Source organism: Pseudomonas sp. BN411 (assembly GCF_029871235.1).
In the GTDB taxonomy this organism is placed as follows: Bacteria; Pseudomonadota; Gammaproteobacteria; order Pseudomonadales; family Pseudomonadaceae; genus Metapseudomonas.
This window is the reverse complement of sequence record NZ_SSOM01000072.1, coordinates 1-54,488: the sequence shown is the minus strand read 5'-3', so window position 1 is coordinate 54,488 and position 54,488 is coordinate 1. Positions and strand designations below refer to the sequence as shown.

Annotated in this window: 54 protein-coding genes (1 of these 54 running past the window's edge); 21 read left to right on the top strand and 33 right to left on the bottom strand. The window is 61.2% G+C overall.

Annotation, left to right across the window (positions count from 1 at the left end):
- Both pnuC and E8F06_RS17970 read right to left on the bottom strand, forming a co-directional pair.
- Positions 1-115 carry the 5' portion of a nicotinamide riboside transporter PnuC gene (pnuC, locus tag E8F06_RS17975; RefSeq protein WP_280369720.1) on the bottom strand. Its footprint begins 452 nt before the window's first position, so the window shows 115 of its 567 coding nt (coding positions 1-115); its start codon is at positions 113-115; its stop codon lies off the left edge, out of view.
- Positions 116-181: 66 nt separating this feature from the next.
- Positions 182-1,816 (bottom strand): methyl-accepting chemotaxis protein, encoded by a 1,635-nt coding sequence (locus E8F06_RS17970; protein ID WP_280369718.1) that lies wholly within the window; start codon positions 1,814-1,816, stop codon positions 182-184.
- 270 nt (positions 1,817-2,086) lie between these two features.
- Here E8F06_RS17970 and E8F06_RS17965 point away from each other — a divergent pair, with 270 nt between their 5' ends.
- Positions 2,087-2,917, top strand: coding sequence for an undecaprenyl-diphosphate phosphatase (locus E8F06_RS17965; protein ID WP_280369716.1), 831 nt, complete (start codon positions 2,087-2,089; stop codon positions 2,915-2,917).
- Positions 2,918-2,965: 48 nt separating this feature from the next.
- Here E8F06_RS17965 and E8F06_RS17960 read toward each other — a convergent pair whose 3' ends face one another.
- Together E8F06_RS17960 and E8F06_RS17955 are read right to left on the bottom strand one after the other, a co-directional pair.
- Positions 2,966-4,315 (bottom strand): heavy metal sensor histidine kinase, encoded by a 1,350-nt coding sequence (locus E8F06_RS17960; RefSeq protein WP_280369714.1) that lies wholly within the window; start codon positions 4,313-4,315, stop codon positions 2,966-2,968.
- Entirely contained in the window at positions 4,315-4,995 is a 681-nt protein-coding gene (locus E8F06_RS17955; protein WP_280369713.1) for a heavy metal response regulator transcription factor, read from the bottom strand. Before E8F06_RS17955 ends, E8F06_RS17960 begins: the two co-directional genes overlap by 1 nt.
- Before the next feature lie 164 nt (positions 4,996-5,159).
- Here E8F06_RS17955 and queF point away from each other — a divergent pair, with 164 nt between their 5' ends.
- Complete coding sequence (gene queF / locus E8F06_RS17950) at positions 5,160-5,990, top strand: NADPH-dependent 7-cyano-7-deazaguanine reductase QueF (protein ID WP_280369711.1); 831 nt, start codon at positions 5,160-5,162, stop codon at positions 5,988-5,990.
- A gap of 44 nt (positions 5,991-6,034) precedes the next feature.
- Here the strand turns inward: queF and E8F06_RS17945 are convergent, their stop codons facing one another.
- From E8F06_RS17945 to E8F06_RS17935, 3 genes are all read right to left on the bottom strand, one after another.
- Positions 6,035-6,298 carry a DUF4404 family protein gene (locus tag E8F06_RS17945; RefSeq protein WP_151133121.1) on the bottom strand — a complete coding sequence of 88 codons (264 nt, stop codon included), beginning with the start codon at positions 6,296-6,298 and terminating at the stop codon, positions 6,035-6,037.
- A 132-nt stretch (positions 6,299-6,430) separates the two neighbouring features.
- A complete protein-coding gene (locus tag E8F06_RS17940; protein ID WP_280369709.1) occupies positions 6,431-7,171 on the bottom strand; it encodes an HAD family phosphatase in 741 nt (246 codons plus the stop codon).
- A gap of 55 nt (positions 7,172-7,226) precedes the next feature.
- Positions 7,227-7,646 (bottom strand): thioesterase family protein, encoded by a 420-nt coding sequence (locus E8F06_RS17935; RefSeq protein ID WP_280369707.1) that lies wholly within the window; start codon positions 7,644-7,646, stop codon positions 7,227-7,229.
- 103 nt (positions 7,647-7,749) lie between these two features.
- Between E8F06_RS17935 and E8F06_RS17930 the strand changes: the two genes are divergently transcribed.
- Positions 7,750-8,451, top strand: coding sequence for a VacJ family lipoprotein (locus E8F06_RS17930; protein WP_280369705.1), 702 nt, complete (start codon positions 7,750-7,752; stop codon positions 8,449-8,451).
- Between the two features lie 71 nt (positions 8,452-8,522).
- On the opposite strand, the gene E8F06_RS17925 is transcribed toward E8F06_RS17930, so the two are convergent.
- The gene (locus E8F06_RS17925) at positions 8,523-8,822 is read right to left on the bottom strand and encodes a PilZ domain-containing protein (RefSeq protein WP_280369703.1); all 300 of its coding nucleotides are present in this window, start codon (positions 8,820-8,822) and stop codon (positions 8,523-8,525) included.
- A 216-nt stretch (positions 8,823-9,038) separates the two neighbouring features.
- On the opposite strand from E8F06_RS17925, the gene rssB reads away from it, so the two are divergent.
- Both rssB and rssC read left to right on the top strand, forming a co-directional pair.
- Entirely contained in the window at positions 9,039-10,223 is a 1,185-nt protein-coding gene (rssB, locus tag E8F06_RS17920; protein WP_280369702.1) for a two-component system response regulator RssB, read from the top strand.
- Positions 10,220-10,702, top strand: a complete 483-nt coding sequence (gene rssC / locus E8F06_RS17915) for an anti-sigma factor antagonist RssC (protein ID WP_044874184.1) — start codon at positions 10,220-10,222, stop codon at positions 10,700-10,702. Before rssB ends, rssC begins: the two co-directional genes overlap by 4 nt.
- Before the next feature lie 64 nt (positions 10,703-10,766).
- Here rssC and tal read toward each other — a convergent pair whose 3' ends face one another.
- Entirely contained in the window at positions 10,767-11,693 is a 927-nt protein-coding gene (gene tal, locus E8F06_RS17910; protein ID WP_280369699.1) for a transaldolase, read from the bottom strand.
- A 286-nt stretch (positions 11,694-11,979) separates the two neighbouring features.
- On the opposite strand from tal, the gene E8F06_RS17905 reads away from it, so the two are divergent.
- Positions 11,980-12,366, top strand: coding sequence for a hypothetical protein (locus E8F06_RS17905; RefSeq protein WP_280369697.1), 387 nt, complete (start codon positions 11,980-11,982; stop codon positions 12,364-12,366).
- Here the strand turns inward: E8F06_RS17905 and dusA are convergent.
- Positions 12,336-13,346 carry a tRNA dihydrouridine(20/20a) synthase DusA gene (gene dusA, locus E8F06_RS17900; RefSeq protein WP_280369695.1) on the bottom strand — a complete coding sequence of 337 codons (1,011 nt, stop codon included), beginning with the start codon at positions 13,344-13,346 and terminating at the stop codon, positions 12,336-12,338. The two genes, E8F06_RS17905 and dusA, sit on opposite strands and share 31 nt — an antisense overlap.
- Positions 13,347-13,459: 113 nt before the next feature.
- Between dusA and E8F06_RS17895 the strand changes: the two genes are divergently transcribed.
- The gene (locus E8F06_RS17895) at positions 13,460-14,596 is read left to right on the top strand and encodes a tyrosine-type recombinase/integrase (protein WP_280369693.1); all 1,137 of its coding nucleotides are present in this window, start codon (positions 13,460-13,462) and stop codon (positions 14,594-14,596) included.
- A 9-nt stretch (positions 14,597-14,605) separates the two neighbouring features.
- Here the strand turns inward: E8F06_RS17895 and E8F06_RS17890 are convergent, their stop codons facing one another.
- From E8F06_RS17890 to E8F06_RS17870, 5 genes are all read right to left on the bottom strand, one after another.
- Positions 14,606-14,890 (bottom strand): pyocin activator PrtN family protein, encoded by a 285-nt coding sequence (locus E8F06_RS17890; RefSeq protein WP_280369691.1) that lies wholly within the window; start codon positions 14,888-14,890, stop codon positions 14,606-14,608.
- A 67-nt stretch (positions 14,891-14,957) separates the two neighbouring features.
- Positions 14,958-15,200, bottom strand: coding sequence for a hypothetical protein (locus E8F06_RS17885; protein WP_280369689.1), 243 nt, complete (start codon positions 15,198-15,200; stop codon positions 14,958-14,960).
- A 986-nt stretch (positions 15,201-16,186) separates the two neighbouring features.
- A complete protein-coding gene (locus tag E8F06_RS17880) occupies positions 16,187-16,471 on the bottom strand; it encodes a hypothetical protein (RefSeq protein ID WP_280369687.1) in 285 nt (94 codons plus the stop codon).
- Between the two features lie 107 nt (positions 16,472-16,578).
- Positions 16,579-17,325 (bottom strand): hypothetical protein, encoded by a 747-nt coding sequence (locus E8F06_RS17875; RefSeq protein ID WP_280369685.1) that lies wholly within the window; start codon positions 17,323-17,325, stop codon positions 16,579-16,581.
- A gap of 49 nt (positions 17,326-17,374) precedes the next feature.
- Positions 17,375-17,731, bottom strand: a complete 357-nt coding sequence (locus tag E8F06_RS17870) for a hypothetical protein (RefSeq protein ID WP_280369683.1) — start codon at positions 17,729-17,731, stop codon at positions 17,375-17,377.
- A gap of 826 nt (positions 17,732-18,557) precedes the next feature.
- Here E8F06_RS17870 and E8F06_RS17865 point away from each other — a divergent pair.
- A complete protein-coding gene (locus tag E8F06_RS17865) occupies positions 18,558-18,797 on the top strand; it encodes a hypothetical protein (RefSeq protein ID WP_280369682.1) in 240 nt (79 codons plus the stop codon).
- Between the two features lie 601 nt (positions 18,798-19,398).
- Here the strand turns inward: E8F06_RS17865 and E8F06_RS17860 are convergent.
- From E8F06_RS17860 to E8F06_RS17830, 7 genes are all read right to left on the bottom strand, one after another.
- Positions 19,399-21,027, bottom strand: coding sequence for an AMP-binding protein (locus E8F06_RS17860; RefSeq protein WP_280369680.1), 1,629 nt, complete (start codon positions 21,025-21,027; stop codon positions 19,399-19,401).
- 9 nt (positions 21,028-21,036) lie between these two features.
- Positions 21,037-21,786: an enoyl-CoA hydratase/isomerase family protein gene (locus E8F06_RS17855; protein WP_280369678.1), complete on the bottom strand. Its 750-nt coding sequence runs from the start codon at positions 21,784-21,786 to the stop codon at positions 21,037-21,039.
- 2 nt (positions 21,787-21,788) lie between these two features.
- On the bottom strand, positions 21,789-23,030 hold the full coding sequence (locus tag E8F06_RS17850) for a CaiB/BaiF CoA-transferase family protein (RefSeq protein WP_280369676.1): 1,242 nt from the start codon (positions 23,028-23,030) through the stop codon (positions 21,789-21,791).
- Complete coding sequence (locus E8F06_RS17845; RefSeq protein WP_044874649.1) at positions 23,027-23,773, bottom strand: enoyl-CoA hydratase/isomerase family protein; 747 nt, start codon at positions 23,771-23,773, stop codon at positions 23,027-23,029. Before E8F06_RS17845 ends, E8F06_RS17850 begins: the two co-directional genes overlap by 4 nt.
- A gap of 14 nt (positions 23,774-23,787) precedes the next feature.
- Positions 23,788-24,750, bottom strand: a complete 963-nt coding sequence (locus tag E8F06_RS17840; protein WP_280369673.1) for a nitronate monooxygenase — start codon at positions 24,748-24,750, stop codon at positions 23,788-23,790.
- A gap of 3 nt (positions 24,751-24,753) precedes the next feature.
- Positions 24,754-25,287, bottom strand: coding sequence for a MarR family winged helix-turn-helix transcriptional regulator (locus E8F06_RS17835; RefSeq protein WP_082073296.1), 534 nt, complete (start codon positions 25,285-25,287; stop codon positions 24,754-24,756).
- 62 nt (positions 25,288-25,349) lie between these two features.
- On the bottom strand, positions 25,350-26,729 hold the full coding sequence (locus tag E8F06_RS17830) for an aspartate aminotransferase family protein (RefSeq protein ID WP_280369671.1): 1,380 nt from the start codon (positions 26,727-26,729) through the stop codon (positions 25,350-25,352).
- Between the two features lie 255 nt (positions 26,730-26,984).
- Here E8F06_RS17830 and E8F06_RS17825 point away from each other — a divergent pair, with 255 nt between their 5' ends.
- The 4 genes from E8F06_RS17825 (at position 26,985) to E8F06_RS17810 (ending at position 30,940) form a co-directional block, all read left to right on the top strand.
- The gene (locus tag E8F06_RS17825) at positions 26,985-28,037 is read left to right on the top strand and encodes an ABC transporter substrate-binding protein (RefSeq protein ID WP_280369669.1); all 1,053 of its coding nucleotides are present in this window, start codon (positions 26,985-26,987) and stop codon (positions 28,035-28,037) included.
- 25 nt (positions 28,038-28,062) lie between these two features.
- Positions 28,063-29,133, top strand: coding sequence for an ABC transporter ATP-binding protein (locus E8F06_RS17820; RefSeq protein WP_280369667.1), 1,071 nt, complete (start codon positions 28,063-28,065; stop codon positions 29,131-29,133).
- A 104-nt stretch (positions 29,134-29,237) separates the two neighbouring features.
- Positions 29,238-30,098, top strand: coding sequence for an ABC transporter permease (locus tag E8F06_RS17815; RefSeq protein WP_280349782.1), 861 nt, complete (start codon positions 29,238-29,240; stop codon positions 30,096-30,098).
- Positions 30,098-30,940 carry an ABC transporter permease gene (locus tag E8F06_RS17810; RefSeq protein ID WP_280369665.1) on the top strand — a complete coding sequence of 281 codons (843 nt, stop codon included), beginning with the start codon at positions 30,098-30,100 and terminating at the stop codon, positions 30,938-30,940. The genes E8F06_RS17815 and E8F06_RS17810 overlap by 1 nt, the downstream gene beginning before the upstream one ends.
- A 615-nt stretch (positions 30,941-31,555) precedes the next feature.
- Here E8F06_RS17810 and E8F06_RS17805 read toward each other — a convergent pair.
- Complete coding sequence (locus tag E8F06_RS17805) at positions 31,556-32,368, bottom strand: cupin domain-containing protein (RefSeq protein WP_280369664.1); 813 nt, start codon at positions 32,366-32,368, stop codon at positions 31,556-31,558.
- Positions 32,369-32,404: 36 nt separating this feature from the next.
- On the bottom strand, positions 32,405-33,328 hold the full coding sequence (locus tag E8F06_RS17800) for a hydroxymethylglutaryl-CoA lyase (protein WP_280349785.1): 924 nt from the start codon (positions 33,326-33,328) through the stop codon (positions 32,405-32,407).
- A gap of 169 nt (positions 33,329-33,497) precedes the next feature.
- Here E8F06_RS17800 and E8F06_RS17795 point away from each other — a divergent pair, with 169 nt between their 5' ends.
- Positions 33,498-34,931 carry an NAD-dependent succinate-semialdehyde dehydrogenase gene (locus E8F06_RS17795; RefSeq protein WP_280369662.1) on the top strand — a complete coding sequence of 478 codons (1,434 nt, stop codon included), beginning with the start codon at positions 33,498-33,500 and terminating at the stop codon, positions 34,929-34,931.
- Between the two features lie 242 nt (positions 34,932-35,173).
- On the opposite strand, the gene E8F06_RS17790 is transcribed toward E8F06_RS17795, so the two are convergent.
- The gene (locus tag E8F06_RS17790; protein ID WP_280369659.1) at positions 35,174-35,536 is read right to left on the bottom strand and encodes a cupin domain-containing protein; all 363 of its coding nucleotides are present in this window, start codon (positions 35,534-35,536) and stop codon (positions 35,174-35,176) included.
- Between the two features lie 15 nt (positions 35,537-35,551).
- Positions 35,552-36,949, bottom strand: a complete 1,398-nt coding sequence (locus E8F06_RS17785; RefSeq protein WP_280369657.1) for an FAD-dependent oxidoreductase — start codon at positions 36,947-36,949, stop codon at positions 35,552-35,554.
- 156 nt (positions 36,950-37,105) lie between these two features.
- Here E8F06_RS17785 and E8F06_RS17780 point away from each other — a divergent pair, with 156 nt between their 5' ends.
- From E8F06_RS17780 to E8F06_RS17770, 3 genes are all read left to right on the top strand, one after another.
- On the top strand, positions 37,106-37,933 hold the full coding sequence (locus E8F06_RS17780) for a nuclear transport factor 2 family protein (RefSeq protein ID WP_280369655.1): 828 nt from the start codon (positions 37,106-37,108) through the stop codon (positions 37,931-37,933).
- 115 nt (positions 37,934-38,048) lie between these two features.
- Positions 38,049-39,524: an aldehyde dehydrogenase family protein gene (locus E8F06_RS17775; RefSeq protein ID WP_280369653.1), complete on the top strand. Its 1,476-nt coding sequence runs from the start codon at positions 38,049-38,051 to the stop codon at positions 39,522-39,524.
- A gap of 335 nt (positions 39,525-39,859) precedes the next feature.
- Entirely contained in the window at positions 39,860-40,480 is a 621-nt protein-coding gene (locus tag E8F06_RS17770; RefSeq protein ID WP_280349791.1) for a TetR/AcrR family transcriptional regulator, read from the top strand.
- Positions 40,481-40,511: 31 nt separating this feature from the next.
- Here the strand turns inward: E8F06_RS17770 and E8F06_RS17765 are convergent, their stop codons facing one another.
- From E8F06_RS17765 to E8F06_RS17755, 3 genes are all read right to left on the bottom strand, one after another.
- Entirely contained in the window at positions 40,512-41,954 is a 1,443-nt protein-coding gene (locus E8F06_RS17765; RefSeq protein ID WP_280369650.1) for an APC family permease, read from the bottom strand.
- Between the two features lie 223 nt (positions 41,955-42,177).
- Entirely contained in the window at positions 42,178-43,833 is a 1,656-nt protein-coding gene (locus tag E8F06_RS17760; RefSeq protein WP_280369648.1) for a hydantoinase B/oxoprolinase family protein, read from the bottom strand.
- Positions 43,830-45,866, bottom strand: a complete 2,037-nt coding sequence (locus E8F06_RS17755; protein WP_280369646.1) for a hydantoinase/oxoprolinase family protein — start codon at positions 45,864-45,866, stop codon at positions 43,830-43,832. Before E8F06_RS17755 ends, E8F06_RS17760 begins: the two co-directional genes overlap by 4 nt.
- 466 nt (positions 45,867-46,332) lie before the next feature.
- On the opposite strand from E8F06_RS17755, the gene E8F06_RS17750 reads away from it, so the two are divergent.
- Positions 46,333-46,812, top strand: a complete 480-nt coding sequence (locus E8F06_RS17750) for a carboxymuconolactone decarboxylase family protein (protein ID WP_280369644.1) — start codon at positions 46,333-46,335, stop codon at positions 46,810-46,812.
- Here E8F06_RS17750 and E8F06_RS17745 read toward each other — a convergent pair.
- A complete protein-coding gene (locus tag E8F06_RS17745; protein WP_280369642.1) occupies positions 46,805-48,241 on the bottom strand; it encodes a PLP-dependent aminotransferase family protein in 1,437 nt (478 codons plus the stop codon). The genes E8F06_RS17750 and E8F06_RS17745 overlap by 8 nt on opposite strands.
- A 92-nt stretch (positions 48,242-48,333) precedes the next feature.
- Here E8F06_RS17745 and E8F06_RS17740 point away from each other — a divergent pair, with 92 nt between their 5' ends.
- Together E8F06_RS17740 and E8F06_RS17735 are read left to right on the top strand one after the other, a co-directional pair.
- The gene (locus E8F06_RS17740; protein WP_280369640.1) at positions 48,334-48,816 is read left to right on the top strand and encodes a GNAT family N-acetyltransferase; all 483 of its coding nucleotides are present in this window, start codon (positions 48,334-48,336) and stop codon (positions 48,814-48,816) included.
- A 30-nt stretch (positions 48,817-48,846) separates the two neighbouring features.
- On the top strand, positions 48,847-49,506 hold the full coding sequence (locus E8F06_RS17735) for an NAD(P)H-dependent oxidoreductase (protein ID WP_280369638.1): 660 nt from the start codon (positions 48,847-48,849) through the stop codon (positions 49,504-49,506).
- 160 nt (positions 49,507-49,666) lie between these two features.
- Here E8F06_RS17735 and E8F06_RS17730 read toward each other — a convergent pair whose 3' ends face one another.
- Positions 49,667-51,133: a PLP-dependent aminotransferase family protein gene (locus E8F06_RS17730; protein ID WP_280369739.1), complete on the bottom strand. Its 1,467-nt coding sequence runs from the start codon at positions 51,131-51,133 to the stop codon at positions 49,667-49,669.
- Positions 51,134-51,402: 269 nt separating this feature from the next.
- On the opposite strand from E8F06_RS17730, the gene E8F06_RS17725 reads away from it, so the two are divergent.
- On the top strand, positions 51,403-51,852 hold the full coding sequence (locus tag E8F06_RS17725) for a carboxymuconolactone decarboxylase family protein (protein ID WP_280369636.1): 450 nt from the start codon (positions 51,403-51,405) through the stop codon (positions 51,850-51,852).
- A 138-nt stretch (positions 51,853-51,990) separates the two neighbouring features.
- Positions 51,991-52,614, top strand: a complete 624-nt coding sequence (locus tag E8F06_RS17720) for a tyrosine-type recombinase/integrase (protein ID WP_280369634.1) — start codon at positions 51,991-51,993, stop codon at positions 52,612-52,614.
- A 125-nt stretch (positions 52,615-52,739) separates the two neighbouring features.
- Here E8F06_RS17720 and E8F06_RS17715 read toward each other — a convergent pair whose 3' ends face one another.
- Together E8F06_RS17715 and E8F06_RS17710 are read right to left on the bottom strand one after the other, a co-directional pair.
- Positions 52,740-53,033, bottom strand: a complete 294-nt coding sequence (locus E8F06_RS17715) for a hypothetical protein (RefSeq protein WP_280369632.1) — start codon at positions 53,031-53,033, stop codon at positions 52,740-52,742.
- Between the two features lie 242 nt (positions 53,034-53,275).
- A protein-coding gene (locus E8F06_RS17710) for an IS3 family transposase (RefSeq protein WP_280363247.1) occupies positions 53,276-54,426 on the bottom strand; the annotation gives its coding sequence in 2 pieces (ribosomal slippage) (positions 53,276-54,183 and positions 54,183-54,426; 1,152 coding nt in all).
- Positions 54,427-54,488 lie beyond the last annotated feature (62 nt).

Genomic DNA, 54,488 nt, shown 5'->3' with positions numbered 1-54,488 from the left:
AGCTGTACATCAGCACCATTACCAGGCCGATGGGCCAGCACCAGAGGTTCTGTCTGACGGTGAGCCAGACGGCCAGTACGCCCAGGCTGGCGGCGACGAGTTCGAGAGGGGACACCTTGCCGATTCCGTGTAGGAAAACCGCCGATTGTAGCGGCTCCCTCCGGTTTCGGCTGGATTGCGGTTACACGCGGAACTGACCCAGCAGGTGGTTCAGTTGCTCGGCCAGTTGCCCGAGACGCTGGCTGGCGCCGGTGGTCTGCTCGGCGGCGCTGGCGCTGTTGTGGGCGAGACCAGCGGCCTGGGTGACGTTCTGGTTGATGTCTTCCACCACGTGGGATTGCTGCAGCGTGGCGCTGGCGATGGAGGCGTTGAGACCGGTGAGGTTACGCAGCGCCTGGGCGATCTGCGCCAGGCTCTCACCGGCCTGGCTGGCCTGGTCCACTGTGGCGCGGGACGCCCGGCTGCTTTCGTCGATGACCTGGACTGCCGCCTCGGAGTTCTGCTGCAGGCGCTCGATCATGGTCTGGATTTCCGCCGTGGATTTCTGCGTGCGCTGGGCCAGCAGGCGGACTTCATCGGCCACCACCGCGAAACCGCGCCCCTGTTCGCCGGCGCGCGCGGCTTCTATGGCGGCGTTCAGTGCCAGCAGGTTGGTTTGCTCGGCAATGGAGCGGATCACTTCCAGCACGCTGCCGATCTGGGCGCTTTCCTGGGCCAGTGTCCGGATCACTTCCACCGCCTTGGTGATGGTGGAGGAGAGCTGGTCGATCTGCCGCAGGCTGCTGTCGATGTTGTCATGCCCCTGGCGCGCCTGCTCCTCGGCGTGGCGCACTTCGCTGGCGGCATGCTCGGCGTTCTTCGCCACGTCCTGCACGCCGTAGGTGACCTCGTTGATGGCGGTGGCCACCTGCTCCATCTGCAGGGATTGTTGCTCGCTCTGGCGCAGGCCTTGGCTGGCGATGCCGTCCAGGTTGCTGGCGGCCTGGTCGAGGGCGTTGGCGGCGTCCAGGGATTGGCGGATCACGCCGCGCAGCTTGCCGGTGAAGGCGTTGAAGTGACTGCCAAGGGCAGTGATCTCGTCACGGCCGTGGGTGTCCAGATTGCTGGTGAGGTCGCCTTCGCCGCTGGCGATGTTGGCCATGGCGGACACCACCTCGTCCAGCGGCCGGGTGATGCTGCGCGCGATGAGGATGACCAGCAAGGCCATGACGATGGCGATGGCCAGTCCCACCGCGGAGGCGCGAATGGCCTGAGCGCGGAACTCGGCCTGCATGTCGTCGATGTAGATGCCCGAGCCGATCACCCAGCCCCAGGGGGCGAACAGCTGGACGTAGGACACCTTGGGCACCGGGTCGCTGGCGCCCGGCTTGGGCCAGCGGTAGTGAACCAGGCCCGCGCCGTTTGCCTTGGCTACTTGCACCATCTCGTTGAACAGCGCTTTGCCGTCCGGGTCCTTGTAGCCGGAGAGGTCCTGTCCCTCCAGCTTGGCGTTGGTCGGATGCATGACCATGCGTGGGGTCAGGTCGTTGATCCAGAAGTAGTCGCCCTTGTCGTAGCGCAGCGCACGCACCGCCTGCATGGCCTGTTTCTGCGCCTCTTCGCGGGTCAGGGTGCCTGCGGATTCCTGGGCCTGGTAGTACTGCAGCACGCCGGCGGCGGTCTCGACCACGTGGCGCGTCTTCTGCTCCTTGCCCTGATAGAGGTCGTTGTAGATCTGCTGCAGCATCAGCACGCCGAGGGTGACCAGCATGAAAACCGCGACTATCAGGATCAGCCAGAGACGGCGGCTGATCGGCAGGTTGCGCAAGCTGTGCATGGGGCGGGAACTCCTGGTTTCTTGTTATTGACTGCGTGCCGGAAGCAGAGCAGGCCGGCTGGCCGTTTTCAATCAGCCTTTAGCCGCGATTTCCAGATGGCTCTCTGTTAGCATTTCGGCGCTTCGGGGCAAAGCTGAAGGCTCATTCGTCCCCGGAACCTGGTCGCTGGTGCTCGGCCTCATCGCCGAACGGCACGCTCGCAGCGCCTGCTACCTGCATATTCGTAACGAAAAGGCCGCCAGAAGAGCGCGCCTCAGGGGAGAGTTTCGATGGATTTGTGGACGGCCTTGCAGGCCATCATTCTGGGGGTTGTCGAGGGCCTGACGGAGTTCCTGCCGATCTCCAGTACCGGCCACCAGATCGTGGTCGCGGACCTGCTGGGCTTCACCGGTGAGCGGGCGATTGCCTTCAACATCATCATTCAGCTGGCGGCCATCCTCGCGGTGGTCTGGGAATACCGGCGGAAAATCCTCGACGTCGTAATCGGCCTGCCGACCCAGCGCAGCGCCCGGCGTTTCACCGTCAACCTGCTGGTGGCGTTCTTCCCGGCGGTGATCCTCGGCGTCGCCTTCTCCGACCTGATCCACCACTACCTGTTCAACCCCATTACCGTGGCGTCCGCCCTGGTGGTCGGCGGCGTAGTCATCCTCTGGGCGGAACAGCGCCAGCACCAGGTGCAGGCCGAAACCGTCGACGAAATGACCTGGAAGCACGCCCTCAAGGTTGGCTGCGCCCAGTGCCTGGCGCTAGTACCGGGTACTTCGCGCTCCGGTGCCACCATCATCGGCGGCCTGCTGTTCGGCCTCTCGCGCAAGGCGGCCACCGAGTTTTCCTTCTTCCTCGCCATGCCGACCATGGTCGGTGCTGCGGTCTACTCGGGCTACAAGTACCGCGACCTGTTCCAGCCGAGCGACCTGCCGGTGTTCGCCCTGGGTTCCGTGGTGTCGTTCGTCTTCGCCATGATCGCTGTGCGCAGCCTGCTGAAGTTCATCGGTAGCCACAGCTACGCGGCGTTCGCCTGGTATCGCATCGGCTTCGGCCTGCTGATCCTGGCGACCTGGCAGTTCGGCATGATCGACTGGTCCACCGCACAGGGTTGATCGCAGCGGTTGCCCTGAAGGCGCGCCATAGGGCGCGCCTTTTGCGTTTCAGGGGGCGGGAAATTCGAGGATGAAGCGCGTCCAACCGTTGGCGGATTCGCAGCGAATCTCACCGCCGTGGGCGCGCACGATGGAGCGGGTGATGGCCAGGCCCAGGCCGGCATGCTCGCGACCCTCGCGGCGCGCGGGGTCGGCGCGGAAGAAGCGATCGAACAGTCGCGGCAGCAATTCCGCGGGGACTTCCGGGCCGCTGTTGGCCACCGTCAGGCTGAGCCCGCGGGCATCGCTGGCCAGGTTCATTTCGATGCGTCCGCCTTCCGGGGTGAAGCGCAGGGCGTTGTCCAGCAGATTGGAAAGGGCACGGCGCAACATATCGCGGTCAGCGCTGAGCCGGGCTTCGCCACTGCGGCTCATGGTCACCTGGCGGTCCTCGGCCAGGGGGCTGAAGTAGTCCAGCAGGGTGTCCAGCTCGGCGGCCAGCGCCAAGGGCTCGCGACGGGTCGCCAGCAGGCCGTGCTCGGCCTTGGCCAGGAACAGCATGTCGCCGACCATCTGGGCCAGGCGCTGGAGCTCTTCCAGGTTGGAGTGGAGGGTTTCGCGATATTCGTCCATGCCGCGATCCTGGCTGAGGATCACCTGGGTCTGGGTCAGCAGGTTCGACAGCGGCGTACGCAACTCGTGGGCGATGTCGGCGGAGAAGGCGGAAAGCCGCTGGAAGGCGTCGTCCAGCCTGCCCAGCATCGCATTGAAGGCGCGCACCAGTTCCACCAGCTCCTGGGGGACCTGATCGTCGGCCAGGCGGGTGGTCAGGGAGCTGGCGGAAACCCCGGCGGCTACCTCGGCCATACGGTGCAAGGGGCGCAGGCCATTACGCGCAGCCCACGCGCCGAGCAGGGCGGTGGCCAGGGCGGAGAGCCCTACGGTGAGCCAGATCAGCCGCTGCATGCGTTCGAGAAAGTGCTGGTGATGGGTGATGTCCAGAGCCAGTGCCAGCCGTGGCGAAGCTGGGTCTTCCGGTCGCAGCGGCGCGCTCAGCACCCGGTAGTCGGTGCCATCCTGCTGCCAGTCATGGAGCCCATCACGAGCCGGCGCGCGTAGGCCGTCAGCACTGTTGAACCAGTAGCTGCCATCGCGGCTCTCCAGTCGCAGGGTGAGATCCGGGTGCAGGCGTAGTTCGGCTTGCAGGGCTTCCAGCCGAGGCGCCAGGGTGGCGGGACCGTCGACGCCGTTGACCAGGGCGCGGAAGGCTTCCAGGCGGATTTCCAGCAGTTGCTGGTCGAGTTCGATGAAGTGCGCTTCGCTGGCGCGGCTGAACAGCACCCCGGCGATCAGCGAGACGGCAGCGGTGCAGGCGGCGAACAGCAGGCCCAGGCGGGCGGTGAGGGAAAGTCCGCGCATCAGCCTTCGCGTGCCTCCAGCACGTAGCCCATGCCGCGCACGGTATGGATCAGCTTGGTGGGGAAATCGTCGTCCAGCTTTGCCCGCAGCCGGCGGACGGCCACTTCGATGACATTGGTTTCACTGTCGAAGTGCATGTCCCAGACCTCAGCTGCGATCAGCGTCTTGGGCAGCACTTCGCCATGGCGGCGCAGGAGGAATTCCAGCAGGGCGAATTCCTTGGTGGTGAGGTCGATGCGCTGGCCGCCGCGTTCGACCCGCCGACTCAACAGGTCGAGGTGCAGGTCGCCCAGGTCCAGACTGGTTTCCTGGGGGGCGCTGGCGCCACGGCGGAGGAGGGTGCGCACGCGGGCGAGGAGTTCGGCGAAGGCGAAGGGCTTGATCAGGTAGTCGTCGGCGCCCAGTTCCAGGCCATGGACGCGTTCTTCCACGGCGTCCCGCGCGGTCAGGAACAGCACCGGAACCTGCAGGCCGGCGTGGCGCAGGCTGCGCAGCACCTGCCAGCCGTCGAGGCCGGGGAGCATCACGTCGAGGATGATCAGGTCGTAGCCGCCGGCGAGCGCCAGGTCTCGACCTTCGAGGCCGTTGGTGGCGAGGTCCGCGGCCAGGCCGGCTTCGGTCATCCCCTGGCGCAGGAACTGGCCGGTCTTGGGTTCGTCTTCGACTATCAGTAACTTCATGGGTGGCTCATCGTTCGAATTGCTGCTTTATACCGCGCCGACAGGATGGGCTGGGCAAGCTGACAAAGTTGTAATGCAGCGGCGCCGTTGGTGCGGTGGATTTTTCAGCAGCCGGACAGCTGTATACAATTGCCCGATTTCCGCATTTTCAGGTCCACCCGCCCATGCATCATCCCGCCGAACAATCGCCGCTGGGCAAGTCCAGCGAGTACGTCAGCACTTATAGCCCGGAGCTGCTGTTCCCCATTTCCCGTGTGACCAAGTGGAGCGAGCTGGGGCTGACCGCTGCGACCTTGCCGTATCAGGGCGTGGACTTCTGGAACTGCTACGAGCTGTCCTGGCTGACGCCGTCCGGCAAGCCGGTGGTGGCGATCGGTGAATTCGCGATTCCGGCCGATTCGCCGAACATCATCGAGTCCAAGTCGTTCAAGCTCTACCTCAACTCGCTGAACCAGTCCGTCTACACCAGCGCTGCTGAGCTGGAGCAGGTGCTGGCGCGGGACCTTAGTGGGGCGGCTGGCGCTCCGGTTGCGGTGCGGGTGCGCAGCCTGGCGGAGGTGGAGGCCGAAGGCGTTGCGGCGTCTGCGGGCATCTGCATCGATGAACTTGAAGTAGCGATCAACCGTTATGAGCATCCGCAGCCTGAGCTGCTACGTGCCGACGACGGCCAGGTGGAGGAAGCACTTCACAGCCATCTGCTGAAGTCCAACTGCCCGGTTACCGGTCAGCCGGACTGGGGCACAGTGGTGGTGGAGTACCGCGGTGCGAAGCGCCTCGATCACGCCAGCTTCCTGGCCTACCTGATCAGCTTCCGCCAGCATGCTGACTTCCATGAGCAGTGCGTTGAGCGCATTTTCCTCGACCTCAAGCGCCTGCTGGAGCCGGAGCTGCTCAGCGTTCATGCCCGCTACGTCCGTCGCGGTGGCCTGGACATCAACCCCTACCGCAGCACCCACCCTGTCCAGCCGGACAATCGCCGCCTGGTACGGCAGTAACGAAAACCCCGACGTGAAGTCGGGGTTTTTTCTTGTGCTCGGCCTCAGATGCCCATGTTGGCAAGGCTCTGCATGATGTTCCGCAAGGTCCCGGCCAGGGTGGGGTGACGGGTTTCGAAGCGCTCGACGGCCAGGTTGACCCCATCCACCAGAGTGGCGTCCGGCGCCATGGCGGCATCCTGGGCCAGGCGCAGTTCGATTTCCTGCATCAACTCGATCAGCGATGCGCGTTCCTCCGCATCCAGCGGTGGTTCCTGGGCCAGCTGGTCGCGCAGTTGTTGCAGTTGCTGCTGCAGGCGTTCAGGCATGTCTTTCTCCCTATGCGAATGTCTCAGGAGTGGACCCGTTGAAGCATTCAAAGGTCCCTCATGCCTTAGAGATTAATCCAGCCTGGTCAGGCCTGCCTGATTCGGATCAAGCCTGAAACAAATGTACCGGGCTCAGGGCTTTTCGCCCTTCTCGCGGCGGTGGGCGAGGTCCGCCAGGCAGGGCGCCAGCTCGCCCAGATGGTCGATCACCGAATGGGCGCCCAGGCGGTAGAGTTCCAGGGTGGCGGCGGCGCGCAGGCGATCGCGTTCGCTGCCTTCCAGGGCGTGCCAGTCTGCTGGTGCAAGGCCGCACAGGGGGCCGCTGGCGGCGAGGCCAATGGTCCATAGGCCCGCATTCAGGCCGGCCTGCAGCAGGCGAGGGTTGGCACTGATCAGGACGCAACCTTCCAGGCGTGCAACGCCCAGCCCAGCCAGTGCCTGCCAGCAGCTGTCCGGCGCCGGCCAGGGGCGTGCGCCATTGATCTCGCTACCGCCTAGCCAGGCGGGTAGGGGAGTGGCGAGGCGCCAGTTGGCCGGGGTGGGGAGTTCGTCGAGCCAGGCGCAGGGCACCTGGGCGCCGCCCATCAGGTTGGCCAATTCTTCGAGGTCAGTGACGGCTTCGGCGTGTTCCCCGGCGGCATCCAGCAGTTGCTGCTGAAAGGCCTGGAACATTTCTTCGCTGGCGGAGCTGCCAAGGGCGTGGTCGAGGGCGGCGCGAGGGGGCCGGGCGGCGGCTTCGGCCAGTTGGGTAGTTGGGAGGTCCGGCAGCAATCGGCTCAGGGCCAGCGGCAGGGTTCGGGCACCGAAATCCACCAGGCAGCCGGAAAGGCCGAAGAGGATGGCGGTGAAGGCGGGCGGTTGGCTGTGGGGCATCTGCGTCGTCCTGACGAGGTCTGGCGCAGGCTAACCGCCCTGGATGACAGCGAGGTTACTGCCGCTTGCCAGCGCCCATGACCAGGCGCAGATCGTCCGGCACCGGTACGGAACTGTCGGTGGCGTGGTCGATCCATACCAGCTTGCAATGGCCTTCGCCATAGAGCGTCGCAGGGTCTTCCAGGGTGCTCAGGCGGTGCTCCACCACCAGGCTGCTATTGCCCACCGGGCCCGCACGGAGCTCGATGACCACGGTGGCGGGGTGCACCACGGGTTTGAGGTAGGTGTGCAAGGTCTGCAGCACCACGGGGCCTTGGGGCACGTTGTTCATGGCGATGCCGAGGCTCTCGAACCAGGCGACCCGGGCTTCTTCCAGGTACTGGATGTAGAGGGTGTTGTTGACGTGACCGTAGCTGTCCATATCGCCCCAGCGAACGGGGATGTGGGCAATATGAAGCAAGGTTTTTTCCGGCATGCTGGCTGTCCGCTATGCTACCCAGTGTGTGCGATGGCCTTATACTGCGCGCCTTTGATGGGGCGGCGGGCCGCCACACTACTTTTCTCAAGGAGAGTCTGCAATGCAATTGATCGGTGCTCGGTGGCTCGATCGTCTGGGTCGAGTTCTGGCCTGCGTCACCCTGGCGGTTCTGCCCGTCGCAGCGAACGCCGCGGAGGAAGACCCCTGGGAGGGCTTCAACCGTGCGATGTTCCGCTTCAACGACACCCTCGACACCTATGCGCTGAAACCCGTCGCCCAGGGCTACCAGGCGGTAACCCCGCAGTTCCTCGAAGACGGCGTCCACAATGTCTTCAGCAACATCGGCGACGTGGGTAACCTGGCCAACGACCTGTTCCAGGCCAAGTTCCACAATGCTGGCGTGGACACCAGCCGCCTGGTGTTCAACACCACCTTCGGCCTGCTGGGCTTCTTCGACGTGGCCACCCACATGGGGCTGCAGCGCAACGACGAAGATTTCGGCCAGACCCTGGGCTACTGGGGCGTGGACAGCGGTCCCTACCTGGTAATTCCGTTCCTCGGCCCGAGCACCGTGCGTGACGCCGGCGGCAAGGTCCCGGATTCCTTCCTGGAGCCTTACCCCTACATCGACCACGTGCCGACCCGCAACGTGACCCGTGCCGTCGATGTGGTGGACACCCGCGCCAGCTTGCTGTCGGCGGAGAAGCTGATTACCGGCGACAAGTACATCTTCATTCGCAACGCCTACCTGCAGAACCGCGAGTTCAAGGTGAAGGACGGCGAAGTGGAAGACGACTTCTAAGTCCGGCACTCTTTGCTGCGACATGAAAAAGGCGACCCCAGGGTCGCCTTTTTCGTTTCCGGCCATTGCCGCTAGCGCATGTCGAGAATGGCCAGCCCGAGCGTGTGGCGGCCGTTGCTGCCTTCGCCGATCCGCACCACTTCGGCATCGGCTTCCAGCCCCTTGAGGGCATTGTGCTCGGAAGGAATGAGCACGCGGACCCGGTCGCCCACCGCCAGCGCGATATCCACTTCGAGTTGCATGCCGCTGCTGGAGAGGTCTAGACAAAGGACGGGGTATTGCTGGCCAGCGTGTTCCAGGATGGCCTTGGTCTGTACCTGCATCCTGATGAAATCGCGCTTCTCGCTGTAGTGGCGGTCGTCCAGACTCACGCGCTGATCCTCTTGTCGTCGTGCGGGGTGGCCGAACCTCTTATAACTTCCGGCGATTTAGGGTGTAAAGGCAGAGTTCAGCGCGCGGCGCAAGCTTGAATCGCCCTGCGGATGGGAGTACCGTCTGCGCCGTAAAGCGAACCCCCGTACTCGTGCTCGGGCCTTAGGTCGGGTGCTACAACAACCCATCCCTGGCGCCGTTTGCCTGGATAATCCATGCACAATCCCAGTGCCAAGCTGCTGATTATTGATGACGACGAGGTAGTGCGCGCAAGCCTCGCGGCCTATCTGGAAGACAGTGGATTCAGCGTTCGGCAGGCCAGCAACGGCCTGCAAGGGCTGCAGGTTTTCGAGCAGGAGCGCCCGGATCTGGTGATCTGCGACCTGCGCATGCCTCAGGTCGATGGCCTGGAACTGATCCGTCGCATTTCCGAACTGGAAGCAGAAACCCCGGTAATCGTGGTCTCCGGCGCTGGCGTCATGAGCGACGCGGTCGAAGCCCTGCGCCTGGGTGCAGCCGACTACCTGATCAAGCCCCTGGAAGACCTGGCCGTTCTCGAGCACTCGGTGCGCCGCGCGCTCGACCGCTCGGCCCTGCGCCTTGAGAACCGTCGCTACCGGGAAAAGCTCGAAGCCGCCAACCGCGAACTGCAAGCCAGCCTGCACCTGCTGCAGGAGGACCAGAACGCCGGGCGCCAGGTGCAGATGAACATGCTGCCGGTGACGCCCTGGGAAGTGGATAGCCTGCGTTTCGCCCACCAGATCATCCCGTCTCTGTACCTTTCCGGTGACTTCGTCGACTACTTCCGCGTGGACGAGCGCCGGGTAGCGTTCTACCTGGCGGATGTGTCCGGGCACGGCGCGTCGTCGGCCTTCGTGACCGTGCTGCTCAAGTTCATGACTACGCGCCTGCTCTACGAGTCCCGGCGCAATGGCATGCTGCCCGAGTTCAAGCCTTCCGAGGTACTGGGGCATATCAACCGCGGCCTGATCAACACCAAGCTGGGCAAGCACGTGACCATGCTCGGTGGGGTGATAGACGAGGAAAGCGGCAAACTGACGTACAGCATCGGCGGGCATTTGCCCCTGCCGGTGCTCTATAGCGAGGGCAAGGCCTCCTACCTGACCGGTAAGGGGCTGCCGGTGGGGCTGTTCGAGGAGGCGAGCTATGATGACCAGATCATCGATTTGCCGTCGTCCTTCAGCCTGACCTTGCTCTCGGACGGGATCTTGGACCTTTTGCCCGGCGAGACCCTCAAAGATAAGGAAGCCGCACTGCCAAAGATGGTTTGTGAGGCAGGTGGCAGTCTGGATGGCTTGCGACAAGTATTTGGACTGGCCAGCCTGGGCGAGATGCCGGATGATATCGCCTTGCTGGTGTTGAGCAGGAACCTTGCATGAGTACCGGTAAAATCCAGTTTGCCGAGCAGGATGGGACCTTTGTCCTGAAGTTCGTCGGAGAAATCCGCCTGACCCTGTGTTCGGCCCTGGATGCGACCATTGAAAAGATCTTCTCGGCGCTGAATTTTTCGGCGATCGTGATTGACCTGACCGAAACCCAGAGTATCGACAGCACCACCCTCGGCCTGCTGGCCAAGCTGTCGATCCTTTCGCGGCAGAAGGTGGGCCTGTTGCCCACGGTAGTGACCACCCACCCCGATATCACCCGGCTGCTGCAGTCGATGGGATTCGATCAGGTGTTCAACATTGTCGGGAGACCGGTTCCCTGCCCGGAAAGCCTCGAGGACCTGCCGCCGCAGGATCAGACGGAGGAGGTCGTCCGCACCAAGGTGCTGGAGGCCCACCGCATCCTTATGGGACTCAACGAGTCCAATCGCGAAGCCTTCCACGATCTGGTCAGCGCTCTCGAGCGCAGCTGATTCGTCGATTTTCTCCGACGCATGAAAACGCGCGCAGCCCGCAAGGGCTGCGCGCGTTTGTGTTTCAGCGGCGCGAGGCGAGCAGGGCTTCCAGCTTTTCCTGGTCGCGAGCGAAGAGGCGGATGCCTTCGGCCAGCTTCTCTGTGCCCATGGCGTCTTCGTTTAGCTGCCAGCGGAACGCGGTTTCGTCCAGCACGACGCGGGCTTCGGCATCGCTGCCAGGGGCCAGGTTGCGTTCCAGCGCGCCCTGGTCGTCCGCCAGCTTCTGCAGCAGCTCGGGGCTGATGGTCAGCCGGTCACAGCCTGCAAGCGCTTCGATCTGCCCCAGGTTGCGGAAGCTCGCGCCCATTACCACCGTCCGGTAGCCATTAGCCTTGTAGTAGCGGTAGATGCGCGCAACGGACTGTACGCCCGGGTCTTCGGCGCCAACGTAATCGCGGCCTTCGGCCTTCTTGTACCAGTCGTAGATGCGGCCGACGAAGGGGGAGATCAGGAACACCCTGGCATCGGCGCAGGCAGCGGCCTGGGCGAAGTTGAACAGCAGCGTCAGGTTGGTCTGGACGCCCATGCGCTCCAGCTGTTCGGCCGCGCGGATGCCTTCCCAGGTGGAGGCGATCTTGATCAGCACGCGCTCACGACCGATGCCAGCTTCCTCGTAGAGGCCGATCAGGCGCTCAGCGCGGCGCAGGGTGGCGTCGGTGTCGAAGGACAGGCGGGCGTCCACTTCGGTGGAGATGCGCCCCGGAATCACCTTGAGGATCTCCTGGCCCACGGCCACACCGAAGCGGTCGCAAGCCAGGCCAAGGTCACTGCCGGCACCTGCCACCGCGCTGTCGAGCAATTCGGAATAGCGTGGCATGGCAGCGGCTTTCAGCAGCAGGGAAGGGTTGGTGGTGGCGTCGACCGGCTTCAGGCGGGCGATCGCGTCCAGGTCGCCGGTGTCGGCAACGACGGTGGTGTATTGCTTGAGTTGGTCCAGCTTGGAGGTCATGGCAAAACCTTGTCGTGGCGGATGATCTGACCTTACCCGAGCCGCGGGGGCTGCTCAACGGGGGCGTAAGGGCTTTTTTACAGGCCATCGGCCTGCCCATCTCAACAGACCCGGAAAAGGGGCATCCGGGTTCCGCGCGGAAAAAGATTTCGCATTTTTATTGCGGTTTTTTCGTGCTCGTCCGTCTACTTCTATGAGAGCCCGAAATTTATTCGGGAAACCGGCTGGTAGGAGAACCAGCCGGAGGCTTCGCGTCAGCAAGTCATTGATCAGAAAGGAGATATTGATGCGAGTACACGCATTGCCACGGGGCAAGCCGGTTGTCCTGCAGCCCCTTGATCTGACGGTCGAACGGAGCATCCCGCAGTTGGACCAGCGCTTGTTGCGGCAGATGCTGCAGCAATCGGGGCTGAAGACCAGCATGCCGCGCCTCAAGGTGCTGGAGATCCTCTGCTTGGTGTCCTTGGAGGGTGGCGACATTCCCAGCCGCGTCCTCCACGAGCGTCTGGTGGAAGCGGGCGAGCCGCTGTCGCTGGTCAGCGTGCGCCAGGTGCTGGGTCGGATGGTGGACAGCGGCCTGGTAGTCGCCCTGGGCGGCAGCCGTTACTGCCTGGCGCCGTCCTGGGAAGCGACGATATCCGCTCAGCGGCCGCGCAGCAGCTCGGCAGCCTGATCCAGCAGCGCCAGCGGGTCGTCTGTCTTGTGTACGTCGACCGACAGCAACTGACGGAAGCGCCGGGCGCCGGGGAAACCCTGCGCCAGGCCGAGGACGTGGCGGGTGATGTGATGCATTACGCCGCCTTCCTGGATGTGGCGCTCGATATAGGGGCGTATGGCCTCCAGGGCCTCGGCACGGCTGATCTGCGGGCCATTGCCTCCAAACAGCCCGGCATCCACGTCGGCCAGCAGGTAGGGGTTGTGGTACGCCTCGCGGCCCAGCATCACTCCATCGAAGGTATCGAGGTGCTCGCGGCACTCGTCGAGGGTCTTGATACCGCCGTTGAGGATGATTTCCAGATCCGGGAAGTCCCGCTTCAGCTGTGCCGCCACGTCATAGCGCAACGGCGGAATCTCGCGGTTTTCCTTGGGCGAAAGACCTTCGAGGATGGCGATGCGTGCATGGACCGTGAAGCTGCGGCACCCGGCCTCGCGTACCTGGCCGACGAAGTCGCAGAGTTCCTCGTAGCTGTCGCGCCCGTTGATGCCGATCCGGTGCTTCACCGTGACCGGAATCTCCACCGCATCCAGCATCGCCTTGACGCAATCGGCCACCAGCGCGGGATGGCCCATCAGGCAAGCGCCGATCATATTGTTCTGCACCCGGTCGCTGGGGCAGCCGACGTTCAGGTTCACTTCGTCATAACCCGCCTCCTGCGCCATCTTCGCGCAGGCCGCCAGGTCCGCTGGCACGCTGCCACCCAGTTGCAACGCCAGCGGGTGTTCCGCCTCGTCGTGACGCAGAAAGCGCTCACGGTCGCCATGCAACAACGCGCCAGTGGTCACCATCTCGGTGTAAAGCAGGGCGTGCTTCGACAGCTGGCGCAAGAAGAAACGACAGTGTCTATCAGTCCAGTCCATCATCGGTGCCACGGAGAAGCGGCGGGACAGGGAAGGGCGCGTGGTTACTGGCTTTTGGGCTGATTCTAGGGGCATTCTGGTACTTCTGATTTTCTGCCGTTTTCTGCCGTTTTCTGCCGTTTCCGCTTGTTTTGGGGATGTCACTGGTACAATGTACCAACCCAGAAGGCTCATGTACCAAATCACCTATGGCGACTATCAGAAAGCGGAAACGCAAGGACGGGACGTTCGGCTATACGGCGCAGATTCGGATCATGCGCGATGGCCAGCAAGTCTATCAGGAAAGCCAGACCTTCGACCGCCAGCAGGCAGCCAAGGCCTGGGCGACCAAGCGCGAAGCGGCATTGGGGGCGCCGGGTGCGATCGAGCGCGCTAGCCGCGATGGCGTCACAATCAAGGAGATCATCGAGCAGTACTTGGAGGAGTACGAGCGTATCCGCCCGCTCGGCAAGACCAAGCGCCAGGCACTCAAGGCCATCAGCGAAACCTGGATTGGTGAGATAGCTGACCAGGACCTGACCAGTCAGAAACTGGTGGAGTTCGCCCAGTGGCGTATGACTAAGGCAGGTGGCGGCGTGCAGGCGCAGACAGTCGGCAACGACCTGGCGCACCTGGGGGCCGTGCTCTCGGTGGCGCGCCCGGCTTGGGGCTATGAGATCGATCCGCATGCCATCGGTGACGCCCGCAAGGTATTGCGAAAGCTGGGGGCTGTCAGCCGCAGCAAGGAGCGCTCCCGGCGTCCCGCCGCCAAAGAGTTGGACAAGATTCTGACGCACTTCTTCGAGCTGCTGCGCTGGAAGCCCACAGCCATCCATATGCCGAAGGTCATTGCCTTCGCTATCTTTTCGACCCGTCGCCAGGAAGAGATTACCCGCATCCGTTGGGAAGACCTGGACGTGGCTAGTCAGACGGTGCTGGTGCGGGACATGAAGAACCCGGGGCAGAAGATCGGCAACGATGTCTGGTGCCATCTGCCGGACGAGGCAATGGCAATCATCGAGACGATGCCCAAGGACTGCCCGGAGATCTTCCCCTATAACGGTAATTCCATCGGCACCTCATGGCGCAATGCCTGCAAGTTCCTCGAGATCGAGGACCTGCACTTTCACGACCTGCGTCACGACGGCGTCAGTCGTCTGTTCGAAATGGACTGGGATATTCCGCGCGTGGCCAGCGTATCGGGCCACCGGGATTGGAACTCGCTGCGGCGCTACACGCACCTACGAGGGAGAGTGGACCCCTATGCGGGGTGGAGTTGGCTGGAGCGGATAATTGCGGCGCCCGTCGAACTAGGCGCGCGAGTACAACGGAAAGGGGAGGGCTAGCGCCTCCCCTCATCCGCTCCTCCGAAAAGGGTTCCGTCCGTGCAGCTTGTCGTTCTCGACCTTGGCCGCCTGGTGCTGGGCGTCCAAGTACTTGGCCAGGTCAGTCAGGGCAACGCCCTTGGCCGATTTCTGGCTTCCTTCCATGCGCACGATCGGCAGGTCAATGGCACCGGCCAGGACCTTCTGTTGGAACTTCTCCGGCGTCAGGTGGCTGAAGTAGTCGGCGCAGATGCGGTCCAGGGGGATGATGGCGGTGCCGTTGTACTGTGCCATCAGTAGGAAAATGGTGTTCATTGTATGTACCTCGCTAGTCAGCGCCGGTGCTGAGCTACTTCCTTGGAAGGCGGGTGTGGGTACCGCGTCAGGCATAGCCGACCCCAATGGTGTGGCCGAGGTTAGTGCTGTCTGCGCTGGAGAAGGGCAGGTGGTCGAAGATGGCGGGATCAAGCATCGGGCGGCCAAGTAACTTGCATGTGGGCCGCCCATCGTCATCCCAGGCGACCCGCATTGCCTTGCCGGTCGACACCCGCCATTCGGCCATGCCGACTTGGGCGAACCACTCGCCGGGGTGAGCCATCATGGTGTCTCTGTTTGTGGTGTGCATGTTGGGGGGCTTCTCCTGAACCGATTGCACCCCTTGATGCTAAGGAGGAAGCTCGCGGCTTAGTGGGCTATCTAGTCCCATTGGAGGGTCAAGCGGGCGAGATGATCTTTAAGATCGTATTCACTCGATTTTCCTCGATTCCAGGCCCGGGTTTTTGCCAGGAGTCTGCTGACTCAGCTTGCCGGGCAATGGAAAAACGCAAGTTGCCAAGGATCGCGATCGAGTCGGGGAAGGGGTGGCGGGAAGCTGTTTGAAATGCAGTCCAGCGGGGAAAGTCACTTCTGCTGCAGTGGGGCAGACCAAGACCGTGAGGGACGCTGGAGCTGCTTTCAGGGTGTGCCTATTGGCGATTCACAGCCAGCGTCCCCTGATGCGCACAGCTAGGTGAGCTTGTTGATGGACGTTAAACAGAAGCGGCTTTTGCGAGGAGCTTGCAGACCCATCTTGCCGAGCAATAAGAAAGTGCAAGGCCCCTGGGGCGTGGGGCAGGCCAAGGCCGATCAATGATAGGAGGCTTGGGACTCAGCCTCGCCAAAGGTGCTTCTGACGTGTTACGGTCCGCCTCCTATAGCTCCCTATCAGGAGAAGGTGCTTTGCTGAATGCTCGCACCACGCGAGCAACGTTCCCTTCTGGCCCTAGCGGTAGCTTCGGTAGAGGCTTGCATTGCAATGGTTGCACTGGTGGATGCGGCGCTGGTCATGCCATCCCTCCCATCCAAGCTGGCGGATGCTTCGTGATCCGCAGAAGCGACAGGTGATTCCTTTCCGACCGTTGCGGTTGAGTCCATGTCGCTCCAGGTAGTCGTCGACAATGGGCCATTTCAGCCAACGCTTGTGGCGCTGTTCTCTCAACTTGCATTCGTGCCTCCACACCCAGTAGGCAATCCCAAGACTTGCAGCTATCAGGACGATCAACAGGTTCATATGGTTTTCTCCGAAAGTTAGGAAAGAGCGACGTCTGAGGGGCGGAATGAGTGCTTCCACTATCACTCGTCGTGCGTAGCGCCTCCTTGGTTTCCCCAGGAGTTCCAGATACGTTGGCTGGCAGCTACTTGAGCAGGCAGTAAAGGGCGATGGCCATTGGCGATGGCGGTGAGCGCTGTGTCCTGCCCAGCCAGGTCCAGAAAGTGGCGAGGAGCGGTGAGAAAACTGGAAAGCGGAATGGCCAGCAGCTCCGCGATATGTGCTTGGACGTAAATGTCCGCCCAGGCATCAAGGAGGGCTTGCTGGTGCGCGTTAAACAGAAGCGGCTTTGGTGAGGATGAGGACATTGACTGGCTCCGATTTGGTTACGGTTTCCAGTTTCCTCAGAATCGGAAAAGTGCAAGCCCACAAACGGGCCGAACGTGTCGGCCCCTTGCTTGGGTAGGGTTGGTACTCAGGGTGCAACGAAAAGCAGTTCTCTGCCCTCGTTCATGATCACCGGTGGTGAGACGCCAGCGAGGCCAGGGCTGTAGATGAAAAACCAGGAGGGAAGGTGCTTGGACATTTCGAGCGTCAACTCGAGCTCTTCTCGATTGGCCGGCCGCCCCCGTGCGCCGAGGAAAATCGGCCCATAGGCCTTCTCCTTCGACTTCATGAACGCAGGTGCTGTGACCAGGTTCGGTGAGTGGTCGGCAATCATGTCGAGGAGTTGGGAAAAGGCATGAATTGGCCCGCCATCTCCGTATGGTTGACCTAGTACGTAGCCAACTTGTGTGCGAAGCGCCCTCTGTCGAGCTTCTTCGTTAGTGGCATACGTTTCTGCACGGGCGCGGATGAATGCTTTTGAGCTGATGGCCACGGACTCATCTGGGCTCGAGGCAATGTCTGCGGGTACCCAGGCAGCAACTTGAACGTTGGCCGCAGTGCTGCCTGGGGTGAATCCACTCAGCAGCAACAGAGTCGGATCTCCGGTAGCAATCAGCTGCGCCGCACCTGCGACTGAGTTGTCGATGTTGCGGCTATCAGAAGCGTTACCTTCGCGAGACCGCAACTCGTTGTACTTCGCCTTTGGCATGTCCTCGGCAGGAATGCCCATGGCGTCGGCAATCATCAGCGCCTGGGAGGGAGAACCAGTCCTGGGTATAAGACCGCACCCTGTGAATAGGACAGAGAGAGTGGCAATCACGAACAAGCGAAGCATGGGCGTTCCTCGGAGACGGCAAATAGAATGGGCACGAGCGGGACGATACTCATTGACTGAGGACGGGCCAGAAAACGGTGCCTGTAATCAGGCAACCTCCCGCCCAGATCGCCAGGGGCATTCTCAGCAGGGTCATGGTCTGATAGAGCGGAATGGAAATGAGTTTCTGCTTGTAGCCCTGGTAAATGAGGTGGGCCCATGCCAATGGTGCGGATTGAAACGCCATCAGCAGAGCGACTCGCCAAAATGCCATTTCAACAGCCCGGCCTTCTGGGATGTCGGGGCCGACTGACACATAGGCCAGCCTAAGCACGACCAAGGCGGAGGCGCTAAGCACAACCAGGTTGCAATGGAAGAGGCGCTTCCAGATTGCAGAGCAGACTTCTTCAGGGGGCGTTGTGTTCATTGAGGATCTCCGTGGACGGGGATCATCAGGTGAGCATGACTTTATCTATATGCAACCTTCGCTTCGGCATGTTGCATGCGGCTTCGAAGTATCAAGTGATGTTTCGAGTTTGAAATGAGCCTGGACGGTCGGGGGAGGGGCTTCCGTGATGGTCGAACTGGGCCCTTGGTCAGACGAAAGTCGCTTTCCTTGTTCCTTCTGCGTGCCTCCCGTGGATACAAGGAAAGCTACTTTGCTGGGCGGGGCATTAGTTTCTCCTGGGAAAGGAGACCGTGCTGGCCGTGTTCAATACGGGCGCGTGCGCACGGCGGCGGCAACCTGCGAAATTTACCTAATTTCGAATCCGGTGCCGCATCTCGTTGCGGTCTGGTGAAGAGGGGCCCGGTTGAGCGAGTCAACAAGGGTGGGAGCATCCTCACGCAGAGCCTCAGTCTCGGCTGCCGTTTGCACCTGCTTTCTCGTCCGAGATACGACAATCTCAAAGTTTACGAGGGGTTCACTTTTATGCACCTCGGATGCTCCTCCTCGTGTCCATTTAGGTGCAAAAAAGTGCACTCCAGATGCACTCTCTGATCCCGGTTTTCTGGCGTCCCCACATATGAAATCCCCAATTCGCCCGCCTTTTTTAGGGGCGTGCTGAGGCTGATTGGGTACGTCTTCAGGGCGGAGATGCCTCACTGGGCTGGGGCGGCGCTGTTACGGCTAAGAAAATGGTGATCAGTAAAACATCGAAACTCGTTTTCCATGTTTGGTGCCCCTCCTCGCTAGCCCAGAAGGCGTGGGGCATTCCAGGGTTTCCAATGTTTTCTAGCTGCTATAGCAGGAAATGGACATCGAAACCTTCCGTGCCGCGCAGAACGGCCTCGAATCGAGGGGGCGGGCTACGTATGCTGGAATGCGCCCGTGGTTCCTGGGCGGACGGCGTCAAGAAAAGGCGGGAGACATTTTATTTGTGCTGCTTAAGGTTCTGAAAAGAAAAGGAAAAAATATTTTGGATGTGCGCCCGCTAATAGCTGTATCAACTGGCCCTCAGGCCCAGAAAACCGCTTTTCCCGGTGCTTTCTAGTGCGGCCAAAACTACGCTCGCACCGATTGCGGCAGAGCATTCCCTGCGCAGGTTTTTGCTGAGGTCCTAACCCCGCATCAGTCCTGGGTTTGATCCGTCCACCCCTTAGTTTCGGTGTTACACAGCTGCTATAAGAAGGAATATCAGCAAGAGTGAAACTGGCCTGTCCCGAAGCTGGTGGATAGGTAGTTCAGAGCTATTGCGCGCATTTCGCCGCTCAAACTCCATCGGACTGAGGTAATGCTCCTTTCATGGTTCCCAATGAGGGCCAAGTCATGAGCTAAGGGGCTGCCCAGGCGCCCTGATATTGCTTTGAATCGTTTCGATTCGTGCGTCGATCAAGGGAGTGAGCAAGGCATACAAATCGGCTGGCTGAAGCGTGGTGCGTTGTACGCCCAGAAGTTCAGTGGACACGCGCCCCAGAGCATTGCGAAGGGGCCCGTCCGCATCCTTGAGAAGCCGGTCGTGCAGGTATTGCAGCTGGATACGCAGCTCCAACGGGCAGTGTTGCAATCGGCAGCCAAAAGCAGACATCGAGTCTTGTAAGGGATAGGAATAAAAAAAGCCCCCTTTCGGGGGCCGGCCAAACTCAAGCTTCTGCTCAGCCCAAGCCAAAGTGCTTGACTGCATGCTCTCGCAGACGTCCTTTCTGGACTTTGCTGGAGCCAGTCATACCAATGCTTTCAAAGTCCTCAACAATGGCCAGAAAACGTGGCACCTTGAAGTTGGCACACCGCTGTTTGCAGAAGCAGATGAGTTCATCCGAGGATGCTGCCACACCGTGCTTCAAAGTGACGTAGGCCGCGGGGACCTCTCCCAGTCGGGCGTCGGGCACACCGATCACTTGCGCCAATTCGACGGCCGGGTGCTTCAGCAGCACTTGTTCCACTTCAAGCGGGGAAACGTTTTCGCCACCAACACGGAACATGTCTTTCAGTCGCCCCACAAAACGCAGGCGTCCATCGGCGGAAAGTACGCCAAGATCCCCAGTGTGCAGCCAGCCGTCGCGCAGGGCCGACGCAGTCTGATCGGGCAGCTTGTAGTAACCCTTCATCAAGCTCCAGCCGCTAGCGCAGATCTCGCCCGGCTGACCTGGCGGCAACGCCTCACCGGTAGCCGGGTCGCGGATTTCGACATGCAGACCTTCGTGGGGCTTCATGGAGCCGTCCAGGCGATATTCGAGCGGCTCGCGATAGTCGGAGATGACAATGTTGGGAGATGCCTCGGACAGGCCATAGGCATTGCAGATTTCTGCTGCACCCATCTTGTCGACTACATCCTGGAGGATCTGCGGGCTGGCGGCGGCCCAGCCGCCACGCAAGTACAGTTTTTTCTCTTCGAAGCTCGGGTCGGCGAGCAGCATCAGGAACATGGTGTCGTTGCCTGAGGTCAGCGTGCAGCGTTCCCGGCTCATGATCTCCAGAGCCTGTGCGGGGTCGAAGGTGGCAGCGGTTACCAGGGTAGCGCCATGCACCAGTGCCACGAGCAGCGACATAGTGCTGCCGGCCACATGGTAGAAGGGGCGGGGACTGAAGTAGCGGTCTTCGTGACGCACGCCCATGCGCTCCGCCACGGACTTCGCGACGCCCAACATGGACTCATGGCTGAGCATCACGCCCTTGGGGAACGCGGTGGTGCCCGAGGTGAACTGAATTAACAGGGTATCGTCCTGTTGCACCTGGTTACGTGCCTGGCCCAGTTCCGCAACGCCAATACCCTTTCCGAGACTGAGGAAACGCTCTTCGCTTAAAGCGCCTGCCGGAACGTTCTCCCCAAATACGACCACATGTCGCAGCAGGGGCATGGCCTTGCCGGGAAGCGCTTGGTCGATGGCTGGCTCGACCTCGCGGAGCATGGCGCTGAAGTCAATCTTCCCCAGGAAACGGTCGACGCAGAAGAGGGCGCGGACGTCCTCGTGGGCCAGACCGTAGCCAAGTTCCTCTGTGCGAAAGCGGGTATTGAACGGCACGCAGACAAGTCCGATGGAGGCTGCCGCATACCAGATCACTGCCCACTGAACGGAATTGCCCATCAGCACGCCGATATGATCGCCGCGCTGGAGGCCCAGGGCGATCATGCCTTTTGCCATGGTTTCGACCTGTTTGAGTAGAGCGTTGTAGGTCAGGCGGCCGTCCTCGGCCACCAGCGCATCATTGTCCGGATGTCGGCTGGCGACGTCCTTGAGGACTGACCAGAGCGGACCGGGAAGCGGGGAAGCATTTGCAGTCATCATCTGTCCTCAGGAAAACGAAGTCATACCGGCGCGCCAGGTTCCCTGGTTGAGGTTCTCCTCAATTGCCAGGATTTCATGGGCGAGAGCTCCAAATCGGCTGTCGTCGACACCCCGGTCAATTGTGCGCTTGGCGCTGCGCATGGCTGCGCCAGGTGCTGCCGCGATGCTCCGAGCCAGCTCCATGACGAAGTCGGGGAATTCCTCGTCGGGGCGTACCTGGTTGACCAAGCCAATTTCGACGGCTTCCCACGCAGACACTTCGCGACCGGTGAACATCAACTCCTTGGCGATGCGACGGCCGACGATGCGTGGCAACCGCTGGGTCGCGCCAACGGTGCCCCAGCGTGCCTCCGGGTAGCGGAAGCTCGCAGCCTCGCTGGCAATGATGAAGTCACAGGCGCCGGCAATCTCGCAGCCCGAGCCCACGGCCGGTCCCTCGACGACGGCTACAACCGGCATCGGCAGTTCTTCAATGGCTGCGTACACCGCGAAGGCTTTGATACGCCGCGCCCGGATCTGGTCCTCGTTCATCTCTTTGCGTTCTTTCAGATCGGCACCGGCGCAGAACACAGGGCCATTGGCGCGGATAAGGACTACATGAACGTCCTGGCGTGCGCCGACTTCACGAATGGCGGCATGCAGATCCTGGCAGAGCCCGGTATTTAGGGCGTTACGCGCCTCGGGGCGATTCAACGTGATCGTGGCAATGTTTTCGTCAAGGGACAGGCTTACGCTGCCCAGTTCCAGAATTTGCATGTTCAGATCGCTCCGTCAGTACGCAGTGCTTCTATTCGCTGGGGGCTGTAGCCCAGGCCAGACAGAACCGCTTCGGTGTGCTCGCCTAGAAGAGGCGGGCGGCCAGGGGCCGGATTCTCCAGACCATTGAACTGGAAGGGCAGGCGGATCGCCGGGAAGCGCCCGCCCTCCGGGTGCTCGAACTCGCTGAACACACCGCGGGCGTTCAGATGGGGATCCACTACCACTTCGTCCAGCGTCTTCAGCGGGCCTGCCGGTACTCCGGCGGCGTCGCAGGCGGCGCAGAGTTCGTCGCGGGTCATCCGTCCTGTGGCTTCACTTAGGGCTGCCATGACCTCGTCGCGGTGCATGACGCGACCGCTGTTGACCTGCAGCCTCGGGTCCTGAGCCAGATCGTTGAGACCCAGGAGTTCGCACAGCGGGTGCCAGTGCTGGTCGGCACCTGTGATGTGAACGAAGCCGCCGTCTGCGCAGCGGAAGCTGGCCGAGGGCACACGACCGGGATGCTCGGTGCCGAGACGCTCGGGCACTTCGTCCAGCGCGAAGTAGCGGGCCGCGGCGAGCGACAGCAGGCTGATCTGGCCGTCTAGCATGGAGAAATCCAGATAGGAACCAGCACCGTCGTGACCCCGGCCTTGCAGCATCGATACGATGCCAAGCGCGATCCAAAGACCGGAGCTGAGATCCGAGACCGGGATGCCGGGCTTGACCGGGCCCCCGTCCTTCTCGCCGGTCAGGCTCATGATCCCGCTCATGGCCTGAAATACGGTGTCGTAGCCTTTCTTCTTTGCGTAGGGACCGGTCTGGCCGAACCCCGTACAAGACACATAGATCAGCCGCGAATTGACTTCCTTCAGGCTCGGCCAGTCGAGGCCATAGCGTTTCAGGGTACCGACCGGGAAGTTCTCCAACACTACATCGGCGCTGCTGACGAGCTTGCGGACGACCTCCTGGCCCTCGGCGCTGCGCAGATTAACGGTGATGGACTCCTTGCTGCGGTTGAAGGCGTAGAAGTAGGCGCTGCGCTCATGGCCCAGGGCTGCGGCCAAGGCATCTTCATCCAGCTGGTCTCGCGCCAGTTCGTCTTGACCGACGAAGGGTTCATAGCCACGGGTTTCGTCGCCGCACAGTGGTTGTTCCACCTTGATCACGCGGGCACCCAGTTCAGCCAGGATCATCCCGGCGAACGGGCAGGCCAGCACCCGCGCCAATTCGATAACGGTAATGCCTTCCAGCGGTTTCATGCGACTTGCTCCTTCTGCCGGAAGGCACGCATCTGGGCATTCAACTGCTGGCCAAGCTTGAGTCCTTCGCTGAAGGGGAGCTCCGCCACCTGGTGGAAGATCTTCTTGGTTGCTTGCATGGCGTTCTGCGGGTGAGCCGCCAATGCGAGTGCCAGCTCCTCGGCTTCGGCCAGCAACTCATCGTCTGGCACTACGCGGTTCACCAGCCCCAGCTTCATTGCTTCCGTTGCATCAACTGTGCGACCAGTGGCCACCAGCTCAAAAGCCGCTTTGCGACCTACGTGCTCGACCAGGCCCGCCATCACGATGGCGGCGACAATGCCATGTTTCACTTCGGGATAGCCGAAGCGTGCCGATTCGCTCGCCAGTGCGAGGTCGCAGGAGATCGCCAGTCCACTGCCGCCGCCCATCGCGTAGCCGTTCACTGCCGCGATCACCGGCTTGCTCATGTGTTTGACCAGCCCTTGGAGTTCGGTGGTAAGGGCGGCACGGCGATCCACCAGTTCCTGGTTGTCTGGGGTCAGCACTGCGAATTCGCGGGTGTCGGCGCCTGCGCAGAAACCGCGCCCGGCGCCGGTGACTATCACCGCGCGCACGGCTTCGTCGGCATCAGCTGCCTTCAGTGCTGCTACCAGGCCTTCGGTAAGGGCGAAGTTCAGCGCATTGAGTTTGTCGGGACGGTTCAGCGTGATGGTCTGGACGCCGTCGGCGGTTTGGGTCAGAACGACTGGCTCTTGGGTCATGGTGCAGGCTCCCGTCAGGATTGCATGGCGCGCAGGCGGGCTAGTGCCTGCTCAAGTTCTTCGATCAGCGAATGCATGATGGCGCTGGCGGGAAGTAGCTCGCGGACCAGGCCGGCGGATTGGCCTGCTTCCACTTTTCCGTTGCCGATGTCGCCATCAAATGACGCTTGCTTCAGGCTTGCGGAGGCCAGCAGGGCCTCATACGCAGCCGGGTCGCGTTCGGGGAGACCTTCGCGCTCGGCGTTCGCCACGCGTTCCGTGAACGCATTGCGCAGGCTACGGACGGGGAGCTTGCGTCCTACTAGGACGGTTTCATCAATCTCTGCCTCCAGCACCCGCTGCTTGTAGGCAGGATGCAGATTGGCTTCTTCGCTGAGCATGAACCGGGTGCCGAGCTGGACTGCGTCGGCGCCAAGGGCCAGCAGGGCAGCAATGCCGAAACCATCGGCAACACCACCACCGGCCACGACGGGAATGCTGACTTCCTGAAGCACCCTACGCACATTCACCAGGGTGCTCACTTCATTGGCCGGTGGATGGCCGCCAGCTTCGCTTCCTACCACCACCAAACCGTCGACGCCGACCGCACTGGCCTTGATCGCGTGCTCGACGAAGGCGACGACGTGCAGCCAAGTGGCGCCGTAGTCCTTGAAGCGTGCCAGATGTGCCTTCGGTGAACCCTGGCTGGCGATAATCACCGGGACACGTTCGGCGACCAGTAGATCCAGAACTTCTTCAGCACCCTTGCGGTAGAGAGGCATGTTCACCGCAAAGGGCTTGTCGGTAAGTGCTTTGACCTCGCGGATTGTCTCTGTGAGATCCGGCAGGCGCATGGGGCCCGCCGCGATGACGCCGAGACCGCCGGCGTTGGAAACTGCTGCCGGCAATGCCGCGCAACTCGATGCCCAGCTCATGCCAGCCTGAACGATCGGATAGGAGATACCCAGCAAACGGGTCAGACGGGTATCGATAGGCATCGATCAGTCCTCATGGTCTTCATCTTCAGGGTGGTCGTAGGGGGTGTGCTTTTTCAGCTCGCCGAAGTAGGCCAGGCTGTTGGCGTAAACCCGCTGCATCAGCGCCTTGAGTTGCTCGCGTTCCTCACCGGACAGCCCGTCAAGCATTGCTTCGTTACGGGCCTGGGAATCGTCGAGGATGCGGCGCACCAAGTCCTTGCCCGCTGGGCTCAGGCAGAGCAGGGCGCTGCGTCCATCCTCCGGGTTGGGTTGGCGCTCGATCAGTTCGCGCTTGCTCAGATTCGTCACCAGTCGACTCATCTGGCTCTTCAGTACGCCGGCATGCTTCGCTACTCGAACCAGCGGGGCTTCACCGAGGTAGTCGAGGATGGCAAGGGTCCGCCACTCCAGCACCGTGATGGAAAAGTGCTGGGGGATCACCAACGCAGCAATCCGGCTGGAGAGTCCTGCCAGACGCTGCAGTTGCACGGAGAACAGGTCGCGCATGTCCGTGGATGCTTCGATATCGCGATTGACTGCTGTTGCTTGTTTTTTCATGGGGTCACCTGTGAGGAGTTCCTGTCATCAGTGCCTCATTGTTCTGGACTGCCCGGACTTGCTCAACGGCTGAATCGCGACTGGGCGACAAGTTTGTCGAGCGTGGCATCCAGGCCCTTGGTGAACGCATCTAGCACCAGATCGACTTCTGCCTCGGAGATGATCAGTGGCGGGGCAAACACCACCGAGTCGTTGAGGGCGCGAGCGGTCACTCCGTTGGCTTCGGTTTGCTGCGAAACAGCCAGGCCGACTTTCCACTCCCTGGGGAATGCGGTCTTGTTCGCTTTGTCCGCGACGACCTCCACACCCCACATCAAGCCTTCACCACGCACTTCGCCCACCAGGGGGTGGTCGGCCAGCTTGCGAAGGCCAGCGCCCAAGCGGCTGCCGACGCGCTGTGCATGCTCTGGCAACTGGCGCTCCTGGTAGATGTTCAGGCATTCGAGTGCGACGGCCGCCGGCACAGGGTGGCCGCCGTAGGTGTAGCCATGGCCGAACACCCCGATCTTCTCGCTCTGGCTCTTCATGGCCTGATAGATGCCTTCGGAGATCATCAGGGCGGAGATCGGCAGGTAGGAGGCCGACAGCGCTTTGGCGCAGGTCAGCATGTCCGGTTTCAGGCCGAAGGTCTGGGAACCCCACCAGTTGCCGGTGCGACCGAACCCACAGATGACTTCGTCGGCTACCAGCAGGATGCCGTGACGTTTCAGTACGGCCTGGATCTTCTCGAAGTAGCCGGCCGGCGGGGTGATGACGCCACCGGTGCCCATCAGAGGCTCGGCGAAGAAGGCGGCGATGGTGTCTGCGCCCTCCCGTTCGATCAGTGCTTCCAATTCCGCGGCAAGGCGGCTGGAGAAGGCTTCTTCACTCTCGCCCGGCAAGCCCTCGCGGTAGTAATGGGGGCAGGTGACATGGAGGAAGCCGGGCAGGGGCAACCCGAAGTCCTGGTGCAGGTGCGGCAAGCCGGTGAGGCTGGCGCTGGCCACTGTAGTGCCGTGATAGGCACGGTTGCGGCTGATGATCTTGCGGCGCTGAGGCTGGCCGACGGCGCTCCAGTAATACCAGGCCAGCTTGATCGCGGTGTCGTTGGCTTCGGAGCCGGAGCAGGCGAACAAGACCTTGGACATCGGCACTGGTGCGAGCTGGATCAGACGCTCGGCCAACTGAATCGCCGGCTCGGTGGAGCGATGGGCGAAGTTCTGGTGGTAGGGCAGTTCCTGCATCTGGCGCAGCGCCGCGTTCACCAGTCGCTCTTCGCTGTAGCCCAAGGCTGCACTCCACATACCCGACATTGCATCCAGATAGCGCTTGCCCTTGTCGTCCCAGGTATAGACCCCTTCGCCACGAACCATGACGGTCGGACCTACCTGCTCGTGAAGCGAGAGGTTGGTCTGGCTATGGATATGGAAGGCGATATCGGCGGCGTGCAACGAATTTGACATGGCAATTGCTCCTGTTCGGACCTGCGTTCGGGCTGCTCGCTGAGTAACCCTGTTCATTCAATATGGTTGACAATGTGAATCATGTGGTTCATGTTGTCAACCATCTCGAGGGGCCAACTGGCGATAGAGATGGCAGACGGACAGAAGGCACTAAAGACCCGCTCCCAATGCCGCAACAGGATGTAGCTTTGAGAATTACCGCTGCCTAAGAACAAGTCCCGCGCCTGACAAGGCGCTAGAAATAGGAGCTGGAAAATGATCGATACACTCCCCTCACCCAAGGCGATCCGACTCTTCCTGGGCGCCATGGCTGTCAGTCTGGTCGCGCCCGTGATGGCTGCCGACGAACAGACAGTTACCGTGGCCGGTTATGGCGGCAATCTGCAGGACGCGCTGATCCAGACACTGTGGAAGCCCTCGGCAGAAAAGGCCGGCCTGACCCTGCGCACTGAATCGCATGATGGTCAGCCGTCCGTCCGTTTGCAGGTGCAGTCGGGCAAGCCGAGCTGGGATGCCATCCATATCGGCGCCAACGACTGCGCTGCGCTTTCCGAGCAGGGCATGTTCGAGCCGCTGGATTTCTCCGTCATCGATGCCAGTGGCATTCCTAGCCGCGCTCGGGGCAAGGACTGGATTGCGACCAACAGCTACTCGGTGGTGATGGGCTGGCGCACCGACAAGTTCAAGGAGGGGCCGAAGAACTGGCAGGAATTCTGGGACGTAAAGAAATTCCCCGGACGTCGCGCATTGTCGGTAGCCCCGGATGAAATGCTCGAAGTCGCCCTATTGGCCGACGGTGTGCCGCGTGAGCAGCTCTACCCGCTGGATATCGAACGCGGCTTGGCTTCGTTGGAGAAGATCAAGTCGGATGTTGCGGTTTGGTGGACGTCTGGCGCCCAGTCTTCGCAGCTGATCAAGGACGGAGAGGTCGACCTGATTGCCATCTGGAGTAGCCGCGTCGACTCCGTCGTGAAGGATAAGGCCCCGGTTGCCTACACCTACGATGACGGGCTGCTGGGCTATGGCTGCATGGCCATCTTGAAGGGGGCGAAGAATGTCGCCGCCGCCCAGAAGCTAATCGCTAACACAGTCTCCGCTGATATCCAGGCACGTATCCCGACCATGATGGGCTACTACGGGCCGACCAATAACCAGGCCTTCGAAAAGGGCAGTTTCTCAGCGGACATTCTGAACCAGTCGAACATGTCGCCTGCCAACCGCGCCAAGCAGACCATGATGGATCCGCGCTGGTGGGGTCAGCATGTCACTGAGGTTCAAGAAGACTACAAAGAACTGATCGCACAATAGTTCTGGATTTGCGGAGGTCGGAGTTATGCAAGGCAATATTGCGATTCGGGATGTCTACAAGGGCTACGGATCATTCATCGCAATCGATCATGTGTCTCTTGATGTGCATGCCGGTGAGTTTCTCACTCTGCTCGGCCCTTCGGGGTCGGGAAAGACCACGCTGCTCAATGTGTTGGCGGGATTCATTCGCCCTGACTCGGGGAGCATCAAGGTTGACGGAGTCGAGTTCCTCACTCGACCTCCGCACAAGCGCGACGTGGGCATGGTGTTCCAGAACTACGCGCTGTTCCCGCACATGTCGGTGGCGGAAAACGTCGCCTACCCACTGCGCTTGCGCAAGGTAGGAGGCGCCGACCGGGCCAAGCGCGTCAAGGCGGCCCTGGAAATGGTGCAGATGGACCATCTTGGTGAGCGTGGAATCCACCAGTTGTCCGGTGGGCAGCGGCAGCGCGTGGCCCTGGCCAGGGCGATGGTGTTCGAACCGAAAATCCTGCTGATGGATGAGCCGCTTTCAGCGCTGGACAAGAACCTGCGTGAACACATGCAGCTGGAGCTCAAACGGCTCCATGCGCGCTTGGGCATGACCACCATCTATGTCACCCACGACCAGAAGGAAGCGCTGACGCTTTCCCACCGTATTGCCGTACTGAACAAGGGGAAGCTGGCTCAACTGGATACGCCCGATGCGTTGTATGAGCGACCGACGGACCGCTTCGTCGCCGGGTTTATCGGTGAAAGCTGTTTCCTGGAAGTTGAGGAGGGCAGCGGTGGCGTATTACTGCAGGGGCGTCCGTTGAAACTGCCTCAGGGAACGGCCACTCGACACCCGCAGAAACGCTTCCTGATGGTGCGACCGGAACGTCTGCAGTGGCAGGTCAGCGGTGACAGTCATGCGATGAACCGCATTCAAGGGACTGCCCGGGATGTGGTCTACCAGGGTGACAGCTACCACGTTGGCCTTGTTCTACCGGATGGCACGGAGCTGACTGCCCGTCACCAAAAAGGATTCCGCGATGTTCCGGTACCCGTGCCGGGAGCACCGGTCGAGCTCTGGTTGCACGCTGAGGACACGCTGTTGGTGGCGGAGTCGGCATGACTTCCGATCACGATCATCCTCACGCGCTTCGACGAGGTCCGAAAATGAAGACGATAAGTTCCCTGCACATGCTGCAGGGCGCTGCAGGGCTCGATAGCCAAACTATGGCAATCACTCTTGCGCGCGCCGAGCGGAAGGAACGCTGGACATTGCTCTCGCTGACCCTCCCCGGTTTCCTATTGGTATTCGTGGTATTGGCCATTCCGCTGGCCTGGCTGTTCTGGCTGTCGGCCTTTGACAGCAGTGGCGCGCTGACGCTGGCGAACTACGAACGCTTGCTGCGGCCGGTCTACATGAGCAGCTTTGTCATCACCTTCAAGGTGGCGTTCTGCGTCACCCTGATCTGTGTGCTGCTTGGCTATCCGCTGGCCTACCTGCTGTCCCAGTTGCCTGAACGGGCCAGCCAGATCTGCATGGCCTTTGTCCTGCTGCCGTTCTGGACCTCGATCCTGGTCCGCACCTATGCCTGGCTGGTACTGCTGCAGCGCCAGGGCATCATCAACAACTGGCTGTTGGACCTGGGGCTGATCGACCAGCCACTGGCGCTGGTCCATAACTTCTTTGGGACGGTGGTGGGGATGGTGCACGTGATGTTGCCTTTCCTAGTGCTGCCGCTCTACGACAAGATGAAGAATATCGATCCGCTGCTGCTGTCGGCCGCTGCAAACTGCGGTGCCACGCCATCCCAGGCATTTCGCCAGGTGTTCCTGCCGCTGTCCCTGCCGGGGCTTGCCTCCGGCATTACCCTGGTCTTCGTGCTGTGTCTCGGTTTCTACCTGACGCCGGCGCTGCTGGGTGGCGGCCGGGTGTCCATGTGGTCGATGAAGATCAGCGACACCATCGCCCTGTACGGCAACTGGGGTGCTGCCAGTGCGCTGGGTGTGGCGCTGTTGGTGGTGACCGTACTCATCCTGCTTGGAATGAGAAGAGTGTTCGGTCTCAACGACTCGGGGAGGAAAGCCTGATGCTCAATCTCAATGAAGCAGTGACACCGACCCAGATCACCCACCTGCATCGCCTTTGGCTCTATTGCCTGGTGGGTCTGATTCTTCTGTTCCTGATCATTCCTTGCCTGATCGTCATCCCCATGTCGTTCTCGGCTTCGCAGTACCTGGAGTTCCCGCCGCGGGAGTGGAGCCTGCGCTGGTATGAAGCGTATCTCGGCTCGCCGGAGTGGATGACTGCGACCTGGGTCTCCTTCAAGGTGGCGATCATCTCTACCTTGGTCGCCACGGTGCTGGGGACTCTGGCTGCCTACGGGCTGTCTCAGGTGCGGGGTGGGCTGGCGAAACTGGCCAACGGACTGATGATGCTGCCCATGTTGGTGCCGATCATCCTGGTGGCGGTGGGCGTGTTCTTCGTCTATTCGCGCACTGGCCTGAACAACACCGTCACTGGGCTCGTACTGGCCCATAGCGTACTGGCGATTCCATTCGTACTGATCGCGGTAGGCAACGGCCTGCAGGGATTCGACATGAACCAGGAGATGGCGGCTCGCAGCCTGGGAGCGTCCCGTACCTGGGCGTTCCTCACAGTGACCCTGCCGCAGATCCGTCTATCGATCTTCTCCGGCGCGCTCTTCGCTTTCATTGCGTCCTTCGATGAGGTGGTTATCGCGTTGTTCATCGTGGGCGGGGAGAGCTCGACCCTGACGCGTCGTATGTTCGCGAACATACGCGACCAGATCGACCCGACTGTGGCGGCCGTCTCCACATTGATGATCGTGCTTTCGATCCTGCTGCTGGTGGCGATGCAGTACATCAAGGGGCTGGAAAAGCGGCGACAGCGTACGTCGGCTCCTGCCTGATTGCGATTGGCTGGACTTTAGCGTGGCTTTGGCCACGCTTTTTTTTGCCCGTCGTTCTAGCTGCCGGCTCTACGTGCATTCACTATCGAACGGAACTTCGCCAAGGCGTGGGGAAAGGTGGATAGCGTCTCGTCTCCCCATTGGGCAGTGGTCCTACCTTGTTGCAAACAATCGGTACCCGTTCAGTGCTCCGCGGCTGATGCGCGCCAATTTGAGCGTCACAACGCAAATGAACGGCCTGCCATGCACTCCCAAGGATTTCTCTGAAACGCCGGTAGTCGGGGCATAGGACATTGAGTTCAAAGGTGGCTGAACAGGCCAGCCAGGGGCGAGATAGGTCAATGGGGCGGGTATCACTTTTAATTACTGGAGTCCTGCAAGCGGCAACCTGACCCTCAGGTACCGGTCGTCGTGCTCACGCCGAATGTTGCTGAGAAGAGGCCGCAACTGAGGAACGGAAGTCGTGGCGGGGGACGATTGCAAATGGAACGAGTATCCGCAGAGTGCGAATCCTCGGCTTGTTCATGGTGGTTCGGGGCAATCGGAGGGTGCAAGAGGGGACCGCCATACCGCTGGCGTGGCGCGGCATGGCGGGGTACTGCAGGGGCGAGCGGGTTACTCGAAGTAGATGGTCTTGGCGGGGTCGTAGGCGGGGGCGTCGAAGCTGATGAATAGGGCCGGTTGGCCGCCTTCGACGTAATACTTATGGGGAACGTTCTGCGGGATGGACACGTAGTCGCCAGGCTTGAGCAGGCGCTCTTCCTTAGGTGTGACTACCCGTGCACTGCCTTTCAAGAGGATCAGCGAGTGGTCGGCGTCCGGGTGGCTGTGATTTTTCAGCTCGGAAAACATTTCCACCAGATTGACGCGCTTCTCCGCTGTCTTCACCAGGGTCCAGCCGCGGTCGCTGGGATCGTTCCAGTTGGTCGGACTGGCCATGATTGCCGCCTGAGTCTTGATGACAGGGGCAGTAGCCTTATCCGGGGTGGTCAGGTCACCGCGGTCGCTGCTCTGCATGCTGATGACCGGTACGTCGAAGCCGAGTAGCAGGGGCTTGGTCTCGCCGGCCGGGGCCATCTGGTAAGTCTGTCCCGCCGGAATGGCCACATAGTCCCCGACCCCGAGGGTTCTTCGCCCATCGGCGAAGGTGAAGTCCACCTTGCCTTCGAGGACGATTAACGTGCGCTCACCCTGAGCATGCCGCACGGCCGGAGCGGTTTCATCAAGGCGGACAATGCTGGTACGGGACAGGCTGGTTGTATGCATGTCCCAGATTTCCTGGCCGAGCAACGTTTCTCCTGGTGGCGTGCTCAGCAGGTCGCTGCGGTGGACCAGAAGCAACTTGTCTTCCGCCTGTGCTGCACTCGCGGACATCAGTAAACCGAACATCAGGCTCAGCGGTGTGGCTTTAGCTAGGGTACCGATCATGCTGCATCCTCTTTCTTGTTGGTGGGGTTGGACCTTTTATGTCAATAGGGGGTTAAGGCCGCTGCGAACGACGCGGCTATGCAGCTCGCGACCAAGTGCCGCTTCGCATTCGGCGGCAACTTCGAGCATGGCTTCGAGGTCAATTCCGGTCCGAACCCCCATGGATTCGAGCAGGTTGATCCAATCCTCAGTGCTCACATTGCCGGTATGCCCTCCGCCGTACTTGACCTTGGCCGGGTGTCCGCCCACGCCGCCGAAGGCGCAGTCGTAGTAACGGACGCCGGCTTCCAGGGCCGCGACGTAATTCACCAGGCCGGTAGCGCGCGTATCGTGAAAGTGAGCGATGGGCGTGATGTTCGGGAACTCGGCAAGCACCTTGCCGAACAAGCTGCGGACGCTGTGGGGCGTCGCGACGCCGGTTGTGTCGCCCAGGGTGACGAAGCTCACCCCACGCTCGGCGAACGCCGCTACGTCCTGGAGCACACTGTTCTCATCGACCCTTCCTTCGAACGGGCAGCCGAACGCCACCGAGATGGTGCCGATCAACCGAAATCGACCATTCGCCGCGCGGGCCATCTGTTCAATGTTCTGCCACTGATCCTGACGACTGCGCTTGAGATTGCGCTGCGAATGGGACTCCGAGGCGGATACCAGCAGGCTGATCTCATTGGCGCCAAAACCCGCGTCCAGGTCAGCCAGGGCTCGTTCCACGGCACGCACATTGGCGCAGGTCGCCTTGTAGAAGACATCCTGCTGGCGATGCAGACTCGCCAGCAGGTCGCTGGCGTCGGCGAATTGGGGGATAACGGCAGGGTTGGAATAGGACGTGGCTTCTACCCGGTTGAATCCGATGCTGGCGAAACGCTCCACCAGCTTGCGCTTGGTTTCGGTGGGCAGGAAATCGGGTTCATGCTGCAGGCCATCTCGAGCGAAGCACTCGCACAGGATCACGTCTTTCATGAGGGGCGTTCCAGGGTGACGGGATGAAGTGGTTGACAATGTGAACAAAAACTACTGAGATATGGTTCACCTTGTCAACCTTATTCGGCCGTCATTTGGAGGCCGAAACCGCTGCCAATGCGGAATCCGTTCGATTGGCGCCCCGTTCCCATTGCAGGAGGAGTGAGCGATGTACACCGATTTGATGTTTTACATAGACGGGGAATGGACTGTCGGTGAGGCGGATCGCACCTCGCCGGTCATCAATCCAGCCACGGGCGAGGAAATCGGCCAATTGCCGTTGGCTTCCAGGCAGGACCTCGATGCTGCCCTTGTTGCAGCTGCGAAGGGTTTCGAGAACTGGTCAGTAACCTCGGCCTATGACCGCTCTACCATTCTTCGCCGCGCTGCTGTGTTGGTTCGTGAGCGCCATGAACACATGGCGCGCTGCATGACCCTGGACCAGGGCAAGCCCATTTCCGAGTCGACTCTCGAGGCCAAGAGCGCAGCGGACCATATCGAGTGGTACGCGGAGGAGGGGAGGCGCGCCTACGGGCGGATCGTGCCGTCGCGCAACCCTGCCGTGCGTCAACTGGTGGTACGTGAGCCCGTCGGTCCGGTCGCTGCCTTCACCCCCTGGAACTTCCCGATCAACCAGGCCGTGCGCAAGATTGCCGGCGCCCTGGCGGCCGGTTGCAGCATCATCATCAAGGCGCCTGAAGAAGCCCCAGGCTCGGTCATCGAGCTGGTTCGCTGCTTCCACGATGCGGGCGTGCCAAAGGGCGTCCTGAATCTGGTCTTCGGCGTCCCGGCCGAGGTTTCTGATTATCTGGTCCGCTCTCCTATTATTCGGAAGGTGTCGTTCACTGGCTCCACTGCTGTAGGGCGAAAGCTGGGTGCTCTTGCCGCAGAGCACCTGAAGCTGACGACCATGGAGTTGGGCGGCCATGCGCCTTTCATCGTTTGTGAGGACGCTGACCTGGACGCGGCTGCCACATTGGCCTGTGGGCTCAAATTCCGGAATGCCGGCCAAGTGTGTGCTTCGCCTTCGCGCTTTTACGTGCATGACGCGGTGTTCGAGCGCTTCTCTCGGAAATTTGCCGAGCTCGCCAGCCAGCTCAAGGTGGGTGACGGCTTCGATCCGTCTACCCAGATGGGCCCCCTGGCCAATGCACGACGCCTGACCGCCATCCAGGAGCTAGTGGCCGATGCGTCTGACCTTGGCGCTGAGGTGGTGACCGGAGGTAAGCGGATAGGGCAAAAGGGCAACTTCTTCGAGCCCACCGTACTGGCGGACACCCCTGCGGAGGCACGACTGCTTTGCGAGGAGCCCTTTGGACCAGTAGCCCCGCTGATGCGCTTCGACGACTTGGATACGGTGATCCGCCAGGCCAATGGCCTCGAATATGGCTTGGCAGCATTCGCCTTTACCGCGTCCCTGAAGACCGCTACTGAGCTTGGCAATCGCCTGCAGAGTGGCATGGTTTCGATCAACCATTTCGGTCTGGCACTGCCGGAAACACCGTTCGGTGGCATCAAGGCGAGCGGGCACGGCAGTGAGGGTGGCACTGAAGGGCTGGATGCCTATCTGACCACTAAGTTCATCAGCCAGGTTGGGTGCTGATAAGTCGCGGCAACGACCTGAGCTTAGGTCGTTGAGGGCATTTTGAAAGCGCGGGAAACCTCGCAGGCAGAGATTCGCTCAAAAAGTGAATGTCAGCTTTTGGCTGCCCTAGATTAATCGTTAATCTTTGCTCCAGGTGCGATGGGCCTAGCCAAGGGCAGATGCCCTTGGCCGAGGTTTTTGGCGGCGAAACTCGATCCAGTGAAAATTCGGCGCAGATTGGATAGGGACGTGTCGATGGCTCATCCCAGAATGAAGTAAACCTTTCGGACATTCGACAGGTTTTCCCATGTTCCGTTGAACCCGGAAGCAACTACGAAGGAGTCGCCAGCGCCGAATATGCGGCTTGCTCCAGTTGCATCAGTCAGGCGAACTGTGCCTTCCAGAATGTGGCATAGCTCGTCGTAGTCGCATGTGCAGCGCTCAAGGTGGGGACCCGCTTCCCAGATGCCCGCGACGGCCTTCTTGCCAGGCTCGACGAAGTGCCGCCACGTGGAGCTGTGGTAAGGGGCATCGACCAGGGCTGGATCGCTGATCTCGCGCTCGATGGGTACGAGCTCCGGGTTGCTGAAGGAAATGACGTGGCTGGGCAGAGTGTTGGACATGCTGGGGGCTCCGGATCAGGAATCGAAACCGATGCCAAAGGCATCGAAGGTTTTGAGCAGCAGGTCGCGATGGCCGTCTCGGTCCTCGCGTGCTAGCGAACGCTGGGCAAGCTTCACGCCGAGGTAGCGAAACGGCTCGGGCGGAAAGTGGAAGGGGGCCTTGGAGGTCATGCGCAATTCGGTTCGCTCGGTGGGTTCGCCGGCCAGCAGGTCGAGCATGTTCAGCGCTGCGAAGCGGCTGGCCGAAACGCCCTGCCCGGTGAAACCCAGGGCATAGGCCACGCGGCCCTGCATCTTGCAGCCGGTGAATAGGGTGGTGCGCGCTGAGGTGTCGATGATTCCGCCCCAGGCATGGCTGAAGCGCACTTCTCGCAATGCCGGGAAGGCCTCCTGAAACTGGAGGGCGAGCCGATTGAAGCTCTCGGGGCGCTGCGTAAGCGCTTCGTCACGGCGCCCGCCGAAGTGATAGATCGCGTCGTAGCCGCCCCAAAGGATGCGGTTGTCGGCCGTCTTGCGCAGGTAGTGGAACTGATTACCGGCGTCGGCAACACCGTGCCTATCTGTCCAGCCCACCGACGCCAACTGCGCTTCGCTGAGCGGCTCGCTGACAAGGGTGTAGTCGTAGACGGGGATTACCGTGGACGCGAGGTGGCCGAGCAGTGGCGGTGCGATGTTGGTGGCGAGGGCTACCTGGCCGGCCAGAACTTCCCCGTGGGCGGTACGTAGGCACATCTGGTCCTTACGCGCAGTGAGGTCCAGCACCGGGCTCTGTTCGAACAGTCGGATGCCCTGTTCCAGACAGACTCGGCGTAGTTCAGCGGCCAGCTTGGCTGGGTTCAACAGTGCATAGTTGGGCTCGAAGAGACCCGCACGATACAACGGCGAGTCGAGTCGCTGGGCCAGGTCGGCACCTTCCAGCCACTCGCAGTCGATGCCGAAACGCGCGTAGTTGCGCTGCATGGCGCGCAGGCCTTCGACCTGCCAGGGCTGGCTGGCGACATTGAGTTTGCCTCCCCGTTCGAACTCGGCCTGTAGGCCAAATCGCGTCAGGTCGGCGGCCAGCTCGTCGAGATTCTGCCGACCGAGGCGGATCAATCGTTCGGCTTCCATCGGCCAGCGCTTCAGAGCGTTGGAGACGCCATGGGATATGCTCGGCGCGCAGAAGCCGCCATTGCGTCCGCTGGCCTCGCCGCCGCAGTTGCGCGCCTCGACCAAGACGATGCGTGCTTCGGGCCAGCGTTGGCGGGCATGGAGCGCAGTCCACAAGCCAGTAAAGCCGCCGCCTACCACGGCCAGGTCGCACTGGAGGTCGGCTTCGAGCCTGGGGGCGACCGGCTGCGGCGCGACGGTGTCCTGCCAGAAGGGCCGCGGCTGAACCTGGTCGAGCGATGGATGAAGCAGGTGGGAATTCATGCAGGGACTCCGGCAGTATGTCGGCTGGAACTTGGTGCGTGATTGTTGTGCGAGCACTTTTTAACCGCGCTAACCGCGCCAGAGAATGCCCTGGACCTCTTTGCGGGCACGCTCGGAATTGCAGGACCGACAGCGTCGGGAAGATGGGGATGAACGATGAATGTAGAGGCAGGCTGGAGCACTTGTCTGGGCACTGAGGCCTACCAGCCGGACCCGGAGAGTGCTGCGACTCATGCAGTGGTGATGAACTACCACCGGGCTTGGCGTAGCCGCGATATCGATGCGTTATTGGCACTGCTCGATCCCCAGGTGGAGTACAACGATTTCTTCCAGGGACGCCAGATTCCCCTGGCGGAACTGAGGGACTATCTACTCAGCAGCATGCCCGCCGCCGATGATGAAACGCAGATCTATACCGATCGACTTCGGGTAGATGGCGACACGGCCTTCATCCAGTATCAGGTGACCTTGCGAGGCAGCCAGGGCCTGGCCTCATTCCGCGCCTGTGAGGCACTCAGGGTGCGTAACGGACGTGTCGTTCAAGTCGACGAGCATGCAACCCTGGTGCGCCAGACGAATGCCCTGTCCACGGTCACGACCACGCGCGGTCCGGTCAGCCGACTTGGGCTGTCGGCACGCCAGTTGGGGCAACTGGCAAAGGACCTCCAGCAGTATTTCGAGCAGCGTCAGCCCTATCTCAATGCGGACCTGGACATGTCCCAGGTGGCGACGGCTACCGGTTATACGCGAAACCAGATTTCGTTCTTTCTCAACCAAGTCCTTGGATGCAGTTTCTATCAGCACATCAATCGGCTGCGGCTGCACTGTCTGCTAAGCCAACTGGCGGACGTCAGCAGTACCCAGCGCGTGGATGAACTGGCGAAGGCTGCCGGGTTCCGCTCGCTGTCGACCTTCTACCGTTGCTTCCGAGAGGAGACCGGGTTGTCTCCGCGAGCCTATCTGGAGAGCCAGGCCAAGGACTGAGTTCGTGCGGGCACGCACGCAGGCGCAGGGCGTCTGCCCGTTTCCCACCAACCTTATGCTGTGCTCCCCGAGCAGTTCCGCCCCGTCGGTGCGGAGGCCTTACCAGGAGAACAGCATGAGTGAAACGCTCTATATCGATGGCGCCTGGCAGGCGCCGGCCGAGGGTCAATCCTTCGACGTGTACGACCCTGCCAGCGAGACCGTCATCCAGCAAGTGCCAGCGGCTACGCAGCCCGATGTCGACAAGGCCGTTCAGGCTGCGCGCCGCGCCTTCGATGAGGGAGCCTGGCCCCGCCTGAGTGGTGCCGAGCGAGCCGCTTACCTGCACGCCATGGCCGATGGCATGCGTACACGCCGAGAGCAGTTGGCGCAGCTGGAGGTCATGGACAACGGCAAGCCCCTGCCTGAGGCCCAATGGGACATCGATGATGCGATTGGCTGCTTCGAGTACTACGCCGGCCTTGCCGAAGGGTTGGACGATGCGGGAGAAGCCATCGAGTTGCCTGATGAGCGTTTCCGTTGCTGCGTACTGCGCGAGCCAATTGGTGTAGCCGGTCAGATCATTCCCTGGAACTACCCCCTGCTGATGGCCGCCTGGAAGGTCGCCCCGGCGCTGGCCGCCGGCTGCACGACCGTTCTCAAACCATCGGAGCTGACGCCTCTTACCGCCTTGGAACTGGCGGCTATCGCCGATGCCGCGGAGCTGCCCGCTGGTGTGCTGAACGTGGTTACTGGATTCGGCGCTGAGGCCGGCGCTCCGCTTTCGTCGCATCCCGGGGTGGACAAGCTTGCCTTCACCGGTAGCGTGCCCACCGGAAGGGCGATCATGCAGGCTGCCGCCCAGGACATTAAAAACGTCAGCCTGGAGCTGGGGGGTAAGTCGGCCTTCATCGTTTTCGACGACAGTGATGTCGAGGCCGCAGTGGAATGGATCCTCTTCGGCATTTTCTGGAACCAGGGGCAAGTCTGCTCGGCGACTTCCCGCCTGCTGGTTCAAGACGGCCTACATGATCGGCTGCTCGAGCGGCTTGTTGAGGAAGCTCGTCGCATCCGCATTGGTCATGGTTTGGAAAGCGGCACGCTGCTCGGTCCGTTGGTCAGCCGTGGACAGCACGAGAAGGTCCTGCAAGCCATCGCGCGCGGCCGCGAGGAAGGCGCGCGCCTTGTCAGCGGTGGCGGACGGCCGGCGCACCTGGAGAGAGGATGGTTCGTCGAACCGACGATATTTGCCGACACGCCCCTGGACAGCTCGCTGTGGTGCGACGAGATCTTCGGACCTGTACTGGCCGTGCGCCGCTTCTCCGACGAGGCTGAGGCGCTGCGCCTGGCCAACGCTAGCCGGTTCGGCCTGGCTGCGGCGGTGATGTCCGCCGATCTTGATCGCTGTGAAAGGGTCAGCCGTGCGCTGCGCGCGGGTATCGTCTGGGTCAACTGTTCCCAGCCAACCTTCACCCAGGCGCCCTGGGGCGGCTACAAGCAGAGCGGCCTAGGTCGCGAGCTCGGGGTGTGGGGGTTGAACAACTACCTGGAGGTCAAACAGGTGACCGAGTATCGCAGCCAGCAGCGCTGGGGTTGGTACTTGAAACCCTGACACCTGTGCAGCAACTGCCCGCATGTCGGCGAAGCCCGTCATGCGGGCTTTGCTATTCCATCACCCTGCAAGGTTCCGGTGGTGGCGCGGGAGGTGATTTCTCGAAGCCCCGGGTCTCCGTCATCGCCAAGCTTTCGGCCGCTTCGCGGCTCCTCCAATGGCATAATCCAGCGTCGCACGTTAGGCTCAGATCCTAGTGCTCGCTGCCTCGGGACATGGGTGACGGTTCATTTTCAGTTCTTGTCCCCTATCTGGCGGCCCCATCAACACCTGACCGAATTAGGACTATGAAGCCAGTGGCTCCTCCAGATACCGCCCCTGCCGCAGCTAGCGGAATGGATGACGCAAAGCCCACCAAGACACGTAAGCCATCGAAGAAGACGATCAAGACCAAAGAGCAGATCATCGAAGGCGCCTTGGCTTGTCTCATTGAGGATGGCGTCGCCGGTACGACCACCCGGAAGATCGCAGCGCAGGCGGACGTGCCCCTGGCGGCGCTGCACTATCACTTCTCCAGCAAGGAAAGCCTGCTGTCCGCTGTGCTCGAGTGGCTCACTGAAAAGCTGAAACACGCCATCAGCGCTGAAGCAGCCCCGTGCCGAAACCTCGCGGAGTGTATTGAGCGAGTGTTGCTGGCTGACTGGAAAATTGCTGAGCAGAACCGCGAGATCCAGACTGTCCAGTACGAGCTGACCTTGTTTGCATTACGCACTAAGGAGTCGGCTTGGCTGGCCAAGGGGCAGTACGAAGATTACCTGCGTGCCCACGAGCAGGCCTTCAGTCAGTACATCGATACATCGGACCCGCAGGAAGTGGCGCGTATCCGCGAGTTGTCGCAGCTCGCGCTGACCGGCATCGATGGCATTATCCTGCTCGATCTCGCCGCGCCCGATGAGGCCCGTTCGCAGGCTGCAGTGCGCAACCTGATCAGCTCACTGCAGAAATCCTACGGCTAACCGGCAGGGGGCGAACCCCTGCCGGCTGCTGTCACTCTGCCGCGCCTGCCAAGGCCAGACCCATGGCTTGGTATTTCGCCGGGTGCGCTCTTTTCAGGTACATGGCGCAGGCTACTCCTGCAATACCTGTAACCAGCACAAGGTAGGGGAAGGAGTGGACCACCCAGGATTCGGAACCGCTCATCAAGGTCAGGTTGTCGATCACCAGGGCAAGAAACACAGTGAGGCAGATCGCGCTGGCCCCGGGGGCGATCAGTCGTTGCCAGAGGCTGGTACCGCGTGCGTCCTTCCAGAAGAACCCAATCACTGCCAGGCAGGCCAGCACCTGCACGGCGATCATGCCGATGGTGGAGAGGGCGGCCATCCAGGAGTAGATGATCAGGTAGGGATCCTGCCCGAATCCGGCGAACGCACCCATGCACAGCATGGCCGCGATGGACTGGACCCGGCCGGCGATGTAGGGAGACCGGTGAACGCCGTGGGTACGGGCGAGGCCGCTCCAGAGCAGTTGCTCGCGTCCCATGGCGAACAGGTAGCGGGTGATGGAGTTATGGAAGGCAAGGATCGCGGCGAACATGCTGGTGAGCACGAGGATGTTCATCAGGGCCGAGGCGCCGCTGCCCAGGAGTTCGCTGCAGATCTTCAGCCACAGGTTGCCCGGATCCCGGGTCGCCATCTCCATTGCGCCTTCGATCCCGTAAGCCTGGATGATCGCCCAAGCGGAAAAGGCATAGAACAGCATGATCCCGCTGACCGCGACGTAGGTGGCACGCGGAATCGTGCGCACCGGATCCCGGGCTTCCTCGGAAAAGATCGCGGTGGCCTCGAACCCGAGGAAAGCGCAGATCGCGAAGATCAGGCCGATGCCGAGTCCGGGGGACAGGATTTGCGAGGGGGAGAATGGAGCGGCGGTGAAGCCGTTTCCATTGCCATTGGAGAGGATGATCGCGATATCGATCGCCAGGACGATGGCGGTTTCGCCGATCAGCAGGGCCGCCAGCAGTTTGCCGCTAAAGTCGATATCGCGGGCCCCGCAGAAGTGGACTACGCAGATAGTCCCGGCAACCAGGGCGAACCAGGGAATCTCAATTCCCCAATGGCTCTTCAGCGCATCGCTCAGGAAGTAACCGAAGCCGCCATACAGCGCGAACTGCACTGCGTTGTACGCGAGTAGTGCCATGAAGGCGGAACCGGCACCACACAGTGGATTGAGTCCACGGGTCACGAAGGTATAGAAAGCACCTGCGTTGCCTATGTGTCGGCTCATTGCGCAGTAGCCGACGGCGAACAGTAGGTAGATCAGGCCGGCGATCAGGAACAGGGCGGGTATACCGACGCCTCCTCCCATGGTTATCGCCAACGGCACACTACCCACCACCACGGTTAACGGCGCTGCCGCCGCAACCACGAAGAAAACGATACCTGCCACGCCAATGGCGTTCTTGCGTAAGCCTGATTGCTGCACACCGGACATCTTTTGGCTCCCGATAGTTGTTCTTTTTAGGACGAAAAGCGGTTTGGCATTCGAATGATTGCAGGCCGATTCTTCGGCCAGTATTCATTGCTTGTGTTAGTCGGTCGTGCGACCAAATCTATGTGCGAAGGTTGTTCACGTCAATGCACCTCGTACCGTTGAACATCGGATCGAGAGTGGCGATGACCCCTCGGGGTGCACCGCCGAGCATCGAGTCGTGTACTTACAGGCCGTAGGTCTCCTGGGCTCGCTCGCGGCTGAGTTTGCCTTCGGCGATATCCCGTTCGATGGCCTGGTTGTCACGCTCCTGGGGGCTACCCCAACCGCCGCCACCGGCGGTGGTGGTGATCAGGCGGTCGCCAGCCTGAACGATCAGGCGTTCCTTGGTAATGGTCTGGCTCCGGCCATCTGCCCGGATCAGCGTCAACGATGCCGGCTGACCGGCTTGGCCACCCTCGGCTCCCCAGGGGGCGAAGGAGGCGACGGTCTGCTCGCTGTAGAACACCACATCGCAGGTATCGAGGAACTCGTACTCGCGCCGGATACCCAGGCCACCACGATGCCGGCCGTTGCCGGCGGAATCTTCGGCCAGCTCCGTGCGCAGGATGCGAATGGGGTACTGACGTTCGCAGATTTCCATCGGCAGCATGGCGACGTTCCCCAGGTAGGGATCGACGGCGCTCACGCCATCACCGCGCGCGTGGCCACCCATGCCGCCGCCGAGGTCGTCCGCCATCACCACCATGCGGCCGTTGCGCGGGTGCTTGCATTCGGCGGCGAGGCTGGAGAAGCCAACGAAGGAGCCGCCCACCTGGAATTCTGGCTTGATGGCGCTGAGCGCCCGCACCAGGGTGTCGGTAATGCGCTGGGCCGCCAGGTGGCGCAGGCTAACCGCTGCGGGGAAGGCCGGATTCACCGCCGAGCCCGGTGGCAGGATGATGTCCAGCGGGCGCAGACAGCCGCCGGTTTGGTCTCCGTCCGGGTCGAAGGCCGACTTGATGGCGAAGATCACCGCGGCGATGGTAGCGGTGCGCGAGCAGTTCATCCCGCCGGCCATTTGCGTGGCGGTACCGCTGAAGTCGACGGTGATCTGGTCACCCCGCAGGCGCAGGCTCACCTCGATGCGCACGGGCTGATCATCGATACCGTCGTTATCCAGGTATCCCACCGCATGGCCAGTGCCGTCAGGCGTCGAGCGCAGCAGCGAGCGCATCCGCCGTTCCCCCTGATCCAGGCGTTCAGCCATGACCGCTACCAGCAGATCGGGCGAGTACTTCGCCAGCAGGTCCTGCATGCGTCGCACGCCCAGCTTGATGGCGGCCATCTGCGCGCGCAGATCACCGAGACTGGAATCTGCGTCACGGGTGTTGTTCGCGAAGTAGGCGAGCAGCGCGTGATTCTCGTTGTCAGCGTCGACCAGCCTGACCCAGGGGAAACGCAATCCCTCTTCATAGACCGAGCGGTTGGCGAAACCCTCCGTGCCCGGGTTGGTGCCACCGATGTCGGTGTGGTGCGCCAGGTTGCCCACCCAAGCCACAAGACGATCGCCGCTGAACACCGGGGCGAAGAGGTGGATGTCGGGCGTATGCGTGCAGCCGCGATAAGGGTCGTTGCCGATGAAAATATCCCCCGGACGGATGGTCTCGGCGGGGTGATCCTGGAGGAGCATCGGCAGGGCGACACTCATCGAACCCAGTAGGGCAGGAATCTGCGCATCCTCGGCAACCGATTCACCTGCGACGGTGAACAGGGCACAGGCGTAGTCGAGCATCTCGCGAATGATCGGCGAGTGTGCACTGCGTCGTAGCGAGTCGCCCATTTCTCCGGCCACGGCCTTGAGCGCACTGCCAACGACGGCAACGGTGATGGCGTCAGTCATTGTTGGATCTCCGAGATGATGAGGCAGCCGGTGGCCGCTACCTGGCCGGTGAAGCCGGGGTTGATGACAGTCGTGGTGTCGAACTGCTCGACAATCGCCGGGCCGTGGAAGAGCTCGCCGACCTTCAGGTCCGAACGCCAGTACACGGGGGTTTCGACGTAGCCTGAGGTCTCGGCGAACCATACTGGTCGCGCGCCCAGAGTTCTGGCAGGTTGGGGCGACGGCTGCGCTTCTCCCTGGTTGGCAAAGGCTCCTCTGCCAGTCAGGCGCGCGGCGACAATTTCCACTTCAGCGCTTGGTGCGCTATGGCCGTAGATCCGCTCATGCAGCGAGTGGAATCGCTCGATCACCCGCGGAATTTCCTGGCCACGCTCGATCGGCACGGTCACTGCGTACTCCTGGCCGGCATAGCGCATGTCCAGCGCATGCTCGAAGGAGCATTGGTCCTGTTGCATGCCATCCTCCAGCAGCAGGCGGAGCATGTCGCGCTCGAGGCCGCTCTGGACCTTGCCCAGCTCTTCGCTTTCCAGCGTTGCCGCATCCCGCAGCATAGGGGCGGTCACATCGTGGCGCAGATTCGCGGCAAGCAGTCCGCCGGCACTGAGCAGGCCGGGGAAGGGCGGAATGACCACGGTGGGAATGCTCAGGTCGCGTGCCAGCCCAACCACGCTGAATCCGCCTGCGCCCCCGGCGGCAACCAGGGCGAATTCGCGCAGGTCATCACCGTTGCGTGCGGCCGAGCGCAGGATCGCGCTGGCCATATTGGCCTCCATCAGGGAAATGATGCCCAAGGCCGTTTCCTCGACGCCAAGTCCGAGCTTGGTGGCAAGTCCAGCGATCGCTTGACGCGCTGCTTCGATATCCAGGGCCATGCTGCCGCCCAGCAGGCCGGCTGGATTCAGGCGGCCAAGCAGTGCTTGGGCATCGGTCACGGTGGGTTCGCTCCCGCCTTTGCGAAAACATGCCGGACCAGGAACGGCACCGGCGCTTCGCGGGCCCACTTGCAGCGCGCCGCCCTGGTCGATCCAGGCGATGCTGCCGCCGCCGGCGCCGATGGTTTCAATCTCGAGGTTGGGAACAGTGATCGGAATGCCGTTGGGCAGACGCATCTGCTGATGCACGCGTGGCTTGCCCTCCACGACGATGCCGATGTCTGCACTGGTACCGCCGACATCCAGCGTGACCAGGGACGAGAAACCGGCGGCCGAGCAGATCTTTTCACCGCCGATGACACCACCGGCCGGACCGGAAAGCACCAGGTGATGGGCTTTTTCTCCCACCGATCGTGCGGCAGTGCCGACGCCGCCATTGCTTTGCATGATGTAGAGCGGGCAGTTGAATCCGTTCCCCTGGAGCGTTGTTTCCAGGCGCTGAATATAAGGATCCAGCGTGGGGGCGAGCGCTGCATTCACTGCCGTGGTCGCGAACCTGGGGTACTCGCGTGCCTCCCGGGAAATCATCGACGAGCACATCACATTGATCCCGGGGGCCACTTGGCGGATGACCGCCGCGATGGCCTGTTCATGCGCGGGGTTCTCGAAGGAGAAGAGTCCGGTCACGGCAATGGATTCGACACCTTTATCAATGAGAGCGCGAACTGCGCGTTCGACCTCGACGAGATCAAGGGGCTCGATTTCACTGCCGTCCGCAGCCAGGCGCCCAGCCACTTCAATGCGCAGATCCCGGGTGATCAGCGATGGTTTGGCGGGGTGGAGGAGGTCGTAGAGGCGTTCGCGCTGCTGCGTTCCGATCTCGATGACATCTCGACAGCCGCGCGTGGCGATCAGCCCGGTCGAGGCATAGTTGCCTTCGATCACCACGTTGGTCGCGACGGTCGTGCCGTGCACGATGGCGTCGATTTCCGACGGGGAAAGACCAGCCTTGGTGGCGAGGCTCAGCACGCCCTGGACAATCGCCTTATCCGGGGATTCGGGGCACGACGGTACCTTCTCGACCATCACCACGCCGGCTATGTCGTCGATAAGCAGGCAGTCCGTGAAAGTGCCGCCGGTATCCACTCCGATTCTTCGCATTGTCGTCTCCGCTTGTTGGATTAATTAGTCGGTCGAACGACCAAAAAATACGACAACAAAACGACTGCTGCAATGGGTTTTTAATTCGGGATGGCTAGACCAGACGAGCTGCTCTGCTTCTGTACGAAAGGTGGCGATGGGCGAGAGAGGGAAATCGTGGGGAGGGCTTCGGCCACTGGCGAAGGCCTATCCATCGCAAGAGGGGCAGATTGTGGACTGCTAGGTCATGTAGGTAGCCAGGGTGTTGATGGCTTCCTCTCTACGTCTAAGGAGGACAATGGTGAATTTGCCACTGGCAGCAATCGGCCAGAAGCGGCCCTTCGAACACAACGCTCCATGGAGTTTTTTGAAGCACGTCGAGCTAAACATGGCCTAGTTCGAAGTTGCCATCTTGGCCCTGTGTGGCTAGTCCAAGCATAGCTACAGTGGATTCCAACAAACACCGATCCACTGCGAGCGACTACTCATGAACAAGCTTCTTGATTACTTCAAATTGTCCCCCCAACCGTCCAACAAACTGGTGGAACTCACCCTGCAACTGAGCAAGAAGCCGCTCTTGGCCGATCTGGCTCACCTGATCATGCTGCGGGCTTCGCAGCTCAACGGCTGTGCGTTCTGCGTGGATATGCATGTGAAAGAGGCCAAGATTCATGGCGAGCGTGAGTTGCGTCTTCACCATGTGGCTGTGTGGCGTGAATCGCCGCTGTTTTCGCCGGTCGAGCGCGCGGCGCTGGAGTGGACTGAAGCCATGACCCAACTGCCGCCCCATGGCATTCCCGACAGCCTGTATGCGAGTGTGCGTGAACAGTTTTCCGAGCAGGAGCTGTCTGACCTTTCGTTCCTGATCATCGCTATCAATGGTTGGAATCGCCTCAATGTGGCGTTTCAGGCGATCCCGGGTTCATCCGATGAGATGTTCGGTTTGACCAAGGCGAACCTCAACTGAGTGCCTTGCTGATCAACGCGCCAAGCTGCTTGCCCGGAGCAGCCGTGGCGCAGTTGGTAAAGCTCAGCAGCAGTCCCGATTGACGCTGCGCCGAGGCAGCCCAGCGCGACAACGCCTGTACTGACATGCCCTTGGCCAGCGCCTGCTCGGCCAGGGCGGTGTCGCTTACCCCGTCCGGCAAACGCAGCACCAGGTGCATGCCGCCTGGCGAGCGTTCTAGCTGCATACCTTTTGGCAAACTCTGCTCCATCGCTTCGAGGGTCAATGCCCGTCGTTCGTTGTAGAGGCGGCGCATACGTTGGATATGGCGAGTGAAATGCCCCTCGGCGATAAACTCCGCCACCAGAGCCTGAGTAATGGACGGTGAGCCCGCGGAAAACAACGCTCGCCCCACGCGTTCGAACGCCGCGACCTGCGCCTGCGGCACCACCAGATAGGCCAGGCGGATACCGGGAAACAGCACCTTGCTGAAGGTACCGGCATACAGCACTCGCCCATGGCGATCCAGGCTGGCCAGTGCCGGGAGGGGGCGACTGACATAGCGGTACTCGCCGTCGTAATCGTCCTCGACAATCCACGCGCCGCTGCAGGCGGCCCAATCTAGCAGCAGTTGCCGTCGAGGCAGCGACAGGGCCATGGAGAGTGGACTTTGATGTCCCGGCGTGACCATGGCGACCTGCGCCGCCTGGGCATGCGCAATGGCCTGCTCCACGTTCATCCCATCACCATCAACCGGCACGGCTTCCAGCTCCATACCGAACTGGCGAAGTACCTGGCGCGTAGTGGGATAGCCCGGATCTTCCACCCAGGCGCGCCCACCGGGCTGCAGCAAGGTGTGAGCGATCAGCGACAGACTGCTGCGCCAGCCGCTGGTGATAAACACCTGATGGGCACCGCAGTCGATACCTCGCGACACTTGCAGATACGAGGCGATGGCGCTGCGTAACGCCGGCAGGCCATGGGGTGCTGGATAGTCCAGATCGCCCACACGCATCCCACGCAGATACCGAGCACCGAGGCGCGCCCAAATCTTGCGTGGAAAGGCATCCAGCGCCGGCACCCCCATCTGAAACGGCAACAGCTGCGGTGGACGCCAGAGCGAATCCGGGGAGTCTTCGATCACTTCGCTGCTCACCGGCAGCGCGCGGGTCGCCAACACAGGCTTCTGCAGTTCGGGATTGACCACGGTGCCTTTCTGCCCGAGCGCCAGTAGGTAACCCTCACTGGTCAGTAGCGAATAGGCCAGCTCGATGGTGCCACGTGCCACCCCCAGCTCCTTGGCCATGGCACGCGCCGACGGCAAGCGATCACCGGGCGCCAGCGTGCCAGCGGCAATGGCGGCCAGTACGCGGTCGTAGAGTTGACGATACAGCGGCGAGCCAGGTTGCTCATTCAGGGGCGCAAAAGACGGAGCGGGAGTAGTCATCATGGCCTAGTTCATATCCCATTTCTTGGCTCAATCAAGTGGGGCAATGGTAGTCCAAGATAGCGCCATCACCTACTCACTGAGACCAACTCCCCATGACGTTCACCCTCCACAACTTCGTACCCAGCGTGCTCGACCTGGCGGACACGGCCCTGCGCCCCCTGGATACCCTCCACGACCTGCGCATCGCCTTCCCAGTGATGCAGCAACTGCGCCCTCACCTGACTAGCGAGGCCGACTTCATCAGCCGCATCGAGCGTATGCGCGCCGAGGGTTATCGCCTGGTTGGCGCGTTCGACGCGGGCCGTCTCGCGGGGTTAGCGGGTTATCGCCTGCAGGAAAACCTGATTTACGGCGCCTTCCTGTATGTCGACGACCTGGTGACCACAGAGGCGCTGCGGGGCGGCCAGTGGGGCTCACGGCTTTTACAAGCGCTGGAGCGACTGGCCCGCGCCAGCGGTTGCGCACGCCTGGTGCTCGACACCGGTTTGGCCAACGCCCGGGCCCAACGTTTCTACTTCCGCGAAGGCCTGTACACCGGTGCACTGCGCTTTCAAAAACAGTTCGATACGCCATAACCCGCGCCACGTATCCAAGGAGGCAACAGCATGACGTCGTCCCCGCAGCCACTCGCTCCTTTGCGAATTCTTCGCCTGGTCGCCAGCCCCAACGGTAGCGCCTCGGAAAGTCTGAAACTGTCCCAGCAGATTCTGTTTTCCCTGGCTATCAAGGCCGGTAGACGCGGTATCGAGCTGACCGATTTCGACCTCAACACGTTGGCCGTTGTCGACGCGTCGTACGCCCAGACCCTGGCCAATCAGAGCGTGGTCGTCGCCAGGAAGCAGGGGGACGCATTGGACCGTTCCGACGAGCTGATCGAGCGACTTCAGGTTTGCGATGCACTGCTGATTGCCACGCCGATGCACAACTACAGCGTGCCCGCTCCGCTCAAGGCCTGGATCGATCATGTAGTACGCGTCGGCAAAACGTTCCTGCCCACCGCCAGAGGCAAAGTCGGAACACTGACGGATCGACCGGTTTATGTCGCTGTAGCGAGCGGCGGCTACATCAGCGGCCAAAACGCTCGCCAACCCGACTTTCTTCGCCCCTACCTGTCGGCCGTGCTCGCCACCATCGGTCTCAATGACGTGCATTACTTCACTGTTGAAGGTACGGCCAGGGGAATGGAGTCACTGACTGCGGGACGGGAGGCGGGGTACGCCGAAGTCCAGGCGTTCTTTTGCAGGGAATTGAAAATGGCGGTTTAGGGGTTGTCTCTGAAATCTTCGGCTGCGAACGATCGGTGAAGGGCCATCGCTAGACACGGCAGTTGGCGAGATGCGAACGCCTGCGCTGATTTCATGCACAGAGGAACAGAACACAGCCACGTGGTCTTGCAGTTCTGTATGCCAAAGCAACAGCGTTTGTTTAGGCCAACGCGTTTCTAACCGCTAACGCTGCATCAAATATGGATCGCTCCTCATAGGGAGCGAATCCCAGCAAAAAACCGGTAGATACCGGTGCCTGGTAAAACCGCGCTAGCGGCATTACATCAACGTTGGCCTCTTCGATTCGGCGGCACGCCTCCGACTCGCTGCCGCCCAGCAACGAGCAGGCGATGTCCAGACCTGCACGAATCTCCGGTACTTCGATCAAGCCCTGCCAATACTGCTGCGCTGCGCAACTGAGCGCTTCAGCACGCAGTGAATAGAGTTTGCGCATGCGTCTGACATGTCGTTCGAAATGTCCGTGGTCGAAAAATGCTGCCAGTACAGCCTGACTCAGGCTGTTAGGGTGTCGCGAGGTCAACGCCACTGCTCGGGTGAACATGTCTACCAGATGTGGCGGAAGCGCCAGATACGCCAGGCGAGCGGACGGAAACAGCAACTTGCTGAACGTACCGGCAAGGATCACCGAATCATCGGTGCCAGCCATGGCGCGTAATGCGGGAATGGGCTTGGCGATGAATCGAAACTCGCTGTCGTAGTCATCCTCGATTACATAGGCCCCGCATGCGCTGGCCCAACGCAGCAATGCGAGTCTTCTGGCTGGAGACAGTTCGTGACCTGTTGGCATTTGCCGCGACGGCGTCACATAAACCAGTTCGGCCTGGGGGGCAGCCTGTATGCCCTGCTCGACACGCATACCCTGTTGATCCACCGGCACGTCCACCACCTTGCAACCTGCGACAGTCATAAGCTGACGTACCATCGGATAGCCCGGATCCTCCATCCAGACTGTGCCCCCGGGCCTTGCCAGCAGGCGCAGACATAAGTCGATTCCCTGTTGCACGCTACTGAGCACCACGATTTGATCCGCCGAAACGCGCACACCTCGCGCGGAGCCCAGATATTCGGCAATGGCGCCGCGCAAACTCGGCAAACCGGCAGGGTCGTAATCAAGCAGCGTCTGCACTTTGGAACTGCGCATCTGCTGGATATGCAACTTGCGCCACAGGTCAATCGGGAATGAATGAACGTCGCCACGCATTGGGAAAAAAGGGCGAAGGCCAGGAGCGACTTCGCGCCTGACGAACTCTGGAGTGGCAGCTTTTAGCCGCTCCATCCAATCCGTGACTGGCGGCGTTCGCCGTACAGGGACTTGCACCCCATCACGTCGTTGCTGGGAAAAGGCTCGAAGTTTCGCATCGGGGAGCTCAACGCACACGCGGGTGCCACTGCCTGTTTGGCTGACCACATAGCCCTCCGATAAAAGCTGCTGGTATGCAGCCTGTACCGTCCCACGTGCAAGTCCCAGGTGGGCGGCCAACGACCGGCTTCCCGGAAGCTTACTGCCCGCAGACAAACGCCCGCAAAGCATCGCCTCGCGCAGCTCTAGATACAGCCACTGCTGAAGATTGACGACCGCAGCAGGCCTATCACACGGTAATGCCATTGCCCCAAACAGGGCCGCGTCAGATGGCATGAGCACCTCAAAAGTGGATCAGCGTTTCAGGCTATTAGTGGATCAATACCATAGGTCGCTTTATGACCACAATTGGTTCCAAGCGCAGGTATACGCCGCACACCAAGAGCACCCAGGACCGTGTGCTCTTGGTGCGAGCCGATTTCAGGTTCCGCTCGGGTAAACGCTCAATCGCCTCGGCAGCGGCAATCCGCATGTCGCGCTCTCTTCATTGCCTCAAAACAAAGGAAAAGAAACTCATGAGTCGCCTCAATTGGTTCGAAACTTCGCCTGGTGCAGCCAAGTCTCTTGGAGGTCTGCATCATTTCGTGACCACCGCTACCAATTTGCCGGCCCCGCTGATCCACCTGGTGTTTCTCAGAGTGTCTCAAATCAATGGCTGCGCCCACTGCATCGATCTGCACTCGCGTGATCTGATCAAAGAAGGTATGTCGGTGGACAAGGTGCTGTTAGTGCCGGTATGGCATGAAGCGCAATACTTGTTCTCGGATCAGGAGCGCTCGGCATTGGCCTGGGCAGAGGAAGTCACGCGGGTCAGCGAGACACATGTATCCGACGAAGCCTATGCAGCAGCATCGGCGATGTTTACAGAAAAGGATCTGGTCGACCTGACAGCGGCCATCGCCGCGATGAACGCTTTCAATCGTATGGGCGTCAGCTTCCGTCTAAAGCCTGCCGCTAAAGCTTGATGGCATAGACATCCGACATGCAAAAGCAATACTTCAACGACGGCACCTAGATCGCATTGCCTAAGGTCTGCTTCTGGCCGGTTAGCGCCCCTTGCTCTGGCTGGCCATCCTTGTCCTCCCTCATGTGGAGGACAAGCCATGAACACCACCATCATCACCTGCAACCATCAACCCTGGAACAAAGGAAAGCTAGTCGGGCAGAAAGCCCCGCTCCGGCTCAGCGATATATGGGCCATCCGGGTAAGGCTCCAGATTGCGGAGAAAACCCGGGATCTGGCTCTATTCGACTTGGCCATCGACAGCAAGCTGCGAGCCTGCGACTTAACCAAGCTTCGTGTGCGGGACATAGCCCATGGAGAACACGTGTCGCCGCGAGCCATCGTGATGCAGCAGAAAACCCAACGACCAGTGCAGTTCGAGATCACAGAGCAAACCCGGGTGGCTTTGGCGGTCTGGATACATCAGGCCCAGCTCCGCAGCGACGATTGCCTGTTTCCGAGTCGGTTGCGAAGCTCAGATCATCTCTCCACCAGGCAATATGCCCGCATCGTCAAAGCCTGGGTGACAGCCATTGGCCTTGATCCGGCGATGTACGGCACCCACACGCTGCGGCGTACGAAGGCAACCTTGATCTACCGCAGGACGAAGAACCTGAGGGCAGTCCAACTCCTGCTCGGCCATACGAAGCTAGAAAGCACCGTCCGATACCTGGGAATTGAGGTCGATGACGCCTTGGAAATGGCGGAACAGACCGAGGTCTGACCATGCATAGCGACGGCCGAAGCCAGACCGTCGCTATCCGGCCAGGAGCGGTCATTTACGATGGAATCCGCACGCCATCGATTTCTACTTCTCCCCGGCCTTATGCTGTTCGAATCCATGGGTGCTCACATATCCTCTATCGCCCATTTGACGATGCTTTTCTCAAACCGACTCAGGTGTGAGTATTCCAGTCGTGGTGCCCATTGCTTGAGCTTTTCCATTAGCTGGGTCATACCCTCGGCGGGCAGTATGGCGCTTTTGAACTTCGTCGAAATCTGCGTGGGAATCCCGTACTCGTCCAGCGCAGTGAGAAGAGGGTCGTTGAACAGGTTTTCAAGCTGCTCAGCCAAGAAGCCGAAATCACCCGGTTCAATACCTATTCGGGTGAAAACGTCAGCTTGAATTTTACTCAATGCCATGATGTCGCGTGGAAGGCGGTACGAGATCACGTTCCGAATAAACTTCAGGCGCTGGCCAATCGACTCGCTTGGGGTGCGATCTGTGAGGTCTTCATCAATGGCTTGTTGGAGGTAGGCCTGGAAATCCTTCTGTGCCCTGAGCGCATTGATGTGCCACGCCAGTTGCAGGCCGGAGTGGATATTGAATTCCTGCAGTTTGTGTGGGAGGTGATCGTAGATGAGGGTGAATCGCCCCGGCTTTCCTAGACACTCTCCAAGCTCTGGAAATAGCGCTTTTCAAACTCCACTGGCGATAGCTGCATAGCGCTGCTGTGCCGGCGTTTGGGGTTATAAAACATCTCGATGTAATCGAACACATCACTCCGAGCTTCTTCGCGGGTGCCGTAGGTCTTCCGTCGGATGCGTTCCCGTTTCAGCAACTGAAAAAAGCTTTCCGCTACCGCGTTGTCGTGGCAGTTGCCGCGTCGGCTCATGCTGCTGATCAGGTTGTTGGCCTTGAGGAAACTCTGCCAATCCGAGCTGCTGAACTGGCTGCCCTGGTCGGAGTGGATCATCACTTCCTGCTTGGGCTTGCGCCGCCAGACCGCCATCAACAGGGCATCGATGGCCAGGTCGCTGCACATCCGTGGCTTCATCGACCAGCCGATCACCTGGCGTGAAAACAGATCCAGCACCACCGCCAAATACAACCAACCCTCATAGGTGCGGATGTAGGTGATGTCGGTGACCCAGACCTTGTTCGGTTCACTGACGTTGAACTGCCGCTCCAGGCGATTGGGCGAAGCTACCGTTGGCCGGCCGCCGTAATAGCCGGGGCGCCGACGATAGCCGGTCTGCGAGCGCAGCCCTTCTCCCCGCATCAGGCGAGCCACGCGGTGCCGGCCACAGGACTCTCCCAGCTCACGCAGGTCGTCGTGAATCTTGCGATAGCCGTAGACCCCACCGCTTTCCAGCCAGGCATGTTTGATCAACCCGAGCAGGCGCTGATCTTCCTTGGCGCGTACGGATTTCGGCTCGGCCAGCCAGGCGTAGTAACCGCTGGGATGCACTTTCAGGGTCTGGCAGAGACGCCGTACCGGGTACTCCACCGACAGCTTGCTGATGAAGGCGTACTTCAGCCGGACTCCTTGGCAAAGTACGCGGCGGCCTTTTTTAGGATGTCTCGCTCTTCGGTCACTCGCTTGAGTTCGGCGCGTAGACGACGCAGTTCGGCCTGCTGATCATCTTCTTGCTGCCGCTGCGCCTGGGGCTTGCCGTAGCGCTTGATCCAGGCATACAGGCTGTGCACCGACATGCCTAACCGCGCTGCCACCTCGGCTACGGGGAGGCCGCGCTCGGTCACTTGCTTGACCGCTTCGATTTTGAATTCTTCGGGGTAACGCTGGTTGCTCATGGCACCTCCTAACGGGCCTCATTATGAGGCTTGGAGGTGTCTACGAAACTAGGGGCGATTCA

What these genes read in the sequence shown, in the direction of transcription:
- E8F06_RS17970 (WP_280369718.1), bottom strand. Translation starts at nt 1,816, where the DNA reads ATGCACAGCTTGCGCAACCTGCCGATCAGCCGCCGTCTCTGGCTGATC.
- E8F06_RS17965 (WP_280369716.1), top strand. Translation starts at nt 2,087, where the DNA reads ATGGATTTGTGGACGGCCTTGCAGGCCATCATTCTGGGGGTTGTCGAG.
- E8F06_RS17960 (WP_280369714.1), bottom strand. Translation starts at nt 4,315, where the DNA reads ATGCGCGGACTTTCCCTCACCGCCCGCCTGGGCCTGCTGTTCGCCGCC.
- E8F06_RS17955 (WP_280369713.1), bottom strand. Translation starts at nt 4,995, where the DNA reads ATGAAGTTACTGATAGTCGAAGACGAACCCAAGACCGGCCAGTTCCTG.
- queF (WP_280369711.1), top strand. Translation starts at nt 5,160, where the DNA reads ATGCATCATCCCGCCGAACAATCGCCGCTGGGCAAGTCCAGCGAGTAC.
- E8F06_RS17945 (WP_151133121.1), bottom strand. Translation starts at nt 6,298, where the DNA reads ATGCCTGAACGCCTGCAGCAGCAACTGCAACAACTGCGCGACCAGCTG.
- E8F06_RS17940 (WP_280369709.1), bottom strand. Translation starts at nt 7,171, where the DNA reads ATGCCCCACAGCCAACCGCCCGCCTTCACCGCCATCCTCTTCGGCCTT.
- E8F06_RS17935 (WP_280369707.1), bottom strand. Translation starts at nt 7,646, where the DNA reads ATGCCGGAAAAAACCTTGCTTCATATTGCCCACATCCCCGTTCGCTGG.
- E8F06_RS17930 (WP_280369705.1), top strand. Translation starts at nt 7,750, where the DNA reads ATGCAATTGATCGGTGCTCGGTGGCTCGATCGTCTGGGTCGAGTTCTG.
- rssB (WP_280369702.1), top strand. Translation starts at nt 9,039, where the DNA reads ATGCACAATCCCAGTGCCAAGCTGCTGATTATTGATGACGACGAGGTA.
- rssC (WP_044874184.1), top strand. Translation starts at nt 10,220, where the DNA reads ATGAGTACCGGTAAAATCCAGTTTGCCGAGCAGGATGGGACCTTTGTC.
- tal (WP_280369699.1), bottom strand. Translation starts at nt 11,693, where the DNA reads ATGACCTCCAAGCTGGACCAACTCAAGCAATACACCACCGTCGTTGCC.
- E8F06_RS17905 (WP_280369697.1), top strand. Translation starts at nt 11,980, where the DNA reads ATGCGAGTACACGCATTGCCACGGGGCAAGCCGGTTGTCCTGCAGCCC.
- dusA (WP_280369695.1), bottom strand. Translation starts at nt 13,346, where the DNA reads ATGCCCCTAGAATCAGCCCAAAAGCCAGTAACCACGCGCCCTTCCCTG.
- E8F06_RS17895 (WP_280369693.1), top strand. Translation starts at nt 13,460, where the DNA reads ATGGCGACTATCAGAAAGCGGAAACGCAAGGACGGGACGTTCGGCTAT.
- E8F06_RS17890 (WP_280369691.1), bottom strand. Translation starts at nt 14,890, where the DNA reads ATGAACACCATTTTCCTACTGATGGCACAGTACAACGGCACCGCCATC.
- E8F06_RS17885 (WP_280369689.1), bottom strand. Translation starts at nt 15,200, where the DNA reads ATGCACACCACAAACAGAGACACCATGATGGCTCACCCCGGCGAGTGG.
- E8F06_RS17880 (WP_280369687.1), bottom strand. Translation starts at nt 16,471, where the DNA reads ATGTCCTCATCCTCACCAAAGCCGCTTCTGTTTAACGCGCACCAGCAA.
- E8F06_RS17875 (WP_280369685.1), bottom strand. Translation starts at nt 17,325, where the DNA reads ATGCTTCGCTTGTTCGTGATTGCCACTCTCTCTGTCCTATTCACAGGG.
- E8F06_RS17870 (WP_280369683.1), bottom strand. Translation starts at nt 17,731, where the DNA reads ATGAACACAACGCCCCCTGAAGAAGTCTGCTCTGCAATCTGGAAGCGC.
- E8F06_RS17865 (WP_280369682.1), top strand. Translation starts at nt 18,558, where the DNA reads ATGGACATCGAAACCTTCCGTGCCGCGCAGAACGGCCTCGAATCGAGG.
- E8F06_RS17860 (WP_280369680.1), bottom strand. Translation starts at nt 21,027, where the DNA reads ATGACTGCAAATGCTTCCCCGCTTCCCGGTCCGCTCTGGTCAGTCCTC.
- E8F06_RS17855 (WP_280369678.1), bottom strand. Translation starts at nt 21,786, where the DNA reads ATGCAAATTCTGGAACTGGGCAGCGTAAGCCTGTCCCTTGACGAAAAC.
- E8F06_RS17850 (WP_280369676.1), bottom strand. Translation starts at nt 23,030, where the DNA reads ATGAAACCGCTGGAAGGCATTACCGTTATCGAATTGGCGCGGGTGCTG.
- E8F06_RS17845 (WP_044874649.1), bottom strand. Translation starts at nt 23,773, where the DNA reads ATGACCCAAGAGCCAGTCGTTCTGACCCAAACCGCCGACGGCGTCCAG.
- E8F06_RS17840 (WP_280369673.1), bottom strand. Translation starts at nt 24,750, where the DNA reads ATGCCTATCGATACCCGTCTGACCCGTTTGCTGGGTATCTCCTATCCG.
- E8F06_RS17835 (WP_082073296.1), bottom strand. Translation starts at nt 25,287, where the DNA reads ATGAAAAAACAAGCAACAGCAGTCAATCGCGATATCGAAGCATCCACG.
- E8F06_RS17830 (WP_280369671.1), bottom strand. Translation starts at nt 26,729, where the DNA reads ATGTCAAATTCGTTGCACGCCGCCGATATCGCCTTCCATATCCATAGC.
- E8F06_RS17825 (WP_280369669.1), top strand. Translation starts at nt 26,985, where the DNA reads ATGATCGATACACTCCCCTCACCCAAGGCGATCCGACTCTTCCTGGGC.
- E8F06_RS17820 (WP_280369667.1), top strand. Translation starts at nt 28,063, where the DNA reads ATGCAAGGCAATATTGCGATTCGGGATGTCTACAAGGGCTACGGATCA.
- E8F06_RS17815 (WP_280349782.1), top strand. Translation starts at nt 29,238, where the DNA reads ATGGCAATCACTCTTGCGCGCGCCGAGCGGAAGGAACGCTGGACATTG.
- E8F06_RS17810 (WP_280369665.1), top strand. Translation starts at nt 30,098, where the DNA reads ATGCTCAATCTCAATGAAGCAGTGACACCGACCCAGATCACCCACCTG.
- E8F06_RS17805 (WP_280369664.1), bottom strand. Translation starts at nt 32,368, where the DNA reads ATGATCGGTACCCTAGCTAAAGCCACACCGCTGAGCCTGATGTTCGGT.
- E8F06_RS17800 (WP_280349785.1), bottom strand. Translation starts at nt 33,328, where the DNA reads ATGAAAGACGTGATCCTGTGCGAGTGCTTCGCTCGAGATGGCCTGCAG.
- E8F06_RS17795 (WP_280369662.1), top strand. Translation starts at nt 33,498, where the DNA reads ATGTACACCGATTTGATGTTTTACATAGACGGGGAATGGACTGTCGGT.
- E8F06_RS17790 (WP_280369659.1), bottom strand. Translation starts at nt 35,536, where the DNA reads ATGTCCAACACTCTGCCCAGCCACGTCATTTCCTTCAGCAACCCGGAG.
- E8F06_RS17785 (WP_280369657.1), bottom strand. Translation starts at nt 36,949, where the DNA reads ATGAATTCCCACCTGCTTCATCCATCGCTCGACCAGGTTCAGCCGCGG.
- E8F06_RS17780 (WP_280369655.1), top strand. Translation starts at nt 37,106, where the DNA reads ATGAATGTAGAGGCAGGCTGGAGCACTTGTCTGGGCACTGAGGCCTAC.
- E8F06_RS17775 (WP_280369653.1), top strand. Translation starts at nt 38,049, where the DNA reads ATGAGTGAAACGCTCTATATCGATGGCGCCTGGCAGGCGCCGGCCGAG.
- E8F06_RS17770 (WP_280349791.1), top strand. Translation starts at nt 39,860, where the DNA reads ATGGATGACGCAAAGCCCACCAAGACACGTAAGCCATCGAAGAAGACG.
- E8F06_RS17765 (WP_280369650.1), bottom strand. Translation starts at nt 41,954, where the DNA reads ATGTCCGGTGTGCAGCAATCAGGCTTACGCAAGAACGCCATTGGCGTG.
- E8F06_RS17760 (WP_280369648.1), bottom strand. Translation starts at nt 43,833, where the DNA reads ATGACTGACGCCATCACCGTTGCCGTCGTTGGCAGTGCGCTCAAGGCC.
- E8F06_RS17755 (WP_280369646.1), bottom strand. Translation starts at nt 45,866, where the DNA reads ATGCGAAGAATCGGAGTGGATACCGGCGGCACTTTCACGGACTGCCTG.
- E8F06_RS17750 (WP_280369644.1), top strand. Translation starts at nt 46,333, where the DNA reads ATGAACAAGCTTCTTGATTACTTCAAATTGTCCCCCCAACCGTCCAAC.
- E8F06_RS17745 (WP_280369642.1), bottom strand. Translation starts at nt 48,241, where the DNA reads ATGATGACTACTCCCGCTCCGTCTTTTGCGCCCCTGAATGAGCAACCT.
- E8F06_RS17740 (WP_280369640.1), top strand. Translation starts at nt 48,334, where the DNA reads ATGACGTTCACCCTCCACAACTTCGTACCCAGCGTGCTCGACCTGGCG.
- E8F06_RS17735 (WP_280369638.1), top strand. Translation starts at nt 48,847, where the DNA reads ATGACGTCGTCCCCGCAGCCACTCGCTCCTTTGCGAATTCTTCGCCTG.
- E8F06_RS17730 (WP_280369739.1), bottom strand. Translation starts at nt 51,133, where the DNA reads ATGGCATTACCGTGTGATAGGCCTGCTGCGGTCGTCAATCTTCAGCAG.
- E8F06_RS17725 (WP_280369636.1), top strand. Translation starts at nt 51,403, where the DNA reads ATGAGTCGCCTCAATTGGTTCGAAACTTCGCCTGGTGCAGCCAAGTCT.
- E8F06_RS17720 (WP_280369634.1), top strand. Translation starts at nt 51,991, where the DNA reads ATGAACACCACCATCATCACCTGCAACCATCAACCCTGGAACAAAGGA.
- E8F06_RS17715 (WP_280369632.1), bottom strand. Translation starts at nt 53,033, where the DNA reads ATGGCATTGAGTAAAATTCAAGCTGACGTTTTCACCCGAATAGGTATT.